Annotated in this window: 48 protein-coding genes and 1 pseudogene; 28 read left to right on the top strand and 21 right to left on the bottom strand. The window is 44.9% G+C overall.

Annotated elements, in window-relative coordinates; genetic code table 11:
- Positions 1-1,077 (top strand): Ig-like domain-containing protein (locus tag RJ60_RS15580; RefSeq protein WP_374704112.1); only part of this gene is annotated, 1,077 nt, incomplete at its 5' end.
- Positions 1,078-1,454: 377 nt separating this feature from the next.
- Positions 1,455-2,549, top strand: a complete 1,095-nt coding sequence (locus tag RJ60_RS10890; protein WP_099829978.1) for a KamA family radical SAM protein — start codon at positions 1,455-1,457, stop codon at positions 2,547-2,549.
- Positions 2,550-2,571: 22 nt separating this feature from the next.
- On the opposite strand, the gene RJ60_RS10885 is transcribed toward RJ60_RS10890, so the two are convergent.
- Positions 2,572-3,309, bottom strand: coding sequence for an acyl-[acyl-carrier-protein] thioesterase (locus tag RJ60_RS10885; RefSeq protein WP_099829977.1), 738 nt, complete (start codon positions 3,307-3,309; stop codon positions 2,572-2,574).
- Positions 3,310-3,407: 98 nt separating this feature from the next.
- Between RJ60_RS10885 and RJ60_RS10880 the strand changes: the two genes are divergently transcribed.
- Positions 3,408-3,683 (top strand): DUF3795 domain-containing protein, encoded by a 276-nt coding sequence (locus RJ60_RS10880; RefSeq protein WP_165775364.1) that lies wholly within the window; start codon positions 3,408-3,410, stop codon positions 3,681-3,683.
- Between the two features lie 453 nt (positions 3,684-4,136).
- Complete coding sequence (gene ltaE, locus RJ60_RS10875; protein ID WP_099829975.1) at positions 4,137-5,174, top strand: low-specificity L-threonine aldolase; 1,038 nt, start codon at positions 4,137-4,139, stop codon at positions 5,172-5,174.
- Here the strand turns inward: ltaE and RJ60_RS10870 are convergent.
- Positions 5,152-5,811, bottom strand: a complete 660-nt coding sequence (locus RJ60_RS10870; protein WP_099829974.1) for an HAD family hydrolase — start codon at positions 5,809-5,811, stop codon at positions 5,152-5,154. The genes ltaE and RJ60_RS10870 overlap by 23 nt on opposite strands.
- 128 nt (positions 5,812-5,939) lie before the next feature.
- Between RJ60_RS10870 and RJ60_RS10865 the strand changes: the two genes are divergently transcribed.
- The 4 genes and pseudogenes from RJ60_RS10865 (at position 5,940) to RJ60_RS10845 (ending at position 10,365) form a co-directional block, all read left to right on the top strand.
- A complete protein-coding gene (locus RJ60_RS10865; protein ID WP_099829973.1) occupies positions 5,940-6,617 on the top strand; it encodes a hypothetical protein in 678 nt (225 codons plus the stop codon).
- Positions 6,618-6,830: 213 nt separating this feature from the next.
- Positions 6,831-7,888: pseudogene (locus RJ60_RS16550) on the top strand (PhoPQ-activated protein PqaA family protein).
- A gap of 67 nt (positions 7,889-7,955) precedes the next feature.
- Entirely contained in the window at positions 7,956-8,327 is a 372-nt protein-coding gene (locus RJ60_RS10850; protein WP_099829970.1) for a metalloregulator ArsR/SmtB family transcription factor, read from the top strand.
- Positions 8,308-10,365 carry a heavy metal translocating P-type ATPase gene (locus RJ60_RS10845; RefSeq protein ID WP_099829969.1) on the top strand — a complete coding sequence of 686 codons (2,058 nt, stop codon included), beginning with the start codon at positions 8,308-8,310 and terminating at the stop codon, positions 10,363-10,365. Before RJ60_RS10850 ends, RJ60_RS10845 begins: the two co-directional genes overlap by 20 nt.
- Before the next feature lie 76 nt (positions 10,366-10,441).
- On the opposite strand, the gene RJ60_RS10840 is transcribed toward RJ60_RS10845, so the two are convergent.
- From RJ60_RS10840 to RJ60_RS10830, 3 genes are read right to left on the bottom strand one after another with little or no spacing between them, the layout of a single operon-like run.
- The gene (locus RJ60_RS10840; protein WP_099829968.1) at positions 10,442-11,107 is read right to left on the bottom strand and encodes a nitroreductase family protein; all 666 of its coding nucleotides are present in this window, start codon (positions 11,105-11,107) and stop codon (positions 10,442-10,444) included.
- Between the two features lie 17 nt (positions 11,108-11,124).
- Positions 11,125-12,399 carry a metallopeptidase TldD-related protein gene (locus RJ60_RS10835; RefSeq protein ID WP_099829967.1) on the bottom strand — a complete coding sequence of 425 codons (1,275 nt, stop codon included), beginning with the start codon at positions 12,397-12,399 and terminating at the stop codon, positions 11,125-11,127.
- The gene (locus RJ60_RS10830) at positions 12,399-13,829 is read right to left on the bottom strand and encodes a TldD/PmbA family protein (RefSeq protein WP_099829966.1); all 1,431 of its coding nucleotides are present in this window, start codon (positions 13,827-13,829) and stop codon (positions 12,399-12,401) included. The genes RJ60_RS10835 and RJ60_RS10830 overlap by 1 nt, the downstream gene beginning before the upstream one ends.
- 266 nt (positions 13,830-14,095) lie before the next feature.
- On the opposite strand from RJ60_RS10830, the gene RJ60_RS10825 reads away from it, so the two are divergent.
- The 3 genes from RJ60_RS10825 (at position 14,096) to RJ60_RS10815 (ending at position 17,447) form a co-directional block, all read left to right on the top strand.
- The gene (locus RJ60_RS10825) at positions 14,096-14,845 is read left to right on the top strand and encodes an ABC transporter ATP-binding protein (RefSeq protein WP_099829965.1); all 750 of its coding nucleotides are present in this window, start codon (positions 14,096-14,098) and stop codon (positions 14,843-14,845) included.
- The gene (locus tag RJ60_RS10820; RefSeq protein WP_243392324.1) at positions 14,832-16,025 is read left to right on the top strand and encodes an ABC transporter permease; all 1,194 of its coding nucleotides are present in this window, start codon (positions 14,832-14,834) and stop codon (positions 16,023-16,025) included. Before RJ60_RS10825 ends, RJ60_RS10820 begins: the two co-directional genes overlap by 14 nt.
- A 141-nt stretch (positions 16,026-16,166) precedes the next feature.
- Positions 16,167-17,447, top strand: coding sequence for a DUF3887 domain-containing protein (locus tag RJ60_RS10815; RefSeq protein ID WP_099829964.1), 1,281 nt, complete (start codon positions 16,167-16,169; stop codon positions 17,445-17,447).
- 73 nt (positions 17,448-17,520) lie between these two features.
- On the opposite strand, the gene RJ60_RS10810 is transcribed toward RJ60_RS10815, so the two are convergent.
- The 7 genes from RJ60_RS10810 to RJ60_RS10780 all read right to left on the bottom strand — a co-directional run bounded on the left by RJ60_RS10810 (position 17,521) and on the right by RJ60_RS10780 (position 25,943).
- Positions 17,521-18,519: an ABC transporter ATP-binding protein gene (locus RJ60_RS10810; RefSeq protein ID WP_099829963.1), complete on the bottom strand. Its 999-nt coding sequence runs from the start codon at positions 18,517-18,519 to the stop codon at positions 17,521-17,523.
- Positions 18,516-19,499, bottom strand: coding sequence for an ABC transporter ATP-binding protein (locus RJ60_RS10805; RefSeq protein WP_099829962.1), 984 nt, complete (start codon positions 19,497-19,499; stop codon positions 18,516-18,518). Before RJ60_RS10805 ends, RJ60_RS10810 begins: the two co-directional genes overlap by 4 nt.
- Positions 19,500-19,504: 5 nt before the next feature.
- Complete coding sequence (locus tag RJ60_RS10800; protein WP_099829961.1) at positions 19,505-20,437, bottom strand: ABC transporter permease; 933 nt, start codon at positions 20,435-20,437, stop codon at positions 19,505-19,507.
- A 2-nt stretch (positions 20,438-20,439) separates the two neighbouring features.
- Positions 20,440-21,426: an ABC transporter permease gene (locus RJ60_RS10795; protein WP_099829960.1), complete on the bottom strand. Its 987-nt coding sequence runs from the start codon at positions 21,424-21,426 to the stop codon at positions 20,440-20,442.
- On the bottom strand, positions 21,423-22,799 hold the full coding sequence (locus tag RJ60_RS10790) for a M14 family zinc carboxypeptidase (protein ID WP_099829959.1): 1,377 nt from the start codon (positions 22,797-22,799) through the stop codon (positions 21,423-21,425). Before RJ60_RS10790 ends, RJ60_RS10795 begins: the two co-directional genes overlap by 4 nt.
- 70 nt (positions 22,800-22,869) lie before the next feature.
- A complete protein-coding gene (locus tag RJ60_RS10785; protein ID WP_099829958.1) occupies positions 22,870-24,954 on the bottom strand; it encodes a peptide ABC transporter substrate-binding protein in 2,085 nt (694 codons plus the stop codon).
- A gap of 137 nt (positions 24,955-25,091) precedes the next feature.
- On the bottom strand, positions 25,092-25,943 hold the full coding sequence (locus tag RJ60_RS10780) for an aminotransferase class IV (protein WP_099829957.1): 852 nt from the start codon (positions 25,941-25,943) through the stop codon (positions 25,092-25,094).
- 134 nt (positions 25,944-26,077) lie between these two features.
- Between RJ60_RS10780 and RJ60_RS10775 the strand changes: the two genes are divergently transcribed.
- From RJ60_RS10775 to RJ60_RS10765, 3 genes are all read left to right on the top strand, one after another.
- Entirely contained in the window at positions 26,078-26,542 is a 465-nt protein-coding gene (locus tag RJ60_RS10775) for a hypothetical protein (protein ID WP_099829956.1), read from the top strand.
- A 54-nt stretch (positions 26,543-26,596) separates the two neighbouring features.
- On the top strand, positions 26,597-29,044 hold the full coding sequence (locus RJ60_RS10770) for a hypothetical protein (RefSeq protein ID WP_099829955.1): 2,448 nt from the start codon (positions 26,597-26,599) through the stop codon (positions 29,042-29,044).
- 454 nt (positions 29,045-29,498) lie between these two features.
- Positions 29,499-30,593, top strand: coding sequence for a hypothetical protein (locus RJ60_RS10765; RefSeq protein WP_099829954.1), 1,095 nt, complete (start codon positions 29,499-29,501; stop codon positions 30,591-30,593).
- On the opposite strand, the gene nadE is transcribed toward RJ60_RS10765, so the two are convergent.
- Positions 30,562-31,401: an NAD(+) synthase gene (nadE, locus tag RJ60_RS10760; protein ID WP_099829953.1), complete on the bottom strand. Its 840-nt coding sequence runs from the start codon at positions 31,399-31,401 to the stop codon at positions 30,562-30,564. The two genes, RJ60_RS10765 and nadE, sit on opposite strands and share 32 nt — an antisense overlap.
- A gap of 161 nt (positions 31,402-31,562) precedes the next feature.
- Between nadE and ggt the strand changes: the two genes are divergently transcribed.
- From ggt to RJ60_RS10745, 3 genes are all read left to right on the top strand, one after another.
- Positions 31,563-33,245, top strand: a complete 1,683-nt coding sequence (gene ggt / locus RJ60_RS10755; RefSeq protein ID WP_099829952.1) for a gamma-glutamyltransferase — start codon at positions 31,563-31,565, stop codon at positions 33,243-33,245.
- Positions 33,246-33,422: 177 nt separating this feature from the next.
- Positions 33,423-33,875 (top strand): large conductance mechanosensitive channel protein MscL, encoded by a 453-nt coding sequence (mscL, locus tag RJ60_RS10750; protein ID WP_099829951.1) that lies wholly within the window; start codon positions 33,423-33,425, stop codon positions 33,873-33,875.
- A gap of 147 nt (positions 33,876-34,022) precedes the next feature.
- Complete coding sequence (locus tag RJ60_RS10745) at positions 34,023-35,666, top strand: S8 family peptidase (RefSeq protein ID WP_099829949.1); 1,644 nt, start codon at positions 34,023-34,025, stop codon at positions 35,664-35,666.
- Positions 35,667-35,712: 46 nt separating this feature from the next.
- Here RJ60_RS10745 and RJ60_RS10740 read toward each other — a convergent pair whose 3' ends face one another.
- From RJ60_RS10740 to RJ60_RS10715, 6 genes are all read right to left on the bottom strand, one after another.
- Complete coding sequence (locus RJ60_RS10740) at positions 35,713-36,156, bottom strand: OsmC family protein (protein ID WP_099829948.1); 444 nt, start codon at positions 36,154-36,156, stop codon at positions 35,713-35,715.
- A gap of 391 nt (positions 36,157-36,547) precedes the next feature.
- On the bottom strand, positions 36,548-37,936 hold the full coding sequence (gene cysS, locus RJ60_RS10735; RefSeq protein WP_099829946.1) for a cysteine--tRNA ligase: 1,389 nt from the start codon (positions 37,934-37,936) through the stop codon (positions 36,548-36,550).
- A 31-nt stretch (positions 37,937-37,967) separates the two neighbouring features.
- Positions 37,968-39,221 (bottom strand): adenylosuccinate synthase, encoded by a 1,254-nt coding sequence (locus RJ60_RS10730; RefSeq protein ID WP_099829945.1) that lies wholly within the window; start codon positions 39,219-39,221, stop codon positions 37,968-37,970.
- 4 nt (positions 39,222-39,225) lie between these two features.
- Positions 39,226-40,524, bottom strand: a complete 1,299-nt coding sequence (gene purB, locus RJ60_RS10725; protein WP_099829943.1) for an adenylosuccinate lyase — start codon at positions 40,522-40,524, stop codon at positions 39,226-39,228.
- Between the two features lie 370 nt (positions 40,525-40,894).
- Entirely contained in the window at positions 40,895-41,539 is a 645-nt protein-coding gene (locus tag RJ60_RS10720) for a hypothetical protein (protein WP_099829942.1), read from the bottom strand.
- Between the two features lie 44 nt (positions 41,540-41,583).
- Positions 41,584-42,027, bottom strand: a complete 444-nt coding sequence (locus RJ60_RS10715; RefSeq protein ID WP_099829940.1) for a CGGC domain-containing protein — start codon at positions 42,025-42,027, stop codon at positions 41,584-41,586.
- 137 nt (positions 42,028-42,164) lie between these two features.
- Here RJ60_RS10715 and RJ60_RS10710 point away from each other — a divergent pair, with 137 nt between their 5' ends.
- Positions 42,165-43,496: an MATE family efflux transporter gene (locus RJ60_RS10710; RefSeq protein WP_099829938.1), complete on the top strand. Its 1,332-nt coding sequence runs from the start codon at positions 42,165-42,167 to the stop codon at positions 43,494-43,496.
- A 78-nt stretch (positions 43,497-43,574) separates the two neighbouring features.
- On the opposite strand, the gene pepV is transcribed toward RJ60_RS10710, so the two are convergent.
- The gene (gene pepV / locus RJ60_RS10705; RefSeq protein WP_099829936.1) at positions 43,575-44,960 is read right to left on the bottom strand and encodes a dipeptidase PepV; all 1,386 of its coding nucleotides are present in this window, start codon (positions 44,958-44,960) and stop codon (positions 43,575-43,577) included.
- 11 nt (positions 44,961-44,971) lie between these two features.
- Positions 44,972-45,976: a mannose-1-phosphate guanylyltransferase gene (locus RJ60_RS10700; RefSeq protein WP_243392323.1), complete on the bottom strand. Its 1,005-nt coding sequence runs from the start codon at positions 45,974-45,976 to the stop codon at positions 44,972-44,974.
- A 233-nt stretch (positions 45,977-46,209) separates the two neighbouring features.
- Here RJ60_RS10700 and RJ60_RS10695 point away from each other — a divergent pair, with 233 nt between their 5' ends.
- From RJ60_RS10695 to RJ60_RS10650, 10 genes are read left to right on the top strand one after another with little or no spacing between them, the layout of a single operon-like run.
- The gene (locus RJ60_RS10695; protein ID WP_099829992.1) at positions 46,210-46,590 is read left to right on the top strand and encodes a hotdog fold domain-containing protein; all 381 of its coding nucleotides are present in this window, start codon (positions 46,210-46,212) and stop codon (positions 46,588-46,590) included.
- Positions 46,583-47,407 (top strand): 3-keto-5-aminohexanoate cleavage protein, encoded by an 825-nt coding sequence (locus RJ60_RS10690; RefSeq protein ID WP_099829933.1) that lies wholly within the window; start codon positions 46,583-46,585, stop codon positions 47,405-47,407. Before RJ60_RS10695 ends, RJ60_RS10690 begins: the two co-directional genes overlap by 8 nt.
- Positions 47,404-48,435, top strand: a complete 1,032-nt coding sequence (locus RJ60_RS10685) for a zinc-binding dehydrogenase (protein ID WP_099829932.1) — start codon at positions 47,404-47,406, stop codon at positions 48,433-48,435. Before RJ60_RS10690 ends, RJ60_RS10685 begins: the two co-directional genes overlap by 4 nt.
- Before the next feature lie 9 nt (positions 48,436-48,444).
- Complete coding sequence (gene ablA, locus RJ60_RS10680; protein ID WP_099829930.1) at positions 48,445-49,713, top strand: lysine 2,3-aminomutase; 1,269 nt, start codon at positions 48,445-48,447, stop codon at positions 49,711-49,713.
- A complete protein-coding gene (locus tag RJ60_RS10675) occupies positions 49,710-50,120 on the top strand; it encodes a MaoC family dehydratase (protein WP_099829928.1) in 411 nt (136 codons plus the stop codon). Before ablA ends, RJ60_RS10675 begins: the two co-directional genes overlap by 4 nt.
- Entirely contained in the window at positions 50,117-51,121 is a 1,005-nt protein-coding gene (locus RJ60_RS10670; RefSeq protein ID WP_099829927.1) for a hypothetical protein, read from the top strand. Before RJ60_RS10675 ends, RJ60_RS10670 begins: the two co-directional genes overlap by 4 nt.
- On the top strand, positions 51,118-52,491 hold the full coding sequence (locus RJ60_RS10665) for a permease (protein WP_099829925.1): 1,374 nt from the start codon (positions 51,118-51,120) through the stop codon (positions 52,489-52,491). The genes RJ60_RS10670 and RJ60_RS10665 overlap by 4 nt, the downstream gene beginning before the upstream one ends.
- The gene (locus RJ60_RS10660; RefSeq protein WP_099829923.1) at positions 52,488-54,050 is read left to right on the top strand and encodes a lysine 5,6-aminomutase subunit alpha; all 1,563 of its coding nucleotides are present in this window, start codon (positions 52,488-52,490) and stop codon (positions 54,048-54,050) included. The genes RJ60_RS10665 and RJ60_RS10660 overlap by 4 nt, the downstream gene beginning before the upstream one ends.
- The gene (locus RJ60_RS10655; protein WP_099829921.1) at positions 54,043-54,819 is read left to right on the top strand and encodes an OAM dimerization domain-containing protein; all 777 of its coding nucleotides are present in this window, start codon (positions 54,043-54,045) and stop codon (positions 54,817-54,819) included. Before RJ60_RS10660 ends, RJ60_RS10655 begins: the two co-directional genes overlap by 8 nt.
- A 49-nt stretch (positions 54,820-54,868) precedes the next feature.
- Positions 54,869-55,345 (top strand): diacylglycerol kinase family protein, encoded by a 477-nt coding sequence (locus RJ60_RS10650; RefSeq protein WP_099829919.1) that lies wholly within the window; start codon positions 54,869-54,871, stop codon positions 55,343-55,345.
- The last annotated feature ends 4 nt before the right edge of the window (positions 55,346-55,349 follow it).

Below are 55,349 nucleotides of genomic sequence, written 5' to 3'. Positions count from 1 at the left end.
GTCAACAGACCGCCAACAGTATCTATACCAGATTGGGGAGTTAAAGAGGGTGAGACCTTAAGGATATATCTCAGGGCTTTCGTTTTCGACCCCGATGGAGATGATTTGGATTTCGAAATCGTTGAAGGACCCGGCGCGATCGAAGATGGTCACTATCTTTACTCTCCCGATTTCGACTCAGAAGGCACTCATGAAGTCAAATTGCTTGCCAGAGACAGCAAGGGACTCGAAAGCATCGGCACATTTACCGTGGACGTTGAGAACGTGAACAGAGCCCCTGTCAAGGTCATCCCTTCGCTGAATACAACGATTATGGAGACATTCACCCTTAACCTGGACCTGAGCAGTCTCTTTTTCGATCCCGATGGAGATGATCTTGAGTTTGAGATGGAAGGTTATGGAAGAATAGAGGAGTCCAGTTATGTATTCTCTCCCGGCTACAACGACCAGGGGCAGAAACTCGCCACTGTCACTGCATACGACAGCCTCGGTTTGTCGGATAGCCTTCTTATTAGAATAGACGTGAGAGACAAGAACAGACCAGCAGATCTATTCATACCAGACGGCATCGCGGAGGTAGGAAGCGAGTATTCTTTATACCTTAGAGAGTTCGCGAGCGATCCAGATGGCGATAATCTTGAATTCAGACTTTTGTCGGGACCTGGCGAAGTAGTTGAAGGGAGGTATTCATTCATTCCCACCAGAAAAGATATCGGAAAGAATGAGGTCCTCCTGGAAGTCATGGACGAAAAGGGAATGAAAACAGAGAATCGATTCACAGTTATGGTTGAAACCTCAGAAAAGGTAACGATAATCTCATATGCACTTCGCTCAGTTGATAGTGATTTGGTAAGAATCGTTGCTGGTCAGCACGAGATTCTGTCTCGGGAAAGACAGTCAGTAATTCAAACAGACTGGATCTTCGACTTCAATGAGATTCACTTCTTCGCGGTCAACGAATCGGGAGATACTTTAATCGGTACTGCGGTATTTGATGATGTTGATTCTCAACTCAACAGAAAGATATACTCTCCTGCAGGCGATTACATGGGAAATATCATTCTAGTGACCGAATAGAACTCCCGATATTTCACCAATACTAGCCCCTCTTTCCGGAGGGGCTTTTCACTTCTCTCTATACCCCCTAGGTGTATGGTCTTGTAAAGCTCATTTGAAGATCCATAACAAGATCATGCGTCGATCTAAGCGAGGCAGAGTAGTTCATGTGTTATAATTTATCGTTATTTGTGCACAGACTCATGTTTCTTGAGTGCGAAGCTGGCTTACTCGTATGATTAATATCATTGATTCTTCGTGTTCCTCTAGGATAAGTGTAGCTTCATGGTTAACGTTGAGTAGTCCAGTTGTCCGGGAATCTGGTTTTTTGTGATCCTTCTCGATTCAGAAGAGAAGTGTTCTAGTGTAACTAAATCCAAATGTAAGGAGTGGTGAATTTGCATAGTCCTAAATACCTCACAAGTGTTGACAAAATCGAGGGCCTTTGTGAAGAACGGATAAGAGAAATAAGAAGGGTTACGGAAGTCTATCCCTTTAGGGCCAACGACTATTATCTGGGACTTATTGACTGGAATAATCCTCACGACCCAATAAAGAGGATAATCGTTCCCGATCTTGAAGAACTCGACGAGTGGGGGGATTTGGATGCTTCTCAGGAGCACAAGTATGCTGTAGCCCCTGGAACGGAACACAAGTACACAGATACTGCTTTGCTCCTTGTTTCGAAGGTCTGTGGAAGCTTTTGCAGGTTCTGCTTTAGAAAGAGACTCTTTTCGACAGACAACAAAGAGGTAGTGAATGACGTCAGGCCAGGAATAGAGTATATTAGGAAACACAGAGAGATTACAAATGTTCTTCTCACAGGAGGAGACTCACTAATACTATCCACAGAAAAACTCGGTGACATTGTGAGACAGCTAAGAGAAATAGATCACGTGGGCATAATAAGGTTCGGGAGTAAAATGGTTGCATTCAATCCTTATAGGATAATAAACGATCCCGATCTGCCAGAAATGATCAGTAAGTACAGTACTCCACAGAAGAGAATCTATATAATGGCCCACTTTAACCACCCGAGAGAACTGACAGATCAAGCGGTAAAGGGCCTAAACATTTTGAGGGATGCCGGAGCGGTAATATGCAACCAAACACCTATGATAAGAGGAGTGAACGACAGCGTTGAGGTCATGACAGATCTATTCAAGAAGCTCTCGTTCATTGGGATTCCCCCTTATTATGTATTCCAGTGCAGACCTACAAAAGGCAATCACACCTACGCAGTCCCTGCCGAAAGAGGTTACGAAATCTTCAAGAAGTCGATAGACGGTGTCTCGGGCCTTGCCAAGAGAGCTCGATTTGTTATGTCTCATGCAACGGGAAAGATTGAATATGTAGGTCTTGATGAAAACAAAATATATATGAAGTACCATAGAGCCGCAGATCCCAGAAGATACGATCTCTTTATGGCTTTCGATAGAAATCCTGATGCCTATTGGCTGGAAGACTACGTAGATCCAGATACTCTTGTTTAAGAAGGACGGCACACACCGTCCTTCATATCCACTCTGTTCTGGCTAGCGTCAGAAGCTTTTCACGCTTGCTGATTCTATGAAGGCCCTCAACGAAACTACTTTTATTTTGAAATACCCCGTCCACAAGAACCTCATCCTCTTTTCTAGATTCATGCCGGTACTCAATAGTAAGTCTTCGAAGTGTCTTGCCATCAAATTCTTCCGGAATCGCTTCCATAAGCCATTTGACATACGATACGTTATTCGAATGACCATTAGTGTCTAGATCTGACTTTCGAACTCTCAGAGTAGTCATTTCTCCCTTTGACTCAAACACAGAGATCTTAGGGAAAGAAAGTGGTCGGTGAAAACCCTCGTCAATACCATATCTTCTGTAGAGCTCTTCTCCAATTCGAACAGGTCTTCGTCGATTCTGATCGATCAAGATCCACTGCGAATTTGCCTCAACAATACGTAGCCCTGAATTGTCGAATATCTCGAAACGCCTATAAGCATAGAACCTGTCCATTGAATGCGGGGTAGTCCTGACAACCACGCTCTCCATGAAATCTGGATACCTGCTAACTGCAATATCCCAACGAAGCAGAAGCCAGGCATATTCGCCCTTACTCATAACCTCCACGCCGTGACCGATCTCAACTGTCTGAAGAGTGACTATGTCGTTAAAATAATCCATAATAGCAGAAATTGAGGCCTTCCAATCGTTCTTCAGCTCGTAGTATCTCACTTTGTAAACCTCTTCGGTTACTATTGGTTTCAAGTTCTACCTCCATAGATTTGTCTTTTTCTCTCATAATGCTATGCTCTACTCATGAGTAGACGCTATTGATTGTCGCAGGTTCAGGTGGTGGTATGAATATGATAGCATTCTGCGGGATCGACTGCACTAAGTGCGACACATACAGAGCCACTCTAGCCAACGATGATTCAATGAGAAGGGAAACGGCAAGTAGATGGTCAAAAGATTTCGGATTCGACCTCAACTTCATGGATATCAACTGCAGCGGTTGCCACGGTGATGTGCATTTCAGACTGTGCGAAGGTTGCCCTTCAAGATCTGTTGTGAAAAAAGGGCTATTTCAAATTGTGGAGAATCCGATCGCTACCCTTGCGAGACACTTGATAGGTTTCTAAGAACCCTACCCGGCGCAAGAAGAAGGCTAGATAAGGTACACAGAGAACATTTCGAGAACAGTGAAGAGCAGGCAAGATATGAAGGCTTTGCCGGAACCGCGATTTTTCTTTTTCTCGAGAATATCTTTCTTCTAGCGTAACATCTATCTACTGCATTTTGCAGTGTCATTTCTATAAGCACCTATATAGTGTAGCTACAGCCATTGATTTCAGACAGCGCTAGGTTAATATCTCGATCAGGTATTAAGCAATAAGTAATTCATCCTGCATAATGTTGCCCCATTAACACAAAGTGATATTAACAAAAACAAATTAGAATAATTATAGTTTATAACCCCCCTATCCCCCTTAGATAGGAACCCCATATAGTCCGGATCATCAGATCCGGCTTTTTTTCAATATCGTGATTTTGGTTTATAATTGTTTTCATAACAAACCTTTGGAGGTGCTGTCGTGAAGCTGATCGATATTAGAAGTGATACAGTTACAGTTCCAGGAGAGGAAATGCGCCGGATGATGGCCAACGCCGAAGTAGGAGACGATGTTTACGGAGACGACCCGACAGTAAACAAGCTTGAAGAGATAGCAGCAAGTATTCTCAAAAAGGAGGCCTCTCTCTTTGTACCCTCCGGAACTTTTGGAAATCAGCTCTCAATTCTTACTCACACGCTCAGGGGTGATGAAGTAATAATCCCGGCCTCAAATCATATAATAGTTCACGAAGCAGGTGCTTCTGCGGTCATAGCGGGCGTTCAAATGAGAACCCTTGATTGTGACGATGGGATGCCCTCTGTGGAGAGAATAAGGAAAGCGATCAGATCAGAAGACCTTCATTATCCTAGAACCGGCCTCATTTGCCTTGAAAACGCGCACTCAAGCGGTATAACACTCCCTCTAAAGTATATGAGTGAAGTCTACGAATTGGCAAGAGCGAGAAATGTCCCCCTCCATCTAGACGGAGCGAGGATTTTCAACGCTGCAATCGCCTCAGGGGTTAGCCCGGCAGAAATCGCCGCAAATTCCGATTCGGTAATGTTCTGCCTATCGAAAGGACTTGGGGCGCCGATTGGTTCAATGCTAGCCGGGACCAAGGAGTTCATTGCCAAAGCAAGAAAGGGAAGAAAGATTATGGGAGGAGCGATGCGCCAGGTCGGAATCATCGCGGCAGCAGGAATATATGCTCTAGAAGGGATGACAGATCGTCTTTCAATCGACCATTGTAATGCGAAGTATCTCGCCGAAGGCCTTTCGAAGATCCCAAATGTGGATGTCTTCAATGAAAGGCTGGATATAAACATGGTCTTCTTCAGAATCACGAAGAAAGTCAGTTCACAACCTATAGTAGCAACACTGCTGGATAAAGGTATTAAGATAAATCCCCCAGAAGGTGGAGAGTGGCGCTTTGTGACGAATCTGAATGTCTCGCGCGATGATATCGACAGAGTCCTGACAGAATTCGAATCTGCTCTCAATACTGCCTTAGCAAACTAGGCAAATCCTCCAAACTTTCGATTCTGGGTGCGTAATCAAAATAAGACTTTGAGCGATCAATAAGTATACCCTTAATTCCAGCTCCGGCGGCTCCAAGCATGTCGACCTGTATGCTGTCGCCAACGAACAAAACCTCGTTCCGGGCAAGTTTCAACATTAGAAGAACCTCGTTGAAAATCACTTCTGAAGGCTTATATGATCTTGCCGTTTCGGAAGTCAATAGCACATGATGAGGGATTCTATTTCTCTCAACCACTTTTCTGACAAAGACGTCATCGGCATTCGTCAGAATTGCAACTTTATAGTCCTTGCAGATCCTCTTCAAGACCCTTGAATCGGGATAAACCGGCAGTTCTGAAAAAGAATCATACATGTAATTACAGTATGATTCCATATCTCCCGGCAACTTGTACTTGTCGATGAGATCCGCTATAAGGAGATAGTAGTAGTATCTCTCAGGTTGAAACGGCATCTTATGACAGTCATTGAAGTACCTTCTGTATAGACTGACAAAGTCTCTTTCTATCTCTTCCGATTGAACTTCAACGTCTTCTGCCATTTTCGAGCAAATTGGTCTGAAAAGCCTTCTATTACTTACAATAGTGCCGAACAGATCGAAAATGATCCCTCTAATCATACGCTCTCCATTGCTCTCTTCTGGATTTAGTCTATTCAATTCTGTATAATACTAATGCAATTCTATCATCTTCAAATACGGTTCTGCGAAGATGGCAGGCTTCATCCGAGCTACCGGAGGTGGCAGACATGTCTAGAGAAATGAGAATTATCTGGCTTCACAACCGCCTGTCAACCAACGACAAAGCCTCCATGAAAGAGTATACTCAGAAGTTCGGAATCTCAAGCCGGCAGGCATTAAGGGACTTCAGATACTTGAGAATAAACCTGGGAGCACCACTCAAGTACTCTAGAAAAAGAGGGAAATACTTCTACTCTGAGTCTTACCGCCTTCCTTCTCTCTTCGAAGACAGCATGAAATCACAGATGATAGCTGAGGATCGGGTGAGCTTCACTTTACTGAAAGCAGTCGAGCGGAAGAAAGCGGTGAGGCTAGTTCTTAGAGGGGGAAGTGAATTCTTATTCCATCCTGCTTGCTTTGACCAGAGGCACGAGGTATTCTACGGAATACACGAAGATGGACATCTATGTATCATAAGGACCGACACAGTTGAGACAGCAAGAGTCTCCAGCATACACTACGTTGAGGAGCCAATGCTGTGGAACAGAGTGGTTCCCCGCGAGGCTGAATTCAAAGAGGTTACCTTTGAACTTGACAGTAAGCTTCAAACTTATCGCTTCTTCCGATTTGGGGACCTGATAATGTTTATTGCTTCAAATGAAGCGATAAGGATCGTTGCACCGGATGATGTGATTGATAGGCTAAGAGTAGTTACCAATATTCTGGAAAAGGTATTGAGTGATTGATATGAGGATTATGTCATTTCGTCAATTTTGATTGCTGCAACTGCACTTTCAGGAGTCACAATAAATGCTTTTCTCCAAACACACGCTCTTCCTTCAACCCTCCAAGAAGCAAACTCACATGTTGTAGATACACCCTCGCAAGGACTGATAGAGATTGAAACAATTCGATTCGATTCCGTTTTATGACAGGATATTCAGTGGCAGAACCACCTAATGATTATTAGACCGCCCAGCGTGAAATCTAATGTTGCGGTAGTATTCATCGCAGGGAATTTCAAGTATTCTCAGGAAGAACTCTCCCTATTTAGATTGCTGGCACTTCAAAACCGAACATATGTTGCAGTCCTATTTGATATTCCAAACCAACCCCTCTTTGGTGGCCTTAGGGAGGATTGGTTATTGAGTTACTCATTCTCCTAATGCATTGAGACCGGTGACTACAGTTGGCCCGCTCTCTTACCTGTGGTTCAATCGACCATCATTTCCATGAGTCTCCTAGATAACTATGCGAGGGATAACGGAGACACTGTAGACGGCTTCATCTTGACAGGCGGGTCTAAACGGGGATGGACTTGCTGGCTCACCGCTGCCATGGATAAGAGAGTTACAGGAATCGTTCCCATCACGTTTGATAATCTGAATGTCGCTGCAAAATGGAACATCAGCTCGAGTTCTGGGGAAGCTTTAGTCCCTCAATAAGAGAATATGTTGAAAGTGGAATCCTAGATAATTTAGATGATCCGACAAAGAGAGATTTGCTTGAGTACATAGATCCCTTCACCTATCGTTCTGAACTCGATATCCCGAAACTTATTGTTATTGGAACTAACGATCCCTACTGGCCAATAGACGCTTCAAGGTTGTACAAAGACAAACTATCAGGCTATTCTTCCATGGTTTACGCTGCGAACGCAGGACATGAATACGAAGTCTTTACGGTAACCCAAGCAATCAGTTCGATGATCCATAATCTCAATGCGGGAGAGATTCTCCCTTCATTGAGCATTTCAGAAGAACGATCCGGGAGTTCCACAAAGTTCATCCCGACAGTCGAGAGAGGGGACTCAGAGCTGAAGGAACTAAGAATCTTCACATCTTCTTCTCCTGAAGGCGACTTCAAAAGATCAGAGTTTGACTTCAAGGTTATCGAAGATAACCAGGCAATTGAATTCTCGTTTGAACAACCGACAGTCTATTACGTTGAGGGTGTTTTCACTTTTGGTGGTAAGGGGCTTCTTATTTCAACGCCTGCGAGAGTATTGGGCAAATAACTTGACCAGTGCAGCCAAAAGAAGTATAATCGATTAGATAACCATCTAATCGTTAAGGGGGTTTTTGGTGAGCACCCTTTGCCCAAGTCGAGAAATCCACGTCGACAAAGAGAGATACAGAAAGTCTGCGGAAGAAGTCTCAGGTCTTTCGGAGCTTTTTAGGGTTGTTTCCGATGAGACCAGAACAAAGATCGTCTTCCTCCTTTCAAACGCCGACTTATGCACATGTGATCTTGCAGAAATTCTTGGATTAACATTACCAACAATCTCTCATCATCTCAAGCTACTTAGGTCATTCAGACTCGTAACGAGTAGAAGAGAAGGGAAATCAGTCCTATACTCTTTAGGCGACCATCACGTTATTGATCTGATAAAGATCGCAAAAGAGCACTTTGACGAATTGGTTGAGGTTGAGTCGGATGATGAAGTACAGAATTGAAGGTCTAGATTGCCCTAAATGCGCAGTCAAAATTGAAGACCGGCTTGAACGATCAGGGATTAATGCAAAGATTGATTTCTCTTCTGCAACTGTTGTTATATATGGTGAGAATAATCACTCACTGGACGAGCTGAATGAGATAATAAAGGAACAAGATCCAGAACTCTCACTGCTAGAACACTCCAAGATTGTGAGAGACTTTCCCGTTGTGGAACTGACAAGACTGATTGTTTCAACAGCTCTGCTTCTAATTGCGATCGCTTTGTCCACAATTCTTCACGGAGACAGAGAGTTTCTCGAATATGGTCTGTTTGTGATCGCTTATCTCGTCGCCGGTGGCAATACTTTCTTGAGGGCCCTGAAGAACCTTCTGAGGGGAGACTTTTTCGATGAGAATTTCCTGATGACTGTGGCGACCCTGGGTGCATTTCTGATTCACGAACTGCCAGAGGCAGTGGCAGTAATGATCTTCTACAGTCTTGGCGAGCTTCTGGAATCGCTGGCTTTGCGGAAGTCTAGGAGATCGGTGAAAGAACTCATTGATTTTCGAGCTGATGAAGTTGTTCAAATGGTAGATGGAGTGTTGAAGACAGTACCTGCAAGAGAGATTAGGCCCGGCGACAGATTCATTGTGAGAGTTGGTGACAGGATCCCTATCGATGGAGTAATAGACTCAGGAAGCACTTCACTCGACAAATCGCTTCTTACGGGAGAAAGCGATCCTGTTTTGGTCGGTGAAGGAGACGCTGTTATCGCAGGAACACTCAATAAGTCCGGTGTGATAGAAGTTGTAGCTTCAGCTACTCTTGAGAAGTCATATACAAGCAGAATGCTTGAATTGGTAGAAGAAGGAACTCTGAGAAAGTCGAGCAAGGAGCGTTTCATCACAAGATTCTCAAGAATCTATACTCCGTTTGTAATATTGATTGCAGCATCTGTCGCCATCTTCCCGCCTTTGCTTTTGGGAGGTACGATATCTGAGTGGCTTCACAGAGCGCTAATACTCCTTGTAATCTCATGTCCATGCGCTCTGGTAATATCCGTGCCATTAAGCTACTTCATAGGAATCGGAAAGGCTTCGAGAGAAGGAATACTCTTCAAAGGAAGCAACTATCTTGAGTCTCTAGGAAAAGTAGACTCGATCTTTTTTGACAAGACGGGGACACTTACTAAAGGAAAACCAGAAATCACTAGAATGGAAAAAGTTGGCCAATACAGTGAAAGAGAGTTGCTGGAATATGCAGCTCTTATTGAGAGCTATTCTACTCATCCTATTGCAGATCGTTTCGTTAGGTTGGTCTCTGAGATTCCCAGTTACAAGAGCGTTTCCAACTACTCAGAGATAGCTGGGAAGGGCGTCAAAGCCGAAGTCGACGGCAAGGAAATCAGTGTCGGCAACTATCGCCTCCTAGAGGATCTTGGAATCGAGTACAAGGGAGACAATGGATCCAACAAGCTGTTTATGGTAATAGATAGCAGCATTGAGGGAGTGTTTGAGTTGTCAGATGCTCTTAAGGACGATTCGTCAGAAGCCCTGGCTAGATTGAGAAAACTTGGGATCAAGGAGATAGTGATGCTTACCGGTGACCACTACGATGCCGCGGCCTCTGTGTCCACCAGCCTCGAGCTTGATGGTTTCGTTTTTGGAGCAACCCCCGAGGAAAAAATGAACATTGTGGAATCGGCTTTGAGAAGAGGGAAACATGCAGCTTTCGTTGGCGATGGCATAAACGACGCCCCGGTAATCGCTAGAGCTGACGTTGGGATCGCTATCGGAAATTCTGGAGCAGATGCAACGATAGAGACAGCAGACGTAGTTCTCTCAAGTGACTCCCTCACAAAAGTCGCGAGAGCGATAGAGCTTTCAAGACTGACAAATACCATAGCTATCCAAAACATCGTAATCTCTTTGGGAATAAAAATCCTTTTCATCTGCCTTGGCGCTCTGGGTCTCTTGAACATGTGGGGGGCTGTATTTGCAGATGTCGGAGTAACTCTTGTAGCTGTTATGAACTCTCTAAGACTACTTAGAGAATGAACGAGAAGAACCTTTTCTTTTCGCAATCCGATGTCTGCAGGAAGTCAAAGTTTCAGAACGAAGCAACAACTAGCCGCTAACTCATGATCACTCTGTATTTGTCTCTGGCAGCTTTTTCTATCGAAACCTTCGAGAAGAACTCAAGCGCAGTGATGTATGCATGTGAAAGCACAATCCCAAGATCTATCCAGTGACCCCCTCCAATCACGTTGCCTTTTGTCCAGATGTATAGATCGCCATTCTGAACGTTGAATCTCCAGGGTTGCCTATTCATCGAAGAAGGGGCAAGTCTGCATGATTCCAATATTTGAAGCAACCTCTCATCTTTGGGCAACGGTCCCTCGACAAGAGATTTCAACTCCTTCCTTCTCCCCATTCCGGTAAGGACATCGTTTAAAGTTACCTTCCCTGAATCTTCCTTACCAAGGATAATCCCAGCAGGAGAGCCTTCCTCTCTAATCCCGGCATTCCAGCAACTGCCTAATCCCATCTTGGTCACTTCCAGAACAATGATCTCTCCCTGGAATCCGTATTCCACAAGGCAGTTCGGCTTTTCGGGACACGGTGCAAATATAACACCCGATCCTTTGTTTAGATCTCTAAGGGTCCATTTCAGGTGCAAAGAATGAAGAGTAGGAAGCTCCCTGAAGAAGTTCATTAGCCTTTCCTTCTCCTCAGCAGACAGGTCGTAACTGAGGAACTTCCTCGTTGAATGCCTCATTCTTATTGTCTCAATAATCATGTGCACCTTCGCAAAAACTACTCACCCGAAATCTTCAACCCCTCTACTGCTATCGAGATCGGTCCATAGTAATCTCCGTCCAGTTCTGTCTCTTTCGACAGATAGATTGAATCAAGTTCTCTTAGATTACCGGTTACTGAACCTCCCGACACCGCGATTCTCTCCGAACCATCGAAATACCAGCCTAATCTGATCTCTCCTCCGAAATCACCCGTTGTTTCATCAACGTCAACTGCCGAAAAATTAGTAACCTCCAGATGATCAACTTTTCGCATCTCGTCAATGCTGAGACTGCCACGACCAACCGAGAAGTTCAGAACAGCACCTGTTGGTTCGATTCCCAGGTAGTGGGAATATTTGATGTCACCCCAGTAATCCTTCAAGATCCCATTTTCGATAACCGTCCTCTTCTCAATGAGAAAACCATCATTGTCAACAGGAAGGCTGAAGTATGAACCTTCAAGTTCCGGTACGACTTCAAGCGCTATCTTATCTCCCGATTCTCCTGACTGAACAGAGTCTCCAGGTTCAACTTCGGATATCCTGTCATACTTAAGACGTGCATTTGCCTGTTTCAAATAGTATCTCATTACCTCTTTCGCCGGCTCTCCCGTAAGTACTACCGGTATCCTGTCTAAAGTTGGCGTAGGAACAGCATTAGCCCTTTCACAGACCATCAGAAGTAGCCTGGAAATCCTTTCCCTTATACGTTCAACATCGGGAAGCGCAAGGAGAAACTGATCGTACAGCTCAACTTCCTCTCTGCCAGAAGAACTTACAATGCTTTCGATGTATGTTCTATATTTTGAAAAAGTCACATCGAGACCTTCAGAGTTGAGAATGTGGTACCCGTTTCTCGTCACAAAAATCTCAACAGAATTCAACCATGAATTGGACGGTTTTTCATTGTAAAAGATTGCTCCGATCGCATCTCTTGAAAGATCGTGAAGGTCATGTTCGGCTGTTTCGAATCTCCGTGAAAATCCCGGTGCCATTGGATACCAGGGATTCTTAACGAAACCTGCAGCAAAAAAGGCCTCCTGTATTGACTGGACGATTTCCTCAACCGTTGTTCCCGGGTTTACAGTAACCGTCGAGCTTCCCCTGTATTTCTTTTCGCCCTCTTCAAAATCACGGTAGACAGTTACTTCATACTTCTTTACCTTTTTCGCCCTTCCAAGATCTGCTTTGTTCCCTACAAAGAAATACTCTTCACTCTCAATGTTCTCTTCCCTTATTCTCCATGCATCTACTGAATTTGCTTCAAGGTTCTTTACAATCGTCTCTATCATTATCCCAACCTCGCTTTTGCCTTAATATATGGTCCGCCCGCAGAGACTTTAGCGAACTCCTTGTGACCTTTACCGCAGGCTCCCGTTCCTGAGAGCTTGAAATCTCCAGATACCATGGAAATCGACTTCAGCAATGAAGGTACATATCCTGTCATCATTACTGGAGATACTATGCGACCTGTAAACTGGCCTTTATTGATCTCGCGTCCGTAGGCTATGACACACTGAATCCCCCAGTTTTTGGGATCCTCCATTCCACTGTAATAGTCCTCAAGAAGAAAACCATAATCTATTGATTCGATCATATCTTTTAGATCATCTTTTCCCGGAGAGAAATATGTGTTCGTCATGCGTGCATATGCTTTTCTCTCAAACGATTCCCTCTTACCGTTGCCGGTCGGCTCAGTTCCAAGAACAGATGCAGAAATCAAATCTGAAATTCCCCTCTTGAGAATTCCCTTTTCTATTATCACCGTGTCCTTTGCCAGACTGCCTTCATCATCAAAAGCGTAAGATGAAACCTCTCTTACACCGGCCGCTCCGTCATGCATCGTAACTAACTCAGACGCAACCTGCTTTCCCAGATACTCGACGGCCTTTGCCCTCCCCTTCACAAACATGTCCATTTCGACTCCGTGTCCGAAAGCTTCGTGAGCAATCAGTCCCGCAACATCGGGCGAGCAAATTACATCGTACTCACCTGGATCTATTCTCTCGGCCGAGAGCAGAAGTCGAGCATTCTCGACGACTTTTCCGACGAACGCTTCCATCTCGTCTAGAACCTCCAGACCCTTCAGTCCCGAAAAACCTTTCATACTATACTTGGTCTTCTTGTTTCTTCTGGCAACGACGTGCAAATAACCTTGAGACCAGATGTAGGATTGTGAGAGCTCCTTCCTGGAAGAAATGAAGAGCTTACTCACTTGCACGTTTTCCATGAGGGCCATTACAGTTATTACTTCATTGGAGAGTTCGTGAGCCGTATCCTTAAAAGAAGAAAGTCTATCGATTATCTCTCCTGCCGAAAGAGAACCCGGAAGAATTCCAACTTCGTCATTGAAACAGAGTTTTGATTCCTCTTCTTCGAGCATCGATACTGCTGAAGCATCTAGACTTTTCTCATTCATACTTTTCCTGAACGCAGAAAGCTTTCTCTTGACATACTTGACAATTTCCTCAATTGATTGATTCCCCATTTGATTAAACGAGAATTCAAAGTAACCTCTTCCATCATGAATCCTGAGCACGAACCCTCTTTCGGACCATCTCGAATCGTTCACGCTAATCCCAGTTGTCATCACCTGGTACTGTTTACCCCTGACATCCGTGCCGAGAACTGAAACGTAAGGAAAGTCACGTTCCAGAGAACGCAAAAGTTTTTTCATCAAGTCCCGTTTATCGTTTAGATATCTTGAATCTTCTACCTTCATCTAGAACCTCCTAATGCAATGGTATTTTGTTCATCACTAAGCAAGCCTTCTCCGAAGAGTCGACACTAAGATTTCCAAGCACGTTTCTTATGACAAATTATACTATAATTTATCAAGGATTGAAATAATTGAATTCCGTTGTGAATATAATTAATCCATATCCACGCTATAATGAAATATTTTTTTGCGATTCTTATTTCTTCACTTCACATTAACAACAGAATGCTATTCTACACCCTGGAACAAACGTTTTTAGGAGGCAAAAAATGGTCAAGGTTGAGAAAATCACAAAGACTTTCGAAAGTCGAAGAAAAAAGGTCGTAGCAGTCGATTCGTTGAGCTTTTCCGCCGAGCCAAAGAGCATTTATGGCCTTCTAGGGCCAAATGGTGCCGGAAAGACTACAACCCTCAGAATTATCTCAACTCTTCTCAAGCCAGACAGAGGAAAGACAAGCGTAATGGGATTCGACTGCGTAGTTCAACCCACAGAAGTTCGTAAGAGAATCGGCTTCCTTACAAGCGATATGAAACTATCGGGAAACCTTACACCAAAGGAACTGCTTAAATTCTACGGCGAACTCAGTCATATGAGGGACACAGATATCTCTAGACGGACAAAGGAATTATCAGAATATCTGGATATGAATGACTTCCTTGACAAGAGAATCGGGAAGCTCTCTACAGGAATGAAGCAAAAGGCTGCTATCGCAGTGAGTCTTATTCATAATCCCGAAGTAATAATCTTTGATGAACCCACAAACGGTCTGGACATCCTTACGGCAAGAACAGTCACCGACTTTCTCAAAGACTACCGCGACCAGGGAAAGACGATAATAATCTCCACTCACATCATGTCTGTTGCCGAAAAGCTATGTAATAGAGTTGGAATTGTCTTCAAGGGCAGGCTAGTTGAAGACGACACTCTTGAAGGGCTTTATGAGAAGTTTGGCGAAGACAATCTTGAAGACGTGTTCTTTAAGATTGCCGACAGAGAAGGGGTGATTGAGATTGTTTAGGGATGCTCTAATTATCTTTCGAAAGGAACTCAAGAATATATTCAAGGACGCCCGAACTGTCTTCGCAGTTCTTATTTTGCCGATGTTGATCATGCCAGTGATCTTCCTCGTAATGAACACAGTTTCTTCATCCCAAGCCAAAACCTACGAAAAAACAGTCTACAAGCTGAAGATAGTTAATTTACCCGATGGGAGGTTCCTGAGTTTTCTTGACCAGATGATTTCATTTGAAATTGACGAAAATCTTAGCGAAGAATCGGTCAGAAACCAGGAAAACTCAATCATGGTAGAGTTTCCCGCAGATGCCGCGGAAAGAGTTCGTGGTGGAGAGAAGTTGGATGCGCGTCTCTTCTATAATTCGACTTCAAGAGGTTCTTCGTATGGGGCTCAAATAGTTCAGAATGCCCTATTGTCATATTCATCTCTACTTCTTTCGGAGAAGCTTCTCGAACATGGATTGACACTCGAAGATCTCAATCTAGTAAGTGTAGAGAAAAGAGATGTTGCGCCGGAAGAATCTCAGGGAACAGAGCTGCTGGCCACATTGATCCCGTACTTGCTGCTCATTTACATCTTCGCCGGATCCATGAATATAGGCCTCGACACAACTGCGGGCGAAAAAGAGAGGGGAAGCATGCCTGTCCTGCTTGTTAATCAGGTGTCGAGATCATCAATTGCTGCAGGGAAGATTCTGTATGTAATGACTATTGCGATCTTGAACAGCATATTCACCTTCATCGGCCTGATAATCGCTTTTAGAGTTGGAGGACCTGCATTTGGGGCTGGTGAGCTCAATTTCTCATCCCTGTCAGCCACAACTCTCTTTGGTCTCTTCATTACACTGGTGACAATGTCTGGGCTCGCAGCCGCCTTAATTGTTCTCCTTGGCTCCTTAGCAAGAAACATGAAAGAGGGAAGCGGTTATGTGATGCCCATATATATTATCGCAATAGTACTGGGAGTTGCAACTATGCAGATGGAGTCACCCGATAACCTCCTGCTTTACTTCATCCCGCTTGTAAACTCCATCTTCGTAATGAAGGATATTATTACTGCTAACTTTGTGATGACGAGATTTGTGCTAATGTTGTTGAGTAATCTGGCTTACATATCTCTGTTCATATACTTCTTGACAAAGGTCTTCAACAGCGAAAAGATAATGGATAGTTCAGGTTCTTGAGATGCCTTTGGTATGAAGTAGCCTGATTATTGTAAATGGAGGGCAAACGCCCTCCGTTTTAATTTCATCAATTGAGGGCTGTTGGTTTATCATTGAGTTAGAAACGAAAATGTTGGAATCTTATTTTAGGAGAAGCCAGGGTTGAAAAGGATAATTTCATCAGGAATTGCAGCTTTTTTAGCTTTCACATTACTCCTTGGGTCTGAGGTACTGGCCGATAGGTACCTTCAGTTGTTGTTGCGTGGCAACTATTATCTTGCATACGAAATGCAGAGCGTGCGGGCAAAAGGTCTGTACAATGTTGAAGAAATGGAAAGAGAATTCCAGCAGCTAAGAGACGAGTACGGAAACTATCTTTTTGTCTTCTCGACAGAGAGGAGCGAGATAAGAGGTTTCACGGTCTTCATCTTTCACGCTCAGTTCGAGAGAGGATTTATAGATTTCAACGTAGTAATTGATGATCAGGGAAAGGTCGACACTTTTGTAATTCAACCGACTCTTCAACCGGGAAGTATAGCCGAGTATATCGATACAAGCAAGTTTGATGAGTTTGAAATAACAATTGGCGAGGGAAGATACCGGCTTCCCGCAGTAATTACCGTTCCCAAAGAGATTGACAAGTATCCACTTGTGATTCTCATACATGATTCGGGAGCTATGGACAGAGATTCTACAATTGGGCCGAACAAACCATTCAGGCAGATAGCCTGGGGACTGGCGACTCAAGGTGTGGCCGTTCTGAGGTATGATAAGAGATCCTTTGTATTCGGAGAGCGGCTATCTCAAACCCCTCCTAGCATCGAAACAGAAGTGATTGAGGATGTCGTCAGTGCAATAACCGCTGCGTCGAGAATACCGTCAGTTTCATCAATATTTCTTGCTGGGCACGGACTCGGAGGCAGAGTTGCCCCAGTAATCGCCGCCAGAGACCCTAGAGTTGATGGGATTATTCTTCTTGCCACCCCGGCCAGAAGAGAGCTTCAAGTAATAATCGATAAGCAGAAGTACTTTGCATCGATTTACGAAACAGATAGAGGGCAGCAGACACAACTTCTTACAGATTACTTGCAGGCCGCGCTAGATGGCAAATTACCCCCAGGTACTCCTGTTCTTGCGGCAACGGCCGGCTACTACTATGAACTTGACAGAATGAATCATATTGAGACCATAAGGGAATTGGAAATACCGGTCCTAATAGTCCAGGGTGATGCAGATTTCGAGTCAACCGTTCAGGACTACATAATGTTTATGAATGCACTCTGGACACGAATCAACGTCTATTTCCAGTTATTACCCGGTCTGGACCACTATTTCATGCCTGTAAGAGATGGCTTGTCAACACCCGATCACTACTATGAGTTCAGACATGTCGACAGACAACTCATCGACACAATGTTCTCCTGGATATACATCTTCGACTAAGGAACGCTCATGGTGTTTCCGCAATCGAGCATTTAGGCCCATAGAAACTTTGATAGGCTGCTCACGGCAATCCTCATTCACCATAAAGAAAACACGAAACAAAATGACCGTCACTTGCTTCTTTAAGCGACGGGCTTTCTTTACCGCATCTGTCGAAGGCTTTCGGACATCTCTTTACAAATCTGCATGTATCGGGCGGATCGACAGGTGAAGGTATGTCTCCTTTCACTATCTCTCTCTTTCCAGTCTTTCTCAAATGAGGATTCGGCACGGGGATAGAAGAAAGCAGTCCGCGAGTGTAGGGATGAAGCGCATTATTGAAAAGCTCGTCTGTCTCCGCGGTTTCCACTATCTTTCCCAGGTACATAACCGAAATCCTGTCACAAATGTGCTTTACTACCGCGAGGTCGTGTGCAATGAATAGGTAAGTCAGCTCGAACTCATGTTTTAGATCTTCAAGAAGGTTTATAACCTGTGCCTGGACAGATACATCAAGCGCTGAAACAGGCTCGTCGCAAATGACAAGAGCAGGATTCAGGATCATCGATCTGGCTATTCCTATTCTCTGTCGCTGCCCTCCGGAGAACTCGTGGGGGTAACGATACATATACTCTGGCCTCAGACCTACCTTTTCAAGGATATCGGATATCATAGACTTTCTCTCTTCTTTACTCTTGCCAACGGAGTGTACTCTCAATCCTTCCGCAATTATGTCATGTACTGTCATTCGCGGATTGAGAGATGCATATGGATCTTGAAAGACCATCTGTATCTCTTTCCTGAAGGGTCTCATTTTCGATTCGGAAAGAGAGAAGATATCTACGTTGTCATCCGTGGAACCTCCCCCTCTGTAAAGAAACTCTCCATCTGTAGGCTGGTAGATTTTTATTAGAGTTCTTCCTATTGTAGTCTTTCCACAACCCGATTCTCCGACAAGTCCTAAAGTCTCACCTTTGAATATGTGCAGATCCACGCCGTCTACAGCCTTAAGATGCGATTTTTTTCTGAAACCGCTCTTTATAGGAAACCACTTCTTCAGATTCTTGATTTCTACCATTGGAGATAACATCATCGATCATTCCTTTCGAAAAGCCAGCAACGAACTGAATGCCCGTTCTCAAAATCGATCAGAGGAGGTTTTTCCAGGCACCTATCAAATGCCACCGAGCACCGGGGCCTGAATCTACATCCTTCAGGAAAGCTTGAAGGATGCGGAACATAACCACTTATAACATTCAGTTTTCTCTGTTCTTTCTTGGAAATTTCTATCTTCGGTATCGAGTTGATCAGCCCCTTTGTGTAGGGATGCATTGGACTGTCAAAGATATCGAATATCCCACCGCTCTCTACAATCTGACCGGCATACATCACAAGAACTCGATCACACATTTCGGCAATTACTCCCAGATCGTGCGTAATGATTATCGTGGCTGTGCTGAACTTATCCTTCAGCTCGTTCATTAGCTCCAAAACCTGGGCTTGAATGGTTACGTCAAGCGCTGTAGTTGGTTCGTCGGCAATGAGCACCTCCGGGCTGCAGGCGAGCGCCATAGCAATCATTACTCTCTGCCTCATTCCTCCAGACAGTTGATGAGGAAATTCCGTGACTCTCTTCTTAGGCTCTGGAATCCCAACAAGCCGGAGCATTTCCACGCTCCTCGTCATTGCCTCCTCCTCACTAAGACCTTCGTGCAGTCTATATACTTCGGAAATCTGCCATCCGATCGTGTAGAGGGGATTCAATGAGGTCATGGGTTCCTGAAATACCATAGATATCGACTTGCCTCTAATCCTCTGAAGCTCTTCCTTGCCGAGCGTCGAAATGTCCTTCCCTCTGAAAGCAATTCTTGTGTCTTCACCGAGAAAGGAGTTCTTTGGGAGCAACCTCATTATTGAGAAAGCTGTGATTGTCTTGCCACAGCCAGATTCTCCCACGATCCCGAGAGTCTCTCCCTTTGATAGACTAAAGGAGACCCCGTCTAGAGGTGTTATCCTTCCAAGCTGGGTTTTAAAGGAAATCTTCAAGTTGTCAACTTCGAGTATTCTTTCCATGCTTTTCAACTCTCACTCACAAATTTCGGATCCAGAGCATCTCTAAGTCCATCTCCAAGAAAGTTCACGTTCAGTACTGTGATGAATATGAAGAATCCCGGGAATACGGTAAGCCACCATGGATTTACCCCAGTAGTTGTGCCAAGAATATAGTTCATGGCTCTCTGAAGCATATTACCCCATGACGGCATGGGAGGCTGTATGCCAAGCCCAAGATAGCTAAGGGACGACTCGGCGAGAATCGCGTAAGACATGTTCAATGTTGCAGAGACAATTACAATTGGTACTACGTTTGGCAGAACGTGTCTGAGAATGATTCTCACATTTCTGACCCCCATAGCTTTGGCCGACATAACATACTCGGTCTCTCTTATCGATAAAACCAGTCCCCTGACCAACCTGGAAACACCCATCCAGCCGAAGACCGTTAACACTAGAATGATATTAGATATCCCGGAGCCAAAGACAAGTGTAAGGGTGATTAGAATTGGAAACATAGGAATAGAAAGCATCACATCTACAAATCTCATCAGGAATCTATCTACCAGTCCTCCATAGAAGCCTGAAAACAAACCTACGGCAGTTCCAATGAGAGTGGTTATGACTGCAGAGGCGAAACCCACGAATAGAGATATTCTTCCTCCATACATTACTCTAACAAGCACATCATGTCCCAGTTCATCTGTTCCGAATAAATGACCTTCTGTAAACGGCGGAGAAAAGAGGTTAGAGAAATCCATGTCCTCGTAGCCCACATCGATGAAGAGCGGACCTATCAGAGTGAATATAACAACTGCAACGAGCATCACGGCACCTAACACGGCAAGTTTATGACTCTTGAACTTTGCCCATACCAACTGCCTGTAACTGTTTATATGGATCGGGCGCGCCTTCTCCTCGATTTCGTCAAGTTTCCTTTTATAGAAGAATTTTCGCATAGCTAAGCTCCCTTTCTGCCCATTCTGATTCTTGGATCGACCAACACATACAGTAAATCGGCAACCAGATTCGATATTAGGGTTACAATCGCTAGGAACATCAGACAACTGATCGCCAGATTGTAATCGCTTGAAATAACCGCGTTGTACATAAGTCTCCCCATTCCCGGCCAGGAGAAGACCGTTTCAATGATCAATGCTCCGCCGAAGAAATACGGAATGTCTAGGGCGATTATGGTGATAATCGGTATCATAGCATTCTTAAGAGCGTGCTTGATGATGACCTTTCTATCGGGAACCCCTTTCGCATACGCAGTTCTAACATAATCCTGATCAAGAACTTCCAGCAGAGACGTTCTTATATACCTTACCCAAGAAGCAACCTGTACCAAACCTAGAACAAAGGCGGGAAGTACGAGATGTCTCAGTCTGTCAACAAAGACATTCCAAGTACCTGTGACCCCATAGGTTGACATACCGGAAACGGGAAACCAACCGAGACCAACGCTGAAAATTATTATCGCGATCAAAGCAAACCAGAATCCAGGCAAAGAGATTCCCACAAAAGCAAATACAGTCGTTGAGTAATCGAAAACAGAATATTTCTTTACTGCCGAAAGTATCCCAATAGGAAGAGCTACTACCAGCCCAATCAACCATGCGGTGATAGTAAGGATTAAAGTATTCGGTAGCCGTGAAAAAATGAGGTCTATTACCGGAGTCTTGTACATGCTCGAATATCCCAGGTCGCCAATCATAACACTCTTCAGCCATGAGAAGTATTTCACCGGAAGAGGATCATCAAGGCGATAATACTCCCTTAGTTCCTTCATCCTCTGAGGATCGTTGGCCATTGCCCGAGGATTCTGCATTCTCATCTGGAGGAGAGGATCTCCCGGCATGGAGTTCATTATCACAAATATTATGATCGATATTGCAAAGAAGACCGGGATAAGTTCGAGAAACCTCTTCAGGAAATATACTTTCACGATATCCGGCTTTCCCTTCTCTGAATATAATCGGCAACATTCAAACCTGCAATCAGCTGAACACTGACAAGACTCTTTATGGGGATTGTAGTGTAGTTTAGATTCTCTTCAAGATACTCCATTTTCCTCTCAAATGCCTCATCTGCCATCTTGGAGATTGCCGACAGCTTCTCCGATCCGTCATCATTCTCCCTGACCAATCTTTTTAGCATCCCTAGCATCAATGATTGATAGAACTGGCTGACAATCTTATTATCAAAGACCTCTGCCATACTTGCCTTTCTCTCCAGAGACTGGTCATTTTCAATCCAATTCTTCTGCGCTTGAAGTTGATCTGGGTAGGTTTCAAGAACATTCTTGAAGACTCTGTAGAACGGCGACTTTCTGTCTATAACGTAAGGTTCAAGCGCTTTCAACACTTCGCTCACAAACTCAAAATTCTCGACGGACCTCTGATAGTTGAATCTCTGCGCTTCCTTCCTCGTAATCTCTGCTTCAGACATGTCTTCGACCCTTGCATCATAATAGTATGGCATCTCACAAACCAAGGAAAACGTATCGGCCACGGATGAAGCAAAATCATCAGAACTAGTACCGGCTTTGATGACGTCTGCTGGGTCTTTGTTTGGACCAAGATTCTTCTTTAGATAATCATACTCTTGAGCCATTCCGAAAAGCTTGAAAATAGCAGGTTCGAGCTGCTCCAAAAAAGGCGCTTCCGGCTCTCCAAGAGCAAGGGGCAAACCAAACAAACCTGGAAGTTTCCTGAAAGTTTCATGGAGTTCTGGAACTGCGTCGCTCACATAATAATAGACCCCTCCAAACCCGGAATTGTGAAGAGAGTACATGAAATCGGGCTTCTTCTCTTCAATAAGCTTCATAAGCACTTCTGTCTCCGGCAATGGCGAGTGGAAATGCAGAGTTTTGTAATCAACAGGGAAGGTCCATTCAACCTGTTCGTGGCCCGGCGGTCTGTAGAAGTTGCCTGCATACTTTCTTATTGAAGAAGAGTCTTTGAACCACCCCTCATTCAGCTTTGTGCCATCGACGTCAATTACCTTTATCAGATGCCAGGTGAAGTCTAATCCATCGCGAAAAGCGTCATCGCTTGCAAGCTTCTCACTCAGGAAATCCAGCATCATTGCACCTATCGGCTCGTTTGGATGAGGACAGCCGAACAGAAGTGCGTTCTTTTTACCTTTACCAATTTCCAGAACATAGATTGGATTTCCGGCACGTGATCTTCCTGCCTCATATATCTTGACTTTGTCTGGATACTTCTTTGCGAGTTCGAACGATCTATGGTTCATTTCCTCGACTGTGAAGAACTCCTTGTAGTCGGGGACTGCATCGATAAGTTCTCTGAACTTCATGTCGAAACCTCCGAAAGATGATGTAAGAAAACATGGGGGAGAAGCTCATCTTCTCCCCCAAAGAAGCCAATTATCTATCTATGTACCAGTTCTGGATTATCCAGCCGAGTCCATTATCATATCCAGAGTTGAAACTCTTGATGTACTTCTTTGCAAAATGAGGTGTCGGTGCAACTACTAACGGCAGAACGGGGAGTTCATCCGTCCAGAGCGCGAAATGCCTTTCATAGAGAGCCTGTTTCCTCTCTGGATCAAGCTCCTTTGCGGCCGCGTTAATTATCTCATCGTTTTCAGCGTTTGCCCAACCGGTATAGTTCATTCCTCCCCAGTAGTTCTCGTCAGAAGGTATCTGATCTGTGGTCCAGTAATTGGCTGCTTCGTCGCTGACACCATAACCCCAGCCGGAAAGCAAAGCATCATAGTTTCCGTAAGGGAAAGCTTCTGTCCATATAACGAGAGCAGGCTTCACATCGATCTCGACGTCCATTCCGACCTGTTTCAGCATGCCCTGGATAATCTGTGCCATCATCTGATAATCTCCACTTCCCGAAGCAAGAGAAAGCTTGAACTTCAAGGTTTTACCGTCTTTCTCATAGATACCTCTGTTGTTGAGCTTCCAGCCAGCCTCTTCAAGCAGTGCTTTGGCCTTTGCGGGATTGTATTCGTAATGTTTAACATCTGGCGCCTTAAGTGCTTCTCTCATCTGATGAAGATCAGTAATCCAGGTATCCACCACTTCGGCCAGTCCGGCGTATACTACATTGCTTATCTGCTCTCTGTTTATACCATAGAGAACGGCCTGCCTTACCCTCTTATCTCCAAAGATCGGATGGGGTTTTGTTGTATCCTCGGGATCCCTTAGATTCAAGTTCAGATTATCGTAAGCAATGTTTGGTGTATAGAAAACGTTGAACATGTCTGCCCGTTGATTCTCCAGCTGTACCGACTGTTTGAGGGAGAGAGTGTACCTACCGAAATCGATTTCTCCATTTAGTGTGGAAGCAAAAACAACGTCCATGTCAGGAATGATTCTCATTACCAGCTGGTCGATGTTCGGCCTACCCATATAATAGTCATCAAAAGCTTCCATTATCACATACTGACCTTCAGCATATTCTTTGAACTTGTAGGGTCCTGTCATAATAGGATTCTTCGTAGCTTCTTCAACAAAACGATCCCAGTTTCCGCTTGCTTTTGCTGCTTCGAAGCTTGTTCTGTAGACATGTTCTGGCAGCTGGAACCAGCCGAAATAATAGGCATAGACGGAAGACCCCAGCTCGGCATTACTTAGGGGTTCAGGAAGGGTAATAGAGTATGTATAGTCGTCAATTACATTGACTTCGGATACTGACCTCTCGAAGTAGTTCGTCGTAACCGGGGCGCCGCTGTTCATAACTTCCCACTGGAACTTCGCATCATGGGCAGTCACTGGCTCTCCATCGTGCCACTTCATTCCCTTTCTTAACTCGTAAGTTATCGTAAGTGAACCGTCTTCGTTTATTACCATCAGCCCGTTTTCTAGACTTGGCATTCTCTTGACCATTCTCGGAAAGTAGAATCCGTCCTTGTCTGTTCCGGTTATTCCATCGCCAATGATATTGCAGATCGTCCATGTCAGTCCGGAAGAAGTGAACAAGGTGTTGAAACCAGGAGCATCGGCAGTAACCGCAGTCGTTGCCATTCCGCCCCTAACTGGAGGATTCATAGCCATGTAGATCGAAATGGCAGCCTCTTCCCTTGTGATGGGTGAGCTGGCCTCGATCAAGTGGCCATATCGGAAATCGAGAAGTTGGTGATTGCTCCTGTAAGCAACAGTGAGGGCTCCCCATGCCTCCACCGGAGCGTCCCACTCGTCAATTGCTGTGGTGCAAATCTCATCGTAGGACTGAGCTTCAGACTTCAGACCGAGAACCTCAACCATCGCAACGGCGAAGTCTGCTCTCAAGACCTCTCCTGCTCCGGAGATCAGATTTCCCTTGCCGGGAAAGGCCTTTTCAACTGCATTCCTGAATTCTGAATAAGTTAACGGTGATTCATCGACTGAAGACATGATTCCTTTTGATTCGATTACAGGAATCGCCTCTTCCGGGAGAACCTGTCCCAACAAGAACGCTGAGAAGAGAATAATTAGAAAGAAAACCAGGAGCTTTTTCATCCCGCACACCTCCAAGAAAGATTATTTGGAACACGGAAAATTTATGTAATTATATACCAGTCACAGAGAAGATTTCCCAAAACAGGGAAGATTTATACGTATTGTTTACCTTCCAACACAAGTTAATACCAAATCATTCACCTGGAAGAGAAGAAGAGATCTTCGTAAGACTGCATTATCTGTCTAGTATAATCACCACAAACGCTGAAACAGACTTGGTCTATCGCTCTGACAGGCATCACCCTGGAGACTGTGCTTACGAGAAAGACTTCCTCAGCCTCAAGAAATTCATCTACGGTAACCGGTTTTTCGACAACCTGATAATCCAGTTTCTTAATGAGGTCGATCACTTTTCCCCGCGTTATGCCCGGGAGAATGTTATCGATTTCTGGAGTGAAAAAAACACCGTTCTTCACAAGAAAGTAATTCGAACTGCCACCTTCTGTGGCAACTTTCTTGCCTTCAAAGTCTCTAAACATCAAAGCTTCGTAGCCTCCGTTGCTATAGGCGAAGTTCTTGGCAAGAACGTTGGGCAGCAGATTTATCGTCTTGTGCTCACATAGCTTGTGTCTTAGATCTGGATAGGTGAAGAGCTTAACTCCATTCTTCCAGTTCTCTGCATCAATTCTTCTCAATGGAAGTGCAAGCATAAAGAACGTGCTTGGGGTTTTCTCTGAAGGAAATCTGTGTTCTCTGTGAAGATCTGTTCCTCTTGTAAGTTGTATATAGAGTTCCCCGTCTTCAATTGCATTTCTTCTGATTAGTTCCGATGCAAACTCCTTTGTCTCTTTCGAAGTGAACGGAATCTCCATGTTGAAGAAAGCAGCGCTCTTAATCATCCTCGTGAAGTGATCTTCGAAGAATAATATCCTGCCTTTGATTGTCCTTACAACCTCAAAGAGACCGTCCGCAAAAGTGAGTCCCCTATTCTCCAGTTGAACATGCTTACCCTTTTCTTGAACAAATTCGCCATCGTAAAATGCCCACATAAGTGCCTCCTCCAGCTTCACTTCGTTCATAACACCATTATGCATCAACAGACTATTAGTTTGCGGTAAGACAGCACATCAATGATAGAATATAACGGAACCGTAAGCAGACCTTTCATTTGGAGGTTTTCTAAATGGACAACGTTTTGGCACTTTTTCCTGGAGGCTCTTCGGGACTTTTTGGAAGTAAGGTGTACGATGTTATTGTAATTCCAGAGGGACTCTTGTTGGTGCAGTTGACTAAATCAATAACAAATGAAGCCGTTAAGAAGGCAAAGGAAGCCTCCGAAGAAAGAAACGAAGGGTTCTTCAAAAAGATGGCATCTGTGATGTCTGCGGGTTCTTCTTTGCTTGACAGATACAACGAGAAGACAAGAGAAGAGATTTTGAACGAAACACCTGGTAATCTCTTCATTCCGAAAGACTCACTGAAAAAAGTCAAGGTCTCCAGTACTATGGACTCTTCATCAGGAGGTGCTAACACAGACAGTACCGTGATGAAGATAGTCTGGACAGGCGGAAAAATGAAATTGACCTTCAGGACATACCTAAACGTAAGGGAAACTAAGCGTTTTTTTAGGGACACGTTTGGAGTATAACGTGTCGTTCACGGGTAAACTCATTCACCTATGGTCTGAGGCAGGAGGTATGCCATGAGAAAAACGATACTATTGGCAGCTGTGGCTCTAATCGCAGTCACTTCGCTGGCCAACAAAGTTCTTGAATTTCCAAATGCTGATATCTACTACCGTAAGGGGTTCGAGGAGATCGCTATCCATGTAGGTAATGTCTTTGAATCTATAAGACCGAAAGTCGTTGAACTGGTGGGCAACGACCCCGGAAGAATAAACATCGTTCTGAAAGATTTCGGGGCAAATACGAACGGTATCGCTCAGGCTCAAAACCACAAGACTATTCAGATCTTTGTGTGGCCTGCCGACACAATACTCTCAACGAGAATGAATGTGTCGAATTTGTATAGACAGTTGTTGATGCATGAATTCACTCATATCGCCCACCTGACTTACACAACAGGTGTGCCTGCGTTCATTTCTAGAGTGCTTTTAGGAACGGAACTCTTTTCGCCGCAGATGTTCTCACCATTTATTGAAGGAGTGACCTTGTTCGCCGAATCCTCTAATTACTTCTCCGAGGGAAGATTGAACAACCCATTGTGGGGGAAAGAGATGACATATCAGAATATGAAGGCCGACTCCTTCGCTGGCCTGGACTACGCTCTGTCCGTTTCGCGTGAGGACTACCGCGGAGGAGCTCTCTATTACAACTACATTGCCAGTTTCTATGATTATCTCGTCAGAAGGTTCGGAATAGAATCTGTGAAGGAGTTTCACAAAGAAGTTTCGGGGAGAATGCCTGTCATAGGGGTAATCAACGCCTCAAGAATCGCATTTGACGAAACGCTAGACGTGCTTTATGATGACTGGAAAGAAGAAGTGGAATCTGAAGCCGCAGACTACGGAACATTGAACGAAGTCAAGACGATCAAGAATGGACAGATACTTGACATGACCAAGACGGAAAACGGCGTCATTTTCTCTTATTCTGTTTTTGGAGAAGCAAGTTCATGGAATGGGGCAGTTGAAAGAGGAATTGAAGAGTATGTTGATGGAGGTTTTTCTAGAAGACTCTCTGACTTTGGAGCAATTACCCTTAAATGGCGCGAAGGTAACATCTACCTGATGACTTCAGTCACTGAGAGAAGCACAACTCTTAGAGAGATCTGGTCGTACAGACCTCCTCTCTCAGTTAGGCTTCTGGACAAGGGCATGGTAACTGCCTTTGATATCTACAATGGAAGACTGATAAAAGCGCTTTATGACACGAAGACTGGATTTTCAACAATCTACTTCGAAGAAATGCAGCTAACAACAATCCCGTGGTTGATCAAGGACATAATAGCACTCGAAGACGGTAGTTTGATAATGCTCCTCTCGAAGGACGGTATCAACGGAGCGATCGCTAAATTTACCGAAGGTGAATTCAAGATCATTCTACAAGATCCATATCTCAAAGGAAGGGGTATCGACTATAACAATGGGCAAATAATCTTTACCTCCTCCTACGAAGAGGGGTTCATGGATGCCTTTTCCGTAGATGTTGAATCAGGTGAGGTTTTCAGACTTACCGAGGGAGCCAATCTCGAAAAGGCCGTCGTGCTCGATTCTACTGTATATGGATTTGGACATTCCAGACAAGAGAAAGGAATGTCGATATTTACCTTTGATCTACAGAGTAGCCCATACGTTGTCAAAGAAGTTGAACCCGACGACTTCGACCCTGCAGCGGCGGACTACACAGAAGGCAATTATCTTAAGAAAACCTTCCTTCACTTCTTGAATCCAATTTTGAGAGCGCCTCTTGTATCGTACGATGGCGAGCACTTTTCTTTGGGCTTTTTAACTCTTCACCTGTCCCATGATTCTAACCACTCTATGACGCTAATGCCATCGTTCACATTCGGAACCAACAAGCTTTCCCTAACTGCCGAGTACAGTGGGCAGGTATTTGAAGGGGTCAATGCAATTCTTACTGTCAATCTGGGCGTTCCCGAAGCTCCTATTGCAAGCGCCGGCCTCTCTTCTGAGCTGTTCCAGTTGCCTCTCAATCCTTCCACAAGATTCAGATCGCATGCTTACATTGGACTGGACACATCGGGTGGAATAACGACTTCCGTCCCGTTGAGTCTAAACGGAAATCTCTTCTCGATTTCCCTAGAACCGGGCATAAGACTCTCAAATGGAAAGATAACACCGTTGCTTGCTCTTGATGCAACATTCTCTCCAACCTTGGGAACGTCTGTCGGTCTTGGAGTGGGTTTCTACGAAGACTTCTACTGGTATATCAATGGAGCCCAACTACTATATCGGATCAACTGGGGATGGAGTCCACTCTTCTTTCTAAAAGAGATGGGAGTCGGAATTGAGGTAAATGGATCAAACACTAATCTAGATCATTCTGCTATGTATCTATTTGTAAATGTCGGTTCAACTATCGGTCTCGGAGATCTTTTCCCAAAGATTGGCATTCAATACAGCAATTCTCGATTGGGACTCTACTTAGGATTAGAGACCAGGCCCTGAAAGAGGTTTCGCGCTTCAGTCAGGACTTTGCATTAAGAGTAATCAAAGAGGGGGGATCCTCCCCCTCTTCTTCATATAGGTGTCTCTAACATTCTCATAGAAACTTGCATGCACCTGCACCTGTTTTCCACAATACCCACAACCTTTGTTGGGAGCAAAGAACCTGAAACATTTTTATTCGGGAGCACTATATCTGTACCGTTGACCGAGATCTCATGTAGTCACAAATCAGAAGTGAATAAAGCAAGAGGAGCGTGGGCCAAAGAGCTAGTTACACCCTGGCATTCTTTTCGTAAAACTGAATCTTTCGATGATGGGGATTCAAAATCATTATGTTATCCTACTTGTTAAAGGAACTTAAAACTTGCCCGCCAGTCGACTTTGCTTAAACCACAACAACCGTATGAGGTATAATGCTGTTATCGGAGATAACAAAGAGAAAGGGGGAAACAACATGAAGACTATTGAGTACTCGGCTTTTCTTATAAGTGCTTCAGGCTCAGTGTTTATTGAAGAATCAAAGCATGACGGAATAACTTTTACATTTCCTTCCGATCCAGTCTTTGCCAAATACAGAGACCGATTAATGGCCGTTATCGAAGTGAAAATGGAAGCTTCGAGATTCTCTCTAACCAAGAGCAAGCTGGACTTAAGTTCAGTTAAACTACATGGAATCAAAGTCGTTGGCGACAAACTTTACGAAGACTCGGTATCGCTCTGGGCATTCGAATCGAGAACTTTAGGCAAGACTATTAGAGTCGTATCGGACAACGAGGCATCGATGATTCCCGCAAAGAGAGATACAGATTATGTGGTTCCAATTATTGTTAACACAATAGAGTTTTCTTCAAAGGAAGAGCATTTGGGAAGATTCGTCTTTCCGCTACCTGACGAATGGTTTGTTCTTTCTGGAGTTTTCTTCGGACAAGACGGCGCAAAGATCCGCAAGGAGAACTCAAAGGTTAGTTTAGATTCATTCAGTACGGAGATTATTGTTAATGAATTGAAAAAGCACAGAGTCTTCAACGACAACTTGTGGGATCTTTATCAGCTGTACAAATCTCTAGAGAGTTTTGAAACTAAGAATGAATCGCTGCCTGAACCGCTCGGTGAGGAAATACCAGTATCCTCTCTGGATCTGGAAGAAAGCATTCCAGAATCTGCAGACCTGTACCTGGCCGGGGATCGAAAGACTACCGACTCTCTCCATCGTGAAGTCGTGGTTCAATCAAGCATAGAGAAGGTCGGAACCTTCAGCAAGAAGAAGGGAGTTGTTCTGAGGATAAAAAATAATTCAGACCTTGGGACGGTTAAGGGAGTCCATATATCTTTCAGACTGCTTGATCCTATGGGCAAGGAGCTTTACGTTGCTGAGAAGGAGCTAGAGGGCCTAAGCGTAGGACCCGGGGAAGCAAAAAAGCATGATTTCACCGACTTTCCGGAATTTGCTGATCATCAGCTGGAAAGAGTGGCGATTAATCTGATAAGTATTTCGTGGAGTAACGGTCTAGAGACCTTCACTTCTGCTGAAAAACAGACAGATTTCTGAACTGTCTGTGTTCGGCCGCTTTCACTATTTCCATGATCCTCACGGCCTTCTTGTCGTGAGGGTTTAGTTTTTCTCCGGCTTCTATCTTTATGAGTGCCTCATCAAGCTCAGTAAAAGACATCCCAAAAGCAGTCTCATCGGTAACACCAGGAATAAGGTCAGGACTCGGCGGCTTCTCTATGATCCTCTCCGGAATTCCCAATTCTCTAGCAAGGCTAATGACCTCAGTTTTGAACAGATGCTTGATTGGCTCAATGTCGCTTGAATCATCTCCCCACTTCACATAAAGTCCGCAAAGCCATTCGGTCTTGTTTGTCGTGCCAAGTACAGCGTAACCCCTTTTCTCAGCTTCCAAATACAACGAAACCATCCTGACTCTGTGCTTAGCTCTATAGAAAGCCAGTCCCCTTTTGAATTCTTCACTGCCCCTGTCGGCCAGGTCGTCAAGGAAAGGGTCTGAAGAAAGCTGCTGCCACTTATCCCTTACATACCTTTCCTTAACCGACTGAGGTATTAAAAGGGCCGGCGGTTGAAGTCTATAGCAACCAACAGCACGGAGAATCGAACTTATGTTCTTGATTTTGAAGTCTATTCCCAGGAAGTGCGCTACGAGCTTCGAATCCTCCAGGGTATCCTTCGAAGAGTCGCGTTCGGGCATTAGAAGGCCAAATACGTTTCTATTACCTAGGGCATCTACGGCTAGCTTACCTACCACCGCGGAGTCTATTCCTCCGCTTATTCCTATCACAGCCCCTCGATAGCCCCACTTCAAAACAGTCGTTCTTATAAAATCGACAATTTCTCGCATACGATCACCAATAAGATTATACTAGACTAATCCTCCGTTCTTGAAAACTGAATGTTCAACACAAAGAACCCATTGGAAAGTCTGACATCGAAGAAATTTCAGTTGCCAGAAATGCTAGACTTATACGTTAAGGTAATCTCATGTTTAAGGAGGAGAGAAAAATGAGAAAAACCATGTTTCTTCTTGTATCAATACTAATCGCTGGGACCGTCCTGGCATCGAACCCTCTTAACCTTTATGGAAGGGATGCAGAGGGAAGAAATGGAGTTGTTGCGGCCGCAAAACCCGAAGCCTCAGAAGTAGGCGTTAGAATTCTCGAGATGGGAGGGAATGCGGTAGACGCTGCGATAGCTACGGCATTTGCGATAGGAGTTCTGGAACCTAATGCTTCTGGAATTGGCGGCGGAGGATTCATGATAATTAAGCTGGCCGATATGGACGAAGCAGTAGTTATTGATTTCAGAGAAACTGCACCGAACGCTACAAGCCCCACTTTTTTCAATCTTGACGAGAATAATCGCCCAGTAAACTATGAGAGCGTCATCGGAGGAAAGGCCGTCGGGGTTCCAGGTGAAGTCGCTGGCCTGTTGTACGCTCTTGAAAACTACGGAACGCTCTCTCGAGAAGAAGTAATTCAGCCGGCCATAGACTGGGCCGAGAAGGGAATCCCCGTAACAGTTAACCTTTTTTCAATTATTAGCGATAACTACGAGAAGATAATGATGATGGAAAATGGCGTAGACCTCTATTTGAAGTATGGAGGTATTCCTTATGAAGTGGGTGAGACTATTGTACTAAAGGACTTGGCCGATACGCTAAGATCTATCGTAGAGAACGGGAAAGATGCGATATATTCTGGGGAAATTGCCGAGAAGATTGTGGCCGAAGTTCAGAAACGCGGCGGAGTAATGACAATGGATGATCTTGCAAATTATGAAGTGAAGGTTCGCAAACCAGTTGTTGGCACGTATCGAGGTTACACTATTCTGTCAGTTCCACCTGCCAGCTCTGGAGGAACTCATGTGATTGAACTCCTAAATATTATGGAAAATTTCGATGTCGGATCGATGGGAGACAACACAGCCGAGACGATCCACATCTGGTCGGAGGCAATGAAACTGATTTTTGCAGATAGATCAAAATACATGGCAGATACTGACTTTGTAAATGTTCCTCTCGAGGGACTAACTTCGAAAGATTATGCTAGGATCCTTGCTGAGAAAATCGATAAGCGCATTCCACTTGAATCCGTCGAGCCCGGTGACCCCTGGAAGTTCGAAAGCGGAAGCACTACTCATCTTTCTGTTATGGACAGAGAAGGAAACATGGTTGCTATTACAAAATCCATAAATTACTTCTTTGGTTCCGGCGTTGTTGTACCGACAACAGGAATTATTCTCAATAATCACATGGACGACTTCGTAAAAACCCCCGGCTCAGCAAACTCAGTCGAACCTGGCAAACGACCTCTCAGTAGCATGAGTCCTACTCTGGTTATTGATCCTGAAGGTGAACCATATATGGCTATCGGCGCGCCAGGAGGTACACGGATTATCACTACTGTGGCTCAAACGATAAGCAACATCATTGACCACGGAATGACTGTACAGCAAGCAATTCTCGCACCCAGAGTATTTAGGACACAGACTGGCCCGATGTCCATAGAAGGAAGGATATCAATTAACGCTTACAATAGGCTAATCGAAATGGGGCATGACATAACTGTAAGAAACGACTATGATCCCTACTTCGGTGGGGTTCATGCCGTCTTGTTCAACAGAGATATTGGAATACTATTTGGAGGAGCCGATCCCAGAAGAGACGGGCAGGCTGTCGCTTATTGAGATGATGTTTTGGAGATCTCTGAAGCTCAATCGAAAGCAATGCAGAGTCTAATTTTAATAATGGTGTTGGTGAGTAGATCAAAACGAACCGCTTATTAAGAGTGTTTTGGACTTTGCTTTTGGAATTAAACCAGATTATAATGTTTCCATAACTTCACAGTAGAGGGGGTGAGTGGTGTGTGGAAAGAGTTCAAGAAGTTTATCAGTCGCGGCAGCGTCATTGATCTTGCTGTTGGTATCATAATCGGTGGTGCGTTTCAAGTAATTGTGAGATCTCTTGTAGACGACATACTGATGCCAATTCTCGGTCTATTCACAGGCGGCATTGATTTAAGCAACCTATTCATAAACATATCAGGGGAATCTTATGCAACACTCGCAGAGGCAAAAGCGGCCGGTGCAGCAACTATAAACATCGGTCTTTTCATCAACGCGATTATTAATTTCATTATTCTCGCTTTTGTTATCTTCTTGATTATAAGAGCAATCAACAAAATGCGGGACAGACTGAAGAAAGAAGAGGCTCCGGCTGCACCAACAACCAAGACCTGTCCTTTCTGTCACACATCGATTCCTATCGATGCAGTGAGGTGTCCTAACTGTACATCTGAACTTGGAAAGAAAACTTGAGATAATAATTAGCAAAAAGCGGCCTAGCGGCCGCTTTTTTTTGTTTGCGTGTTTCCATTCGTGGTTGTTATCTAAATCGATTTGTCAAATGAATACAATGCTTCAGAGATGATGGTACAATCTTTCTATCTAGATCCGGAGGTTCAGATGCTGCTTAGGAAATTTTTCGCGCTCTTGATTACGCTTTTTATTGTTCTTTGTTTTTCGCTAACGGGATGCATCAAACCCGAGGTTTATTACTCTCTTTCAGGTCAGGTCATTCCTTACTTTCCAGAAACTCCAGTTATCGATAATTTTCAAAGAACTGCGGCATATTCTCCCACGTTTTCCGCTAAAGACATTGAGCAGGGTTTCCTGAGTAATCAATTTGTTGTCCTATTTGATAGAGGGTTTAATTCAGGAATAATCTCAGGCGTTTCTGGACTAGAGATTCTTGATGAGTTCTATTCAAGAGATGGGTCTCTTGGCTATGCAGTTGTGAAAACAAACGATCCATCTTCGTTGTATGGCATTGAAGGAGTTAAATCAATCGAGCCGGAAAAGATTTTCACTCTTCAATCCGAGGAGAGTGTCCCCAACGATCCGTTGTATCCCTATCAGTGGAACTACCCGATGATTCAGATGCCTCAAGCCTGGACAATTGCAAGGGGATCGTCAACGGTTGTTGTAGCTGTTATTGACTCGGGCGCTAGGCTGGATCATCCGGATTTAGAAGGTGTCTTTCTTCCGGGATACGATCTAATAAACGGTGATGATGACCCTACAGATTACGATCCCGTTAAATCCCATGGAACCCATGTTACAGGTACGATTGCTGCAAGAACAAACAATTCTCTCGGGGTTTCGGGGATTACATGGGGAGAGCACCGCACAATTATGCCAATCAAAATTTTCGAAGAAGGAAAAACCACTGATGACATACTCGCTAGAAGCATCATCTTCGCGGTTGATCACGGAGCAAAGATTATAAACATGAGCCTTGCAGGACCGGACTCTCCGGTTGTTGCAGCAGCCATCCAATACGCATCGGAAAATGAAGTCTTGATGATAGCTGCCTCAGGCAATTACTATTCCTCAAGGCCATATTATCCGGCTTCCTACGAAGAAGTACTATCAGTAGGCGCAGTCGACAATACGATGCAAAGGGCAAGCTATTCGAACTACGGAGAACATCTTGACTTTGTCGCTCCGGGAGGTTCGTCATCCTCACAGATATTGAGCACGGGATACTCGTTTGGCGAGGGAAACACTTATTCCGCTATGTCTGGCACTTCGATGGCGGCGCCACATGTAACGGGGCTTGCGGCTCTCTTGATGGCACAAGGTTACGCAGGCAGAGATTCTTCTGGCGAAGAGATCATCAGGAAGATCCTTCGGGAAACGGCCCTTGATCTGGGAGATCCGGGATGGGATCAGTACTATGGATACGGCCTTATTCAGGCATGCGATGCTCTAAATTTCGACGAAGAGCGGAGACCTCTCTTGGTCCAAATCCTCTCCACTTCGGGTGAGGTTCTGAAGGAAGCCGAAGTTGAGGCAGACGGTTCATTTTACGTAAGCGGACTCACGGAAAATTACATCAAAATAAGGGTCTGGAGAGATTTCAATGGAAACAAAGAGATCGACAAAGGCGACCTCCTGGGCTATTACGGCTTCTCTGGCTCCAGTGCAACTACAACCTGGCACCCGGAAATTGAGAACGCCGTGACTCTATCTTTTTTCAGCAGCGGGCATAATGAGCTCGAGACTCCGGTCCAGTTCTTTCCGGTCAACGAATCGTCCGGTTATTAGAATCTGAAAGGGCTCCTCTGAAGGAGCCCTTTCAGATTTATCAGACCTATGTAAGCTCTTTTGCAACCACCCTTACCGGTGTAGAATTTCCCAGGTTGTCAGTGACTGGGCAACGGTCCTCCACAGCCTCGACCCATTTCTTTAGCGTCTCTTCATCTGCGTCGGTATCAAACTTCATCTCTGCGGTTATCTCCTTGTAACCCGCTCTGTCTTCATACGATTTGCCAAACAATCTGGCCGGGTTCAGCGGGCCATAAACATCGATCTCCAGCTTGTCTATTTGAAAGCCCATCTCATTTGCTACAAGATGTCCGACTACATTCAAACAGCCGGCCAATGCGGCCAAAACATACTCGACAGGATTGGCACCCTTATCGTCACCACCGAGATTTGGTGGCTCATCAACTATCATAGTAAAATTCCTTGCCTTTACGGCAACTCGCGTCGGACTTTCCGAAACTGCTCTCACTCTGAAATTCGCATCTGGCATACAAATACCTCCTAATTTGTTATATCTTTCACAAATATTCTAACAGCATGGAGATTCTTCTCAGTTAAGCCGATATAAATTATCAGTTAAATACCCGCAATAATGGCGGACCAAGTCTTCAGAAAGGCAATGAACAGAAGTCCTTTGTCATTTACCTATTGGTTCTGAGTTCATAAACTGAAGTATTGATATCGTACGATATGGTACGGATGGACAGATCGTTGTTTGAAGCGAAAACCATGAAGAAAACCGAACCTGTAATAAAAATCTTCTTCACAAGTCAAAAAACTCTGCTTGAAGACAGATCTTAGGCCAAGATCCTACTGCAAACGTGACATCGAGAAGCGTTGAATTCACGGAAAACTCTTCATCTACCGGTATTCGCTGCGATTCACTTCTTTCTTATTTTGTATCCGTCTCTTTCGTCTAGAACTTCATATCCCTTTTCAGAAATCAGTTTCCTCAGTTCATCTGCTTTCTTCCAGTCCTTGCCCCTTCGAGCCTGATCTCTCTGGTTTGCAAGCTCTTCTACTTCTTCGGGAATTACCTCAGTTTCGATTTCGGAAAGACCTAGTCCAAGAACTCTGTCGAATTCGTTGATCAATGAGAGCTTTTCGCCAGGACGGAGATCCTCGCTGTCTACTACCTTCCACAAAACAGCGAGTGCCCTGGGTGTATTCAGATCGTCGTTTATTGCTTCATGAAATTCATTCAGAAGCACTGAATTGAGTTTACTAACAGGTGCTTCTGATCCCTTCAATTCTCCTATCTTAGTTGTAAGCCTCTTCATGGCGCTTTTCGCTCCATCGAGAGCCTCGAGTGTGAAAGCCAGCTGCTTCTTATAGTGAGCTCCCAGAAGGTAGTATCGATACTCTGCAGGATCGTAACCCTTGTCGATCAGCGTCTGCAAAGTAATGAAGTTGCCCAAGGATTTGGACATCTTCTCCCCCTCGCCGATGACGAGGAATTCAGAATGGAGCCAGTAATTAACCCATTCATGACCGAAAGCGGCCTCGCTCTGGGCAATCTCGTTTGTGTGATGAATTGGAATATGGTCTATGCCGCCCGTATGGATGTCGAATCTTTCACCGAGGTACTTCGAAGACATCGCAGAACACTCGATATGCCATCCCGGAAAACCTCTGCCCCACGGAGAGTCCCACTGCATTGCATGGCTATCGTACTTGTATCGAGTAAACCACAGGACGAAATCAAAGGGGTTTCTTTTATAGGGATCGCTTTCCACTCTAGAACGCGTATTGTCCTCGTCAAGCTTAAGCCTTGCCAGCTTTCCATAGTCCGGCAGTTTCGAAGTGTCGAAATATACGTTTCCACCAGCGACATATGTGTATCCGTTAGATTCTATCTTGCGTATCATGTCAATCATGTCGTCTATGTGCCTGGTTGCCCTACATGTGACAGTTGGGAAGATGATGCGCAATCTCTTCAGATCGTCGAAGAAAGCCTCGGTATAGAAGTCCACTATCTCCCAGACGGTTTTCCCCTCGCGTCTTGCACCGGCTTCCATCTTGTCCTCGCCTTCATCCTCGTCTCCGGTCAAGTGGCCCACATCAGTAATATTCATGACATGATTGACCTTGTACCCGTTGAAAAGAAACATCCTTTTGAGGGTGTCGGCAAAGACGTACGCCCTCAGGTTACCAATGTGAGCGAAGTTATAAACAGTGAGTCCACAAGTATATATGCCCACCTCGCCTTCCCTTAACGGCTTGAAGACTTCCTTTCTTCGTGACATCGTGTTCGTGAGTAGTATTTCCATTCTCTGCCTTCCCTCCTTCCCCAAAACCGGGCTATATGTTCATTATAAGATCGTTCCTGGTTTTCATCTCTTCAGTTTTCGGCCCATATGAGATGTAGTCAATCTCGACACCCGTTTCTCTTTCGATAAAAGTCATGTACTTCAGGAAGTTTATGTGATCAGTAACGGGCCATCCACTAACAGTTTCGTAAATTGGTTTTGCTCTGAAGAAATCATACGAAGTGGAAGGCAATTCCTTTACGACTCCATCGACATCATACGCCACACAGACTTTCACTTCATCCAGTCCGTTCAGTACGTCTCCTTTCGTAATAACGAGGCCCGTTAGACCAGACCTGATTTTTGCATATCTAAGAGCGGGAAGATCCAGCCAGCCTATCCTTCGTGCTCTACCTGTTGTTGCGCCGAATTCCTTTCCTCTTTCCCGCAGTAGCTCACCTACCCCGGAGGCCTCTTCTGTCGGAAAGGGGCCGGCTCCTACCCGAGTTGTGTAAGCTTTGAGAACCCCGTAGACACCGTCTAGTTCAAAAGTAGAGAAACCTACCGAGGATACTCCATGAGCCATACACGCCCCGGATGTCACAAAGGGATATGTGCCAAAATCCAGGTCCAGAAGAACACCCTGAGCTCCTTCAAACAAGACGGAAGTACTCCTGAAGACTCTATACATATCTACCGCACTTGTGAAATTGACGCTGAGCCTTTCAAGCTCAGCTCTAAAACCTTGCAGATAGACCAACATTTCCTCTATAGAGACAGCGAAATCCCTGTTATACTTGCTTCTCTTCATGTGATATATCGCTTCGAGTCTTTGTCTCAAGAGTGCCTCGTCAAAGAGGACGAAGAGCTTCAGCCCCTCTCTCGATGCCTTGTCGGTATAAGCGGGTCCTATACCTCTTCCCGTTGTGCCGATCGGTACCTTGCGCATCTTCTCAAGCAAAAGGTCTTCCTCTTTGTGCCAGGGAAGAACGATAAAGGCTTCGGGATCAAGATAGAATCTACTGGAGATGCCCGGGAAATCTCTTTCCAGGATTTTCAGTTCCTCAATCAACTGCCCGACATCTATTACCATCCCTGCACCAAGAAAGCCCTTTGAATCAATCACAGGATTTATCGAGGGCAAAAGATGATTCACATACTTTTTATCCCCAACATAGATCGTATGACCGGCATTTGCGCCACCGGAAAACCTTACTATCCACTCAAAATCCCTGGAAAAGTAATTGACAACCTTTCCTTTTCCTTCATCGCCCCATTGGGCTCCAACAACGGCCAGTTTCTTCACTCGGTCAACCTCCATTAAGAACTCTCTCAAATACGCAATTAACGTTTCTCAAAAAATAATCAGGATTGAAAAGTCTTCCAATCTCTTCTGAATTCATGAGCCCTGTGATCACTTGATTAGTCAGAACCAACTGTTTGAAATCAAGATTGCCGTTCCAGCAATCCATTGATAACTCCTGTACCAACCGGTAAGCTTCCTCTCTCGACATGCCCTTTTCGATCAAGGCCAACATGACCCTCTGGGAGAAAACAAGGTTTCTGGAGGCCTTGAAGTTTTCTCTCATTCTTTCGGGATAGATAACAAGATTGCTCACAAGATAAACAGACTTCTCAGCCATATAATACAGAAGCAGTGTCGCATCCGGCAGGATTACTCTCTCTACACTGGAATGGGAGATGTCCCTTTCATGCCAAAGGGCGATATCTTCTAGTGAAGCACCTGCGTAACTTCTTATCAAACGCGCCATACCGGTGAGCCTTTCACATATAATGGGATTCTTTTTGTGAGGCATAGCGGAAGAACCTCTCTGCCCCTTCTTAAATGGCTCTTGAACTTCCAGGACCTCTGTTCTCTGGAGATGCCTGAACTCCACAGCCATTCTCTCTATTGAAGAGGCCGTAATTGCCAGCGCCGAAAGAAACTCGGCGTGTATATCCCTCGGGATGATCTGGGAGGAAACAGCGGTCGGCCTCAGACCGAGCTCGCCCAGAGCAATACTCTCGATCTCCGGCAAAATATTAGCGTAGTTTCCAACGGCTCCACTCAGTTTCCCAACTGAGCAACCATCTATAGCTACGTTCAAGCGAAGGATCGCCCTCTCTATTTCAACAAAGAACGATAGAAACTTCAGCCCAAACGAAGTGGGTTCAGCATGTATGCCGTGAGTCCTACCCATACATACTACATCTTTATAGGCAACTGCTTTTTCTTTCAGTGCTCTCGAGAGCTGTTCCAGAGACCCGACAATAAGGCGCCCGGACTCTCTAACGGCAAGCGAAAGGGCAGTGTCCACAACATCGGATGATGTTAATCCAAGATGGAAATAACGGGCTTCATCCCCCATTCCCTGTGTCACGAACTTTATGAAAGCAATGACATCGTGATCTACTTGCTTTTCAATTTCGGCAATCGCTTCCAAATCAATTCTTGCTGCGGACTTCATCTTTTCAAGTGTTCCTTGAGGAATTCGCCCTGTCTTCTCATAGGCATTGACGACGGCCAGTTCCACTTCGAGCCATCTCTCATACTGGGCTTCCAGTTCCCAAAGTTCTTTTAGGGGGGAAAGCGCATATCTCTCTATCATAGTCTACCTCCCATCCAACAGATAATAGTTTACATCAAACCGTCTGCCATTGTTTTTCATATGTGTCATTCCAATGAAAAAGGTTATGGTCAAATCGGAACAGATATGAAGAGAATTGGGAACCGCGTCCGTCTGGCTTCTGCCGGGATTTGACAAAAGCAGACTGGTTATCATATCCGAAGAACCAACTCAGAATGAGATAGGAAAGTGAAGCTTCTAATGGGGGGGCCGTCTCTAAGAGTCAATAAATCAGCCTAACGGCCCATTCAAATACGGCGCTGACTTCTTCACCTTTTGAGATCACAAAGTCAATTATCTGGTCGGCCGTTCTTGGCAATCTGAGAAGGTAATCCCCAACTCCACTCTGCTCTTATATTGCAGTTACACCTCTAGCCTCTCCTCCAATAGCCACTCTTGCAGATGTAAAGCCTCCTATCGCGTAGTTTCTGGCAATAGCTGCTCCTCCCACTGCAAAATCATAAGAAACCGCAAGGCCCCCGCCTGCTAGATACAACGCAGTTGCCAATCCGCCAAATGTAGAGAAAAGACTGGCAGACAATCCACCCAGAGAAAGCTGAAGAGAAAGCGCTACCCCTCCAAAGCTGAAAAGTCCGATTGAAACTCCACCAATGGCCAACACTCCGATTGCCACATTCACGACTGCAATGATGCCTTTTGCAACTCCAAACGGACGCGTATTAATGTGGATGAAAGGCAGGCCTAAAACAGTTGCCTTAGAAATAAATTCATAACCGGCGTGGCCTCCGATACCGCAAGTCCGAGAAAACCTCGTGCGAACCTGAGGGTAAGTCGATTTCCTCTCTTCTATAAATTCTCTGGCATACGAAGCGGGGTTTCCCAGCACTTCAAAAGGATCCCCTTTACCGCTGTCGAAGACCTTGTTTTGGATATCGTAGTTCATTTCTCTTCTAATTTTCTCTTTCGATTCTCTGTCGGCACTGATAGTGCTCAGTGCGCTTCGAATATACTGAGAGATTCTTTTCTCACTAATCATCTCTTCCCCCGGTTTCAGGCCCGACAAGATCGGGAGATTCCGGATCAGTCATACGCCTTCATTATCTCCCTATCCTCTTTCATCAGGTGTTCCGCTTTTTCATACATGTCTGATTTCTCCCAGAATGAAAGCTTCTCGTGGGCGGTGAGATATTTCATTGGTATGGGATGAGTCCCAATCACGACTGGAATCTCATAGTAACTCTCAATGAACTCCTTGAATTGACTTAGTCGTGGACAAGGTGGATAACCCACCACCATTCCAGTTGCGAGATGAATTACTTCGGCTCCGTTCTTGATCATTTCTTGAGGCACGTATTCTACATTTCCCCCCGGACAGCCTCCACAATAAGAATAACCGACAAGAACCAGTTCTTCTTCATCAGGATAAATGGAAAAACCACCCACATGTTCTCTCATTGCTCTGAGACATTTCCCTCCCCCACAACTCTGATACCGACCACAAATGATTATTCCGATTTTCTTCACAGAGACACCCCTTTATAATGCGAAATACTTATTATCATCATTATAGCAACTTATGGTGCTTTTGCTTCTTCGGTCGTACTATTGCCTATCTCGAGAAATAGCTGTATAATTCAACGGTTCAATTTTTGGAGGTCGATATGAAGGATTTCACTAGGCGAATGCTTTCCATTGCGATACCTATAACACTTCAAAATCTAATATCTACCGGCCTCAATCTCATTGACAACCTTATGATTGGACAATTAGGCACAACCGCAATAGCTTCCGTGGGTCTGGTGAATCAGGTGGTCTTTATTCTCAATATTCTCACCTTTGGAGTTTCTAGCGGAGCCGGAATATTCGTTTCGCAGTACTGGGGAAAAAGAGACGAAAAGAACATCGAGAAGACGCTCGGGCACATTCTCTACATTACCATGGGAGCCGCCGTTGTATTCTTTGTGCTGTTGTTCTTTTTCCCCGAAAGAGTATTAATGATCTTCACTACCGATACTGAAGTAATAAGAACCGGCGCGACATATGCAAGGCCAGTAGCCTTTTCAACGTTCCTGACATCATTTTCTTTTATTATCGCGATGGCTTTGAGAACAGTGGAAAAAGCCAGAATCCCTATGTATGTAAGTCTTGTCGCTCTGTCGATCAATACAGTGGTGAACTACGTGCTGATTTTTGGTTTTGGACCGATCCAACCTCTAGGTGTTTATGGAGCATCACTAGCAACTCTCCTGTCAAGATTTGTGGAGTTCGTGATTTTTGTCAATATTGTCTTGCGAAGGAAAACCCCTGTAAGGCTTTCTAAATTCGCCTTCAAGTTCGAAGCTCCTTTTTTCAAAAGGCTTATGAAATATGCTACTCCAGTGATAGTAAATGAGTTTTTGTGGAGCCTGGGCATTACAATGTACTCGCTTGTTATGGCAAGAATGGGTACTGAGTTTATAGCTGCCAGGAATATATCCAGCACCATCGAAAACTTCGGGTTCGTCATTTTTGGCGGATTAGCTTCAGCGACAGTTGTCATGGTAGGAGCAGAACTGGGAAGAAATAACTTCACTCAGGCAAAGTATAACGCAAAGAAGCTGCTTCAGCTTACTGTGATGACCGCAGTGGCAACCGGCCTCATCATCATTCTGCTTTCGAGGATCATCGTGAATTTCTACAATATAGATCAGGGACTCAAGAATATTGTCCTAACCATAATTATCATTGTGGGCATCTCCCAGCCAATCAAAATGTTTAATGCAGTGAACATCGTTGGAGTTCTCCGAAGCGGAGGAGACACCAGAGCAGCTATGATCATCGAGATTGCATCGCTTTGGGGAGTGGGAATTCCTCTTGTGGCCGTCACCGGACTGGTACTGAAATGGCCGCTCACTCTCGTCTACGTCGCGATGATGATTGAAGAACTCTTCAAGGCAATTCTGGGAGTCAGAAGGACTTTGACATGGAAGTGGCTGAAAAACGTTGTTGATTAGCAGCATCCGGGATCAAAAAAAGGCCGAGTAACAATTTCTTCGGCCCTTGATTGACTTGTCACGCAAGCTGCTTCTTACTCAGGTCTGCAAAAACCTAAGGAATAGCTGAGCGTAAATTCTTGCCACAAGAAGAACATCTTCAATCGATATCCTTTCATTTGGCTGATGGGCCAGTTCAACGTTTCCGGGCAACAAAGCTCCGAAAGCCACGGCATTTGGCACTGCCCGGGCATATGTTCCTCCACCAATAGCTATCGGTTCTTCATCATTTCCCGTCACTTCCTTATATACTTCTCTGCACATCTTTACCAATTCCGATTCGGGAGATACATAAAGCGGCTTCTGGTGATGAAAGCTTTCGACCCGGAATCCATTGAAAACCTCTTCAATCTGCGATCTTATCATTGCTTCATTGAAGAAAACGGGGTATCTGATATTAATTACAAGCTTCAGGACTCCGGCTTGAAGCCTGAGAGTTCCCATATTGAGAGTCAATTCTCCAGACATCGAATCCCTTCCGGAAATTCCTAACGATTCGCCATAGAATTCGTAACCAATCTTGTTTCTTATTGTACTCAAAAGCCTCTTCATCTCAGAATCTTCCAGAGGAAGCTCCGCGAGAAGATCTACCAGAGCTGCCAATGCGCTCTGCCCTTTATTTGGGGTGGATCCGTGAGCGGAGACTCCCGTTATCGAAATCTCAACTCTTCTATCCGACTTATTTATCTCTAGTTTAGTATTATTTTTCGGTGAGAAGGAGCGAATTTTCTCTAGAATCTCGTCGTCTGCACCCCTGAGAACTACCTTTGCTGACGAAGCAACCATGTTTGGTGCTTCTCCGGCAGTCAAGTTCTCGATTACCAGCCCTTTCTCTCTACTGATGGCAGGTGCTGAAATCCCGTAATTCACTATTCCTTTCTCCGCAAAAATCACAGGAAAAGCGGCATCGGGTGTCACAGAAAAATCTGGGATTTCTTCGTGCTTGACATAGTACTTCATACACTCCCAGCCAGTTTCTTCGTTTGTTCCGAAAATCAGCCTAATCCTCTTGGAGGGCTTCTTAACATAGTTCTTTACTGCCTTGAGAGCATAAAGTGCTGCAATCATAGGGCCTTTGTCATCCTGAGTTCCTCTTCCCCAGATCTCTCCGTCCTTCACCAGGCCGCTGTAAGGTGGAACTTCCCAACCTTCTCCTTCTGGAACTACATCAAGGTGACCAAGAACACCGAAAGTCTCGCCCAATCCATAATCTACTATGCCTACATACCCATCGGCGTTCCTTGCCTCAAAGCCTAGCTTCTGCGCCAGCTTGATAGTTTGATCAAGCGAATCCCTTACTCCTTTGCCAAAGGGACCGCCATCCACCGGAGTATCCTGAACCGACTTGATTTTAATTGAATCGGATATTGATCTTACCAGTTCCTCCTTCAGGGAAATCACAATTTCGTCAAGTTTTCTATCCACTTTTCTCCTCCTTACACTATTATCTCTTTTATTTCCTGTGACTCTCCTCTTTTGCATAATAGAGTTCCCTCACTACTCGCCACCAAAATATAGCCATCAATGCCGGATATTGCCAGCTTCTTCTGTGTGTGATTGATCAGCAAACAGTTTTTCACCTCTCTTGTTGAGAATTCTCCTTCAATTGCGTTCCCGTTCTTGTCTTTAATTAGCAAATCATAAACCGCATCCCAGGACCCTATGTCATTCCAGTAGAAATTCCCCTGCACAGTAACAACTCTAGAAGACCTTTCCATTAGACCGTAGTCAATCGAAATCTTCGGAAGTCTCTCATAGATCTCTTCGATTTCTTCGGGCCTGTCTTTGATCTCGCAGATTACAGAAAATAGATCGGGGAAGTTCTCTGAGAGCTCTGAATCAAAAACGCTCTTCCTCCAAACAAACATCCCCGAATTCCAAAGAAACCTGCCTGACCGAAAATACTGCTGAGCAGTCTCGTAGTCAGGCTTTTCGTGGAACTTCTTCACCGCATAGACCTCATCGTTTTCATCAACCACATTCCCCCTCTCTATGTATCCATAGCCTGTGTAGGGATGTGTGGGAGTTATTCCTATAGTAACAAGCGATTCGTGAGACTCAGCAAATCTGATCGCCGTCCTTAACGTCTTCAGAAAATTCTCTTTATCTCTTATTACGTGATCTGCGGGAACAATAACCATAGTGTCTTCGGGAGAAAACCTACTGCTCCCGAGAGCGATGGCGGGAGCAGTGTTTCTTCTCATCGGCTCGAAAATCACATTTTCACTCGGGAAGAGAGGCAGATAGTACTGCATAAGAGGATATTGCTCTCTTGTAGTAATTATGATTGTCTCGTCGGTAAGCTCCTCCATTCTTTCGATAGTCTCTTCAATCATCGTTTTGTTTGACCCAAACTTGTGAAATTGCTTGGGTCTTTTTTTTACGCTAACAGGCCAAAGCCTTTCCCCTATTCCCCCAGCCATTATTAGAGTCTTGACCATGCACATCTCTCCTTCCCGATAGATCCGATATCTATAGCATACCAGAAAGGTAGAGCTTTACCCGGCAAAGGCGGAGAGGTAATTTTTCGGAAAAATCGTGTATAACAGAATAGAAAGAGAGACATAGAAAGTATTGTTCGACCCTGTACGCTTCTAATTAGCGCCGGCGAGCTTTGATAAAGTTACAGTTTGAAGGCAAAATAAATGAAGGAGGTGTTGTTTTGGAAAAGACGATGGTTAGAGTGAGAATGAGTCTTCATGATGCTCATTACGGGGGAAACCTTGTTGATGGAGCAAGAATCCTTCAGATGTTCGGAGACGTGGCTACTGAGCTCTTGATTAAAAGCGATGGCGATGAAGGGCTTTTCAAAGCCTATGATAACGTTGAGTTTCTCGCTCCCGTCTACGCAGGGGATTACATTGAAGCAACAGGGGAAATTGTCTCTAGAGGCAACACCTCTAGAAAGATGACATTTCAAGCCTTCAAAGTTGCTCAGGCAAGACCTGATATCAATGATTCCGCGGCTGAGAGCCTTTCTGAACCTGTCCTAGTATGCAGAGCTAGTGGTACATGCGTAGTACCCAAGAACAAGCAGAGGAAAAACGATGGATAAGTTGATAATCACTGCAGCTCTTACCGGTGCAGAAGTCACGAAAAAACAACAACCGGCGCTACCGGTTTCTCCTGAAGAAATCTCGGAGGCAGCATACGATTGTTTTCTCTCAGGAGCGAGCATTGTCCACGTTCACGCAAGAGACTCGTCTGGAAAGCCCACACAAGATCGTGAAATCTATAGAGAAATCATGGAAAGAATCAGAAGCAAGTGCGATCTGATATTCCAGCCATCCACCGGTGGAGCAGTATGGCATAAAGTGGAAGAGAGATCTCAACCTCTTGAGATCAATCCGGAGATGGCGACCCTCTCTGCCGGAACGTGCAACTTTGGAGATGATGTCTTCTTCAATTCAGAGAAAACAATGGAGTATTTCGCTCTGGAGATGAAAGAGAAAGGAATAAAGCCTGAGATAGAGGTATTTGAAAGAGGCATGATAGAAAATGCTCTACGTTTGCAAAAAAAAGGACTGTTAAGAAGCCCAATACACTTTGACTTTGTTCTTGGTGTTCCGGGTGCCTGCCCAGGGAATATCGAAGACCTGATTCACATGGTTAACAATATACCGACTGACAGTACCTGGACCGCAGCAGGAATTGGTAGGTATGAGCTCCCTTTGGCAACAGTTGCCATCCTGATGGGAGGACATGTTAGAGTGGGATTTGAAGACAATATCTACTATAGAAGGGGAGAGCTTGCGGTTTCTAACGCTCAGCTGGTGGAGAGAGTAGTGAGAATCGCAAAAGAGTTGGGCAGAGACATAGCAGCTCCTAACGAAGCAAGAGAAATACTTGGAATTAGGAGGAAAGATAAATGAAGGGATGCCCATTTGGGAGCCATAGAGTTATTGAGCCGCTCGGATTTCTCCCTCAAGCAGCGAGAAAAATTGACAACTCAGAGGATCTTTATGACAATGAAATCTCCGTTGATGTGGAAACCCTTAACGTTGACTCCGCTAGTTTCACCCAGATGAGAGAAGCTTGCAAAGACGATGAATTGGGAATCGCTGCCATGATAATCGATATAGTCAACAATAGGGGGAAGCTTCAGAATCCAGTTACAGGCTCAGGAGGAATGCTAATTGGTCGAGTCTCGCGGATAGGAGAAGCCCTTAAAGACCGTAAATTAGAAGTTGGCGACAGAATTGCCTCACTTGTTTCGCTATCCTTGACGCCGCTGAAAATCGAGAGGATTCTGAAGGTGCATCTCGAAAAAGATCAGGTGGATGTCGAAGGGAAGGCTATACTGTTTGAGAGTGGGATATACGCAAAACTGCCATCAGATATTCCCGCTAAGATGGCCCTTGCAGTTCTGGACGTTGCGGGAGCTCCGGCGCAAGTCGACAAGCTTGTGCAGCGTGGTATGAGTGTAGCAATACTTGGGGGTGGCGGAAAATCCGGAGTGTTATGTTGCTACCAAGCGATGAAGAAATGCGGTGACTCAGGAAAAGTGATTGTAGTAGAATATTCTGAAGAAAATGCGAAGAGGATCCGAGAGCTTAACCTTGCCCATGAGGTAGTTATTGCAGATGCAACAAAGCCTCTTGAAGTTTACAATAAGATTCACGAACTGACAGCAGGTAAGCTCTGTGATGTGGTAGTAAACAATGTGAATGTTCCCAACACTGAGATGAGCTCGATACTCGTTACCAAAAACGAAGGCATAGTTTATTTCTTCAGCATGGCCACCTCCTTTACCAGAGCGGCCCTAGGAGCAGAAGGTGTCGGGAAGGATATTACCATGATCATCGGGAACGGGTACACCAAAGGCCACGATGAGCTTGCGTTGGACATTTTGAGAGAATCAGACAGTATTAGAAGGCTTTTTCAGAAGCTATACATTTGAGGTGGAGCAATGCGAGATTACAGGGAAATTCCAATGTGGAAAGAGGTTACTACTGCTCAATGGAGTGACTGGCGCTGGCAGGTTGCCAACAGAGTGAAGTCGGTTGAAGGTCTGAGGCAGATCATTGAGATCACCGAAGAAGAGGCCCTCGGAATTGCCGAGTGCCTTAGAACACTTCGAATGTCAATTACACCGTACTATGCAACTCTCATGGACCCAATCAATCAAAGATGCCCGATAAGAAGGCAGGCAGTTCCCACGGACAAGGAACTGAGAATCGACAGATGGGATATGATTGACCCACTTCATGAAGATGAAGACTCTCCGGTTTCGGGACTCACTCACAGATATCCCGACAGGGTCCTCTTTCTAATTACAGACCAGTGCTCGATGTACTGTAGGCATTGTACACGACGAAGATTTGCCGGTCAACTCGATAAGCCAAGAACGAGAAAGGAAATTGACGATGCACTTGAATACATTAGGCAAACCCCAGAGGTAAGAGATGTGCTGCTCTCCGGAGGAGATGCATTGCTTGTAGGAGACGAATATCTCGAGTACATTCTTAGCGAGCTGAGAAAGATCCGCCACGTGGAGATAATCAGAATTGGCACCAGGACACCTGTCGTTCTTCCCCAACGAGTGACTCCCGAACTTGTAGAAATGCTGAGAAAATACCACCCGATTTGGATTAACACTCATTTCAACCATCCACTGGAGATCACTCCCGATTCTACGAGAGCATGCGAAATGCTCGCTGATGCAGGAATACCGTTGGGAAATCAATCCGTTCTCCTTCGAGGAGTGAATGATTCCCCCTACATAATGATGGAGCTCGTACACCAGCTTGTCAAAATACGAGTTAGACCCTATTACATATATCAGTGTGACCTCTCACAAGGCATCGGCCATTTCAGAACTTCCATAAGGAAAGGAATAGGAATCATGGAGTCTTTGATTGGAAATACTTCGGGACTATGCGTTCCAACGTTCGTGGTCGATGCCCCTGGCGGAGGCGGTAAGATTAGAGTGATGCCCCAGTACAACATCTCCGAGTCAGATAGAGTAGTCGTTCTAAGAAATTATGAAGGAGTAATCACCACGTATCATGAGCCGGAGGATACTTCCAGCGACGTTGATGACAGTCTCTATAAAGAGAAATACGAGTTTACGGGTGTCTCCGACCTTCTTTATGGAAATTCCATGAGTTTCGAACCCACGACCCTTCAGAGAAGAGAAAGAATTAAGAAGTGGAAAGAAAAGAAGGTGAAGAAATGAGATTTCGAGATTTCTATGAAGGCAAAAGTTTCTCTACAAAGAGAGTGATCACAACAGCTATGGTAGATTCATTTGCCGAGTTGACTGGCGACAAGAATCCTGTTCATACTGACGAAGAATTCGCGAAAAACACACGTTTTGGAAGGAGGATAGCTCACGGGATGCTTTCTGTAGGAATCATCTCGGCCATCCTTGGAAATGACTTTCCTGGACCGGGTTCTATCTACATGAAACAAGAAGTCAAGTTCTTGAAGCCAATCTTTTTGGAAGAGGAAGTGAAGATCACTATCGAAATCCTCGAGAAAAACGAAGAGAAAAAGAGACTACTGGTTGGTACAACTGTCGAGAAGAGCAATGGAGAGAAGGCAGTTGACGGCGAAGCATTGCTGCTCTTCACTGGAGAATGAGACCTCCCATCAGCGTCATAGAATTAACCGATGGAATTGAAACAGTATCCGTGATCGGCCTGGAAAAGAACACCGGTAAGACGGTCGTACTTAATCGGCTGTTGAGAGAGTTTAGAAAAGAGGGAGTCTCTGTTGGACTGACATCAACGGGACTTGAAGGTGAGAAGATAGACCAGATTTTCCTGAATAAAAAGCCCGAGATCAATGTCAGTAAAGGCACTTATTTCGCAACATCCGAGAAGGACTTCCACAACCGACGGTTTTCCGCCACTGTGTTAGACCTGAGGGATTACAGATCCCCTCTCGGCAGAACGGTCTTCGCAAGAGCAGAGACTGCTGGCGAAGTAATAATTTCGGGGCCATCTATTCTGGACTATCTGTGCGAAACTGTAAAGACGTTGAAATCCTATGGCTGTGATAAGGTTCTTATAGATGGTTCTACATCGAGACTTAGCCCCGGAGCTCCACGAATATCGGACGGATTAATCCTTGCAACCGGTGCCGCTCTGTCGATGAACTTAGAAGAATTAGTAAGAAAGACACGTTTTGCGGTGAAGCTGATCTCTCTTCCCGGTGCAGAAAGAGAGCTCCGAAATCGCCTACTCCCCCTCGAGATCGGTGTATGGATAGATGATAATGGGGTCTTTGAAAGACTATCCTCCTCATCCTTGACAGCATCGTACTCAAGCACAGATACTGTGGGGAAAACAATCTACATAAACGGATCACTGACATCTTCCGTTTTGCTTCGTCTTGCAGAACCCGGAACGAGAGTAGTAATTAGAGATTTTTCATGTATTTTCGTTGACGAACAGACTCTCGTGAAGTACGAAAGATCCGGAGGAAGACTTGAAGTTGTTTATCCAGCCAATCTCATCGCGGTAACGGTGAACCCTTATTCGCCAACAGGTTTCAGTGTCAAGTCAAGAGAGCTTGTAGAAGCCCTGGAGAAGTTTGTCAGTGTTCCCGTAATCGATGTTCTGGAGGAGACGGCAAATTGAAATACCTTGACTGCGGATTTGAATACATAATCTCTCTCATTGAGCCAATAACACCTATTGGAAGAGAGGCGCTGCGCAACCTCACCTTTCTTACCACCAGAAAGTCAATAGAAGAAATTCACAGAAGGCAAGAGGAGATTCTCAAGAAGGAAGAGATCGTACCTTCACTTAAGCGAATTTTATCAAGGATCCGGGATGTTAGGGGGACAATCTCAAACCTCTCCGGTGGAAATTTGCTTGAGGATATAGAGCTCTTTGAAATCAAGAGCTTCACTTACTGGTGCGAAAAGCTTAGGGAAGAACTAGGCACTTGCGGCTCATGGATGCAACTCCCATGCCTTTCGCCCGTATTTTCAATTCTAGACCCTGATAATTCCCAAACAGAGAGCTTCTATATCTCCAATAACTTCGACGATGCACTCGGTGAGGTTAGGGAGGAGCTTCACAGGTTACAGCGAATAGGTGGAGAACATACCAAGAGTCTTGATGAACTTGTTCAGAAGAACTTCGAGATTGAGAGGAGGGTGAGAGCCGATCTTTCGGATAGACTAAGAGAGTATCGTGACGTCCTCGAGGAAGCGATTAACAAGACCGGAAACATAGACCTAGTAATCGCTCTCACCGATCTGAATAAGAAGCTAGGCTTGAGGAAACCAGAAATCTCTTCTGGAGAGTATGAGTTCGAAGACCTCTTCAATCCAGAGATATCCGAGAGCCTCAGAAAAAAGGGGAAGGAGTTCCAGCCATTTTCAGCAAACTTTGGACGAAAGGTTGTCATCGTTGGCGGTAACATGACCGGGAAATCCGTTCTTCTCAGGAGTGTCGCTCTTCTTCAAACAATGTTTCAGTACGGTCTCTTTGTTCCTGCAAATAAAGCTTTTATTCCCGTGTACGAGTCGGTGGTTTATTTCAGCGGGGACAAACAGTCTTTCACCGATGGTCTGTCGTCGTTTGCGGGAGAAATTCAACACCTGAAAGAAGCAATCGAGATAGTTCAAGCGGAAATCGCGGGCCTGTTCCTGTTCGACGAGATCGGTCGGAGCACTAATCCTGTTGAAGGTCCCGCTTTCTTGATAGCCTCTGCCGATTATCTCGGTCGCAACCCCAAGTGCCGCTCCATTTTCACATCTCATTACGAGGAGGCACTCCAAATCAACTCCGCCCAGTTATTTATGATTAAAGGTGTTGATCACCACAGAATTGAAACCGAAAGAGACAGGGAGATTTCTTACTACGTTGACCACTCACTTATAGAAATGAGGGACAAAGTAATCTTTCCGAAGGAGGCTATTGCAATCGCCCGTATTATGGGACTTGACAAAAAATTCATAGAGCTGATAAAAGGCAATATCGTGGGAGGCTGTGAATGAAAGGAAAACTGAACTTAGACTGGAATAAAGTAGAAGAAGCGCGGAATTACTCTCGAAAGATAGCTGATGCAGTGCACAATTTCGTCAACGAACATACTACAGTTAGTGTAGAGAGAGCAATATGTAGGCTTCTCGGGATAGATGGAGTCGATGAGTACGGTGTTCCAATGTCAAACGTAGTTGTCGATCACCTCAAATCCGCGAACCTATTAAGCGAAGGCGCAGCATACGCAATAGGCAATGCCATACTCGTAACCGGTCTCTCTCCACAGAGAATTGCTGAGGAGATCTCACATGGCAGACTTGACCTGAGAAGTCTCGGTTACCGACCTGAAGTCGAAGTCTTTGGAGCTATCGACGGTTTAGTGGAAGAGACAGTTGAGAAGATTCGCTTGAATCGAGTTAAGCGCGACTCTCTTATACAGGAACTGGGTGAAGGCAAGAAACCTTATCTCTATGTGATAGTAGCAACTGGAAACATTTATGAGGATGTGGTTCAAGCAAGGGCGGCAGCAAGGCAAGGCGCCGACATAGTAGCAGTAATCAGATCGACGGGGCAGAGCCTTCTGGATTATGTCCCCTTTGGACCGACAACGGAAGGTTTCGGTGGAACATACGCCACTCAAGAGAATTTCAGAATAATGCGGTCTGCGCTTGATGAAGTTGGAGAAGAAGTAGGAAGATATATCAGGCTCTGTAATTATTGCTCCGGACTTTGCATGCCGGAAATTGCGGCAATGGGAGCTATTGAAAGACTTGATGTCATGCTGAACGATGCCCTTTACGGTATCTTGTTCAGAGACATAAACATGAAGAGGACCATAATCGACCAATACTTTTCAAGGGTCATTAATGGATTCGCCGGAGTAATAATCAACACCGGTGAAGATAACTACCTGACTACTGCCGATGCCTATGAAGAAGCCCACACGGTACTGGCTTCCCAGTTCATAAACGAAAGGCTGGCATTAATGGCAGGTATTCCCGAGGAACAGATGGGTCTTGGGCACGCTTTTGAAATGGATCCCTCAATAGAAAACGGCTTCCTGTACGAACTTGCTCAAGCGCAGATGAGCCGGGAGATATTTCCGAAGGCGCCACTGAAATACATGCCTCCTACAAAGTTCATGACAGGAAACATCTTCATGGGTTACGCTCAGGATACTCTTTTCAATGTGATTTCCATCATGACTAATCAAGGCATTCAACTCCTTGGAATGCTTACTGAAGCGATTCACACTCCCTTCATGAGCGACAGGTACCTTGCAATTGAAAACGCACGGTACATATTCAATAACCTGCGAAATCTTAGTGATGAGATAGTATTCAAAGAAGATGGCATAATCCAGGAAAGAGCTTCCAGAGTGTTAGATGAAGCCGTGGATCTACTGAAGGAAATTCAATCAGTAGGTTTGTTTGAGACACTAGAGAAGGGGACTTTTGCAAACATAAAGCGATCACTCCACGGCGGAAAAGGACTGGAGGGAGTCGAAAAAAAGGGAAACAGCTACAGGAATCCATTTATCGAGAAGATGCTTGGAGGGAGTTATGATGGATAAAAACTCATACAAAAAGAATGAACTTCCTGCTGCAGTAGATCTCACCAGGATCACTCCCTACGGAGACACGATGAACGACGGCAAAGTTCAGCTCAGCTTTACTCTTCCTCTACCTGGAGGTCCCGAGGCCGATGAGGCTGCCAGATTATTGATGCGAAAGATGGGCCTAAAAAATCCTCAGATCTCATTTTCAAGAGAGATGACGACCGGATTCACTTTTTTTGTAGCATACGGAGAATCCTCCCATTCAGTTGACTACACTTCTATTAGAGTTCCCAAGATAGCAATGGAGAAACTGTCTATGGAGGAGATCGACAGGTTCATTGAAGAGCGGATAGGGAGAAAGGTAGTTGTGGTTGGAGCTAGCACAGGAACGGACGCTCACACTGTTGGCATTGACGCAATAATGAATATGAAAGGCTTTGCAGGTCACTATGGGTTGGAACGATACAGGAACATAGATGCTCACAATCTAGGTAGCCAGGTCCAAAACGAGGAGTTGGTAGCAAGGGCAATTGAACTAAATGCCGATGCTATTCTGGTATCTCAAACTGTAACTGCCAAGAACGTTCATCTGAAGAATATGACTGCCCTTGTGGAGCTTCTTGAAGCGGAAAACATTAGGAAGAAGATCGTTTTGGTGGCAGGTGGAGCAAGAATAACTCATGAACTGGCAAAGGAATTGGGATACGATGCGGGATTCGGGCCAGGCACTTTTGCTGAAGATGTAGCAAGTTTCATTGTCCACAAACTCGAGTCTGTGGTCTGATAACTTGTGATAGAATCTACCATCGTAGCTTAAGCGGAGGTAAGGTGTTTTGAATACGCTCGTAGTAGTTAATCCAAATGCCAGTCATGGTCAAGCAGGCCGTGAGTTTGAAAGCTACATCTCCGAACTGATTCGCGAAAAACTTGGTGATTATGACCTACACATAACGACGGGTATAGGTGATGCTCTGCAGTTTGTGGCTCTTAACAGCGGCTACGAGAGAATAATAAGTGTTGGCGGAGACGGGACTCTGAATGAGGTCATAAACGGAATGAAAGCTGGCAATTCGGGAGCTTCTATCGGCATAGTCGCCGTTGGCTCAGGGAATGATCTCGCGAGAGCCATAAACCTTGAACAAGACTACAGAGAAATGGTGAAAATAGCATCTGGAAAGAGAATTCGCGAGATCGACCTGCTAAGGGTAAACTTCAAAGATTTCAACGGCACTAATTCAACTAGATATGCAGTAAACGTTGTTGGAGCAGGTTTCGATGCGGCAATCACTAACCTGAAGTTCCCGAACTGAGCAA

This window comes from Mesotoga sp. B105.6.4 (assembly GCF_002896535.1).
GTDB lineage: Bacteria > Thermotogota > Thermotogae > Petrotogales > Kosmotogaceae > Mesotoga.
The sequence above is the reverse complement of the archived record's forward strand: the minus strand, read 5'-3'. Positions and strand labels throughout refer to the sequence as shown.

Excerpts from the sequence above, each read along its gene's own strand:
- RJ60_RS10765 (WP_099829954.1), top strand. The coding sequence starts at position 29,499 with ATGAAGACTATTGAGTACTCGGCTTTTCTTATAAGTGCTTCAGGCTCA.
- cysS (WP_099829946.1), bottom strand. The coding sequence starts at position 37,936 with ATGGAAATACTACTCACGAACACGATGTCACGAAGAAAGGAAGTCTTC.
- RJ60_RS10785 (WP_099829958.1), bottom strand. The coding sequence starts at position 24,954 with ATGAAAAAGCTCCTGGTTTTCTTTCTAATTATTCTCTTCTCAGCGTTC.
- RJ60_RS10840 (WP_099829968.1), bottom strand. The coding sequence starts at position 11,107 with ATGATTATTGAGACAATAAGAATGAGGCATTCAACGAGGAAGTTCCTC.
- RJ60_RS10825 (WP_099829965.1), top strand. The coding sequence starts at position 14,096 with ATGGTCAAGGTTGAGAAAATCACAAAGACTTTCGAAAGTCGAAGAAAA.
- RJ60_RS10720 (WP_099829942.1), bottom strand. The coding sequence starts at position 41,539 with ATGATTAGTGAGAAAAGAATCTCTCAGTATATTCGAAGCGCACTGAGC.
- RJ60_RS10700 (WP_243392323.1), bottom strand. The coding sequence starts at position 45,976 with ATGGTCAAGACTCTAATAATGGCTGGGGGAATAGGGGAAAGGCTTTGG.
- ablA (WP_099829930.1), top strand. The coding sequence starts at position 48,445 with ATGCGAGATTACAGGGAAATTCCAATGTGGAAAGAGGTTACTACTGCT.
- RJ60_RS10835 (WP_099829967.1), bottom strand. The coding sequence starts at position 12,399 with ATGATAGAGACGATTGTAAAGAACCTTGAAGCAAATTCAGTAGATGCA.
- ggt (WP_099829952.1), top strand. The coding sequence starts at position 31,563 with ATGAGAAAAACCATGTTTCTTCTTGTATCAATACTAATCGCTGGGACC.
- RJ60_RS10710 (WP_099829938.1), top strand. The coding sequence starts at position 42,165 with ATGAAGGATTTCACTAGGCGAATGCTTTCCATTGCGATACCTATAACA.
- RJ60_RS10770 (WP_099829955.1), top strand. The coding sequence starts at position 26,597 with ATGAGAAAAACGATACTATTGGCAGCTGTGGCTCTAATCGCAGTCACT.
- RJ60_RS10870 (WP_099829974.1), bottom strand. The coding sequence starts at position 5,811 with ATGATTAGAGGGATCATTTTCGATCTGTTCGGCACTATTGTAAGTAAT.
- RJ60_RS10880 (WP_165775364.1), top strand. The coding sequence starts at position 3,408 with ATGATAGCATTCTGCGGGATCGACTGCACTAAGTGCGACACATACAGA.
- RJ60_RS10780 (WP_099829957.1), bottom strand. The coding sequence starts at position 25,943 with ATGTGGGCATTTTACGATGGCGAATTTGTTCAAGAAAAGGGTAAGCAT.
- purB (WP_099829943.1), bottom strand. The coding sequence starts at position 40,524 with ATGATAGAGAGATATGCGCTTTCCCCCCTAAAAGAACTTTGGGAACTG.
- RJ60_RS10660 (WP_099829923.1), top strand. The coding sequence starts at position 52,488 with ATGAAAGGAAAACTGAACTTAGACTGGAATAAAGTAGAAGAAGCGCGG.
- RJ60_RS10805 (WP_099829962.1), bottom strand. The coding sequence starts at position 19,499 with ATGGAAAGAATACTCGAAGTTGACAACTTGAAGATTTCCTTTAAAACC.
- RJ60_RS10800 (WP_099829961.1), bottom strand. The coding sequence starts at position 20,437 with ATGCGAAAATTCTTCTATAAAAGGAAACTTGACGAAATCGAGGAGAAG.
- RJ60_RS10695 (WP_099829992.1), top strand. The coding sequence starts at position 46,210 with ATGGTTAGAGTGAGAATGAGTCTTCATGATGCTCATTACGGGGGAAAC.
- RJ60_RS10830 (WP_099829966.1), bottom strand. The coding sequence starts at position 13,829 with ATGAAGGTAGAAGATTCAAGATATCTAAACGATAAACGGGACTTGATG.
- RJ60_RS10690 (WP_099829933.1), top strand. The coding sequence starts at position 46,583 with ATGGATAAGTTGATAATCACTGCAGCTCTTACCGGTGCAGAAGTCACG.
- RJ60_RS10775 (WP_099829956.1), top strand. The coding sequence starts at position 26,078 with ATGGACAACGTTTTGGCACTTTTTCCTGGAGGCTCTTCGGGACTTTTT.
- RJ60_RS10740 (WP_099829948.1), bottom strand. The coding sequence starts at position 36,156 with ATGCCAGATGCGAATTTCAGAGTGAGAGCAGTTTCGGAAAGTCCGACG.
- RJ60_RS10670 (WP_099829927.1), top strand. The coding sequence starts at position 50,117 with ATGAGACCTCCCATCAGCGTCATAGAATTAACCGATGGAATTGAAACA.
- RJ60_RS10655 (WP_099829921.1), top strand. The coding sequence starts at position 54,043 with ATGGATAAAAACTCATACAAAAAGAATGAACTTCCTGCTGCAGTAGAT.
- RJ60_RS10685 (WP_099829932.1), top strand. The coding sequence starts at position 47,404 with ATGAAGGGATGCCCATTTGGGAGCCATAGAGTTATTGAGCCGCTCGGA.
- RJ60_RS10810 (WP_099829963.1), bottom strand. The coding sequence starts at position 18,519 with ATGATGTTATCTCCAATGGTAGAAATCAAGAATCTGAAGAAGTGGTTT.
- RJ60_RS10745 (WP_099829949.1), top strand. The coding sequence starts at position 34,023 with ATGCTGCTTAGGAAATTTTTCGCGCTCTTGATTACGCTTTTTATTGTT.
- nadE (WP_099829953.1), bottom strand. The coding sequence starts at position 31,401 with ATGCGAGAAATTGTCGATTTTATAAGAACGACTGTTTTGAAGTGGGGC.
- RJ60_RS10865 (WP_099829973.1), top strand. The coding sequence starts at position 5,940 with ATGTCTAGAGAAATGAGAATTATCTGGCTTCACAACCGCCTGTCAACC.
- RJ60_RS10845 (WP_099829969.1), top strand. The coding sequence starts at position 8,308 with ATGATGAAGTACAGAATTGAAGGTCTAGATTGCCCTAAATGCGCAGTC.
- RJ60_RS10790 (WP_099829959.1), bottom strand. The coding sequence starts at position 22,799 with ATGAAGTTCAGAGAACTTATCGATGCAGTCCCCGACTACAAGGAGTTC.
- RJ60_RS10675 (WP_099829928.1), top strand. The coding sequence starts at position 49,710 with ATGAGATTTCGAGATTTCTATGAAGGCAAAAGTTTCTCTACAAAGAGA.